Source organism: Mycobacterium sp. THU-M104 (assembly GCF_049197365.1).
GTDB lineage: Bacteria > Actinomycetota > Actinomycetes > Mycobacteriales > Mycobacteriaceae > Mycobacterium.
In genome coordinates this window covers 1-42,596 of sequence record NZ_JBMIOP010000081.1, presented here as the reverse complement: position 1 = coordinate 42,596, position 42,596 = coordinate 1, and the positions used below count along the sequence as shown (strand labels likewise).

Annotated in this window: 39 protein-coding genes; 25 read left to right on the top strand and 14 right to left on the bottom strand. The window is 65.0% G+C overall.

Annotation, left to right across the window (positions count from 1 at the left end):
• Positions 1–375: 375 nt before the first annotated feature.
• The 4 genes from istA (at position 376) to ACOJVU_RS07755 (ending at position 4,895) form a co-directional block, all read left to right on the top strand.
• Positions 376–1,905 carry an IS21 family transposase gene (istA, locus tag ACOJVU_RS07770; protein ID WP_421529237.1) on the top strand — a complete coding sequence of 510 codons (1,530 nt, stop codon included), beginning with the start codon at positions 376–378 and terminating at the stop codon, positions 1,903–1,905.
• Complete coding sequence (istB, locus tag ACOJVU_RS07765; protein ID WP_421529236.1) at positions 1,902–2,696, top strand: IS21-like element helper ATPase IstB; 795 nt, start codon at positions 1,902–1,904, stop codon at positions 2,694–2,696. The genes istA and istB overlap by 4 nt, the downstream gene beginning before the upstream one ends.
• 336 nt (positions 2,697–3,032) lie before the next feature.
• Complete coding sequence (gene bioB / locus ACOJVU_RS07760) at positions 3,033–4,112, top strand: biotin synthase BioB (RefSeq protein WP_421529235.1); 1,080 nt, start codon at positions 3,033–3,035, stop codon at positions 4,110–4,112.
• A gap of 18 nt (positions 4,113–4,130) precedes the next feature.
• Complete coding sequence (locus ACOJVU_RS07755) at positions 4,131–4,895, top strand: maleylpyruvate isomerase N-terminal domain-containing protein (protein WP_421529234.1); 765 nt, start codon at positions 4,131–4,133, stop codon at positions 4,893–4,895.
• Positions 4,896–5,007: 112 nt separating this feature from the next.
• Here ACOJVU_RS07755 and ACOJVU_RS07750 read toward each other — a convergent pair whose 3' ends face one another.
• Complete coding sequence (locus ACOJVU_RS07750) at positions 5,008–5,841, bottom strand: alpha/beta fold hydrolase (protein WP_421529233.1); 834 nt, start codon at positions 5,839–5,841, stop codon at positions 5,008–5,010.
• An 88-nt stretch (positions 5,842–5,929) separates the two neighbouring features.
• Between ACOJVU_RS07750 and ACOJVU_RS07745 the strand changes: the two genes are divergently transcribed.
• Positions 5,930–6,340 carry a helix-turn-helix domain-containing protein gene (locus ACOJVU_RS07745; protein WP_421529232.1) on the top strand — a complete coding sequence of 137 codons (411 nt, stop codon included), beginning with the start codon at positions 5,930–5,932 and terminating at the stop codon, positions 6,338–6,340.
• 3 nt (positions 6,341–6,343) lie between these two features.
• On the opposite strand, the gene ACOJVU_RS07740 is transcribed toward ACOJVU_RS07745, so the two are convergent.
• Positions 6,344–7,579 (bottom strand): IS256 family transposase, encoded by a 1,236-nt coding sequence (locus ACOJVU_RS07740; RefSeq protein WP_421529231.1) that lies wholly within the window; start codon positions 7,577–7,579, stop codon positions 6,344–6,346.
• Positions 7,580–7,637: 58 nt separating this feature from the next.
• Here ACOJVU_RS07740 and ACOJVU_RS07735 point away from each other — a divergent pair, with 58 nt between their 5' ends.
• On the top strand, positions 7,638–7,991 hold the full coding sequence (locus ACOJVU_RS07735; RefSeq protein ID WP_421529230.1) for a hypothetical protein: 354 nt from the start codon (positions 7,638–7,640) through the stop codon (positions 7,989–7,991).
• A gap of 82 nt (positions 7,992–8,073) precedes the next feature.
• On the opposite strand, the gene ACOJVU_RS07730 is transcribed toward ACOJVU_RS07735, so the two are convergent.
• The gene (locus ACOJVU_RS07730) at positions 8,074–9,084 is read right to left on the bottom strand and encodes a hypothetical protein (RefSeq protein WP_421529229.1); all 1,011 of its coding nucleotides are present in this window, start codon (positions 9,082–9,084) and stop codon (positions 8,074–8,076) included.
• A gap of 215 nt (positions 9,085–9,299) precedes the next feature.
• On the opposite strand from ACOJVU_RS07730, the gene ACOJVU_RS07725 reads away from it, so the two are divergent.
• The 4 genes from ACOJVU_RS07725 (at position 9,300) to ACOJVU_RS07710 (ending at position 11,894) form a co-directional block, all read left to right on the top strand.
• Complete coding sequence (locus ACOJVU_RS07725; RefSeq protein ID WP_421529228.1) at positions 9,300–10,274, top strand: alpha/beta fold hydrolase; 975 nt, start codon at positions 9,300–9,302, stop codon at positions 10,272–10,274.
• Between the two features lie 90 nt (positions 10,275–10,364).
• On the top strand, positions 10,365–10,739 hold the full coding sequence (locus ACOJVU_RS07720; protein WP_421529227.1) for a maleylpyruvate isomerase N-terminal domain-containing protein: 375 nt from the start codon (positions 10,365–10,367) through the stop codon (positions 10,737–10,739).
• 32 nt (positions 10,740–10,771) lie between these two features.
• The gene (locus ACOJVU_RS07715; protein ID WP_421529226.1) at positions 10,772–11,095 is read left to right on the top strand and encodes a transposase; all 324 of its coding nucleotides are present in this window, start codon (positions 10,772–10,774) and stop codon (positions 11,093–11,095) included.
• A gap of 127 nt (positions 11,096–11,222) precedes the next feature.
• Positions 11,223–11,894 (top strand): O-methyltransferase, encoded by a 672-nt coding sequence (locus ACOJVU_RS07710; protein ID WP_421529225.1) that lies wholly within the window; start codon positions 11,223–11,225, stop codon positions 11,892–11,894.
• Between the two features lie 406 nt (positions 11,895–12,300).
• On the opposite strand, the gene ACOJVU_RS07705 is transcribed toward ACOJVU_RS07710, so the two are convergent.
• Positions 12,301–13,068: a maleylpyruvate isomerase N-terminal domain-containing protein gene (locus tag ACOJVU_RS07705; protein WP_421529224.1), complete on the bottom strand. Its 768-nt coding sequence runs from the start codon at positions 13,066–13,068 to the stop codon at positions 12,301–12,303.
• A 97-nt stretch (positions 13,069–13,165) separates the two neighbouring features.
• On the opposite strand from ACOJVU_RS07705, the gene ACOJVU_RS07700 reads away from it, so the two are divergent.
• Positions 13,166–13,954, top strand: coding sequence for an ArsR/SmtB family transcription factor (locus tag ACOJVU_RS07700; protein WP_421529223.1), 789 nt, complete (start codon positions 13,166–13,168; stop codon positions 13,952–13,954).
• Positions 13,955–14,270: 316 nt separating this feature from the next.
• Here the strand turns inward: ACOJVU_RS07700 and ACOJVU_RS07695 are convergent, their stop codons facing one another.
• The 8 genes from ACOJVU_RS07695 to ACOJVU_RS07660 form a co-directional block, all read right to left on the bottom strand.
• Entirely contained in the window at positions 14,271–14,786 is a 516-nt protein-coding gene (locus tag ACOJVU_RS07695; protein ID WP_421529222.1) for a DUF6262 family protein, read from the bottom strand.
• 25 nt (positions 14,787–14,811) lie between these two features.
• Positions 14,812–17,256, bottom strand: a complete 2,445-nt coding sequence (locus ACOJVU_RS07690; RefSeq protein ID WP_421529221.1) for a tyrosine-type recombinase/integrase — start codon at positions 17,254–17,256, stop codon at positions 14,812–14,814.
• Complete coding sequence (locus tag ACOJVU_RS07685) at positions 17,253–18,341, bottom strand: tyrosine-type recombinase/integrase (RefSeq protein WP_421529220.1); 1,089 nt, start codon at positions 18,339–18,341, stop codon at positions 17,253–17,255. The genes ACOJVU_RS07690 and ACOJVU_RS07685 overlap by 4 nt, the downstream gene beginning before the upstream one ends.
• A gap of 117 nt (positions 18,342–18,458) precedes the next feature.
• Positions 18,459–22,628 carry a helicase gene (locus ACOJVU_RS07680; RefSeq protein ID WP_421529219.1) on the bottom strand — a complete coding sequence of 1,390 codons (4,170 nt, stop codon included), beginning with the start codon at positions 22,626–22,628 and terminating at the stop codon, positions 18,459–18,461.
• Positions 22,629–23,068: 440 nt separating this feature from the next.
• Positions 23,069–23,671 carry a hypothetical protein gene (locus ACOJVU_RS07675; RefSeq protein WP_421529218.1) on the bottom strand — a complete coding sequence of 201 codons (603 nt, stop codon included), beginning with the start codon at positions 23,669–23,671 and terminating at the stop codon, positions 23,069–23,071.
• A 208-nt stretch (positions 23,672–23,879) separates the two neighbouring features.
• Entirely contained in the window at positions 23,880–24,716 is an 837-nt protein-coding gene (locus ACOJVU_RS07670) for a hypothetical protein (RefSeq protein ID WP_095794432.1), read from the bottom strand.
• Positions 24,717–24,933: 217 nt separating this feature from the next.
• Positions 24,934–25,596, bottom strand: a complete 663-nt coding sequence (locus tag ACOJVU_RS07665) for a Fic/DOC family protein (protein WP_095794431.1) — start codon at positions 25,594–25,596, stop codon at positions 24,934–24,936.
• An 8-nt stretch (positions 25,597–25,604) separates the two neighbouring features.
• The gene (locus ACOJVU_RS07660) at positions 25,605–25,823 is read right to left on the bottom strand and encodes an antitoxin VbhA family protein (protein WP_095794430.1); all 219 of its coding nucleotides are present in this window, start codon (positions 25,821–25,823) and stop codon (positions 25,605–25,607) included.
• Positions 25,824–25,991: 168 nt separating this feature from the next.
• On the opposite strand from ACOJVU_RS07660, the gene ACOJVU_RS07655 reads away from it, so the two are divergent.
• From ACOJVU_RS07655 to ACOJVU_RS07640, 4 genes are all read left to right on the top strand, one after another.
• Positions 25,992–26,906, top strand: coding sequence for an MPT63 family protein (locus ACOJVU_RS07655; protein WP_255254600.1), 915 nt, complete (start codon positions 25,992–25,994; stop codon positions 26,904–26,906).
• Positions 26,907–26,942: 36 nt separating this feature from the next.
• A complete protein-coding gene (locus tag ACOJVU_RS07650; protein ID WP_368356620.1) occupies positions 26,943–27,386 on the top strand; it encodes a helix-turn-helix domain-containing protein in 444 nt (147 codons plus the stop codon).
• Positions 27,387–28,983: 1,597 nt separating this feature from the next.
• A complete protein-coding gene (locus ACOJVU_RS07645; protein WP_095794428.1) occupies positions 28,984–29,922 on the top strand; it encodes a ParA family protein in 939 nt (312 codons plus the stop codon).
• Positions 29,923–29,933: 11 nt separating this feature from the next.
• Entirely contained in the window at positions 29,934–30,596 is a 663-nt protein-coding gene (locus ACOJVU_RS07640) for a hypothetical protein (protein ID WP_141244170.1), read from the top strand.
• An 18-nt stretch (positions 30,597–30,614) separates the two neighbouring features.
• On the opposite strand, the gene ACOJVU_RS07635 is transcribed toward ACOJVU_RS07640, so the two are convergent.
• Entirely contained in the window at positions 30,615–30,908 is a 294-nt protein-coding gene (locus tag ACOJVU_RS07635) for a hypothetical protein (RefSeq protein WP_176471043.1), read from the bottom strand.
• A 357-nt stretch (positions 30,909–31,265) separates the two neighbouring features.
• On the opposite strand from ACOJVU_RS07635, the gene ACOJVU_RS07630 reads away from it, so the two are divergent.
• Entirely contained in the window at positions 31,266–31,544 is a 279-nt protein-coding gene (locus tag ACOJVU_RS07630; protein WP_095794425.1) for a hypothetical protein, read from the top strand.
• A 55-nt stretch (positions 31,545–31,599) separates the two neighbouring features.
• Here the strand turns inward: ACOJVU_RS07630 and ACOJVU_RS07625 are convergent, their stop codons facing one another.
• Positions 31,600–32,787 (bottom strand): helix-turn-helix domain-containing protein, encoded by a 1,188-nt coding sequence (locus ACOJVU_RS07625; protein WP_095794448.1) that lies wholly within the window; start codon positions 32,785–32,787, stop codon positions 31,600–31,602.
• Positions 32,788–33,748: 961 nt separating this feature from the next.
• Between ACOJVU_RS07625 and ACOJVU_RS07620 the strand changes: the two genes are divergently transcribed.
• From ACOJVU_RS07620 to ACOJVU_RS07580, 9 genes are all read left to right on the top strand, one after another.
• The gene (locus tag ACOJVU_RS07620) at positions 33,749–34,063 is read left to right on the top strand and encodes a type VII secretion target (protein WP_095794424.1); all 315 of its coding nucleotides are present in this window, start codon (positions 33,749–33,751) and stop codon (positions 34,061–34,063) included.
• Positions 34,064–34,072: 9 nt separating this feature from the next.
• Positions 34,073–35,764, top strand: coding sequence for a hypothetical protein (locus ACOJVU_RS07615; protein ID WP_176471042.1), 1,692 nt, complete (start codon positions 34,073–34,075; stop codon positions 35,762–35,764).
• 63 nt (positions 35,765–35,827) lie between these two features.
• Positions 35,828–36,193, top strand: a complete 366-nt coding sequence (locus ACOJVU_RS07610; RefSeq protein WP_141224774.1) for a hypothetical protein — start codon at positions 35,828–35,830, stop codon at positions 36,191–36,193.
• Between the two features lie 84 nt (positions 36,194–36,277).
• Positions 36,278–36,847 carry a hypothetical protein gene (locus tag ACOJVU_RS07605; RefSeq protein WP_095794423.1) on the top strand — a complete coding sequence of 190 codons (570 nt, stop codon included), beginning with the start codon at positions 36,278–36,280 and terminating at the stop codon, positions 36,845–36,847.
• Positions 36,844–37,137, top strand: coding sequence for a hypothetical protein (locus tag ACOJVU_RS07600; protein WP_289114662.1), 294 nt, complete (start codon positions 36,844–36,846; stop codon positions 37,135–37,137). Before ACOJVU_RS07605 ends, ACOJVU_RS07600 begins: the two co-directional genes overlap by 4 nt.
• Before the next feature lie 3 nt (positions 37,138–37,140).
• A complete protein-coding gene (locus ACOJVU_RS07595) occupies positions 37,141–37,728 on the top strand; it encodes a hypothetical protein (protein WP_141244167.1) in 588 nt (195 codons plus the stop codon).
• Between the two features lie 24 nt (positions 37,729–37,752).
• Complete coding sequence (locus ACOJVU_RS07590; protein WP_141244166.1) at positions 37,753–40,278, top strand: hypothetical protein; 2,526 nt, start codon at positions 37,753–37,755, stop codon at positions 40,276–40,278.
• Positions 40,279–40,643: 365 nt separating this feature from the next.
• Positions 40,644–40,934, top strand: coding sequence for a hypothetical protein (locus ACOJVU_RS07585; RefSeq protein ID WP_085165406.1), 291 nt, complete (start codon positions 40,644–40,646; stop codon positions 40,932–40,934).
• A 305-nt stretch (positions 40,935–41,239) separates the two neighbouring features.
• Positions 41,240–42,475 (top strand): DUF4226 domain-containing protein, encoded by a 1,236-nt coding sequence (locus ACOJVU_RS07580; RefSeq protein WP_176471040.1) that lies wholly within the window; start codon positions 41,240–41,242, stop codon positions 42,473–42,475.
• The last annotated feature ends 121 nt before the right edge of the window (positions 42,476–42,596 follow it).

The following is a 42,596-nucleotide window of genomic DNA, read 5'->3' as shown; positions in this document are numbered from 1 at the left end:
GTGCCTTCTATCGGGGTAGAAGCTCGCTATCTAGCATTTTCGCGGGTCAGCGGTCATTGTGTCGTGCACGACAGGTGTTGCGTAGCGCGACACGCACCTTCACCCCGAACCTCCCGCAGCTGTCCTGAATCGCAAGGTAAACGGGCTTCGTCTGGGCATTCGCTGCCACCCCGCGAACTGCGGCCAGCCTCTGAGTGTGGTCACCTGACTTGGCCCCACTTTGGTCGGTGTTCTTCACCAATTTTGGCCCCGGTGGGTTGGTGACCGTTTCCGGCCGGGTGGGGCGGTGTGTCGTCACGAATTTTGGCCCCACCCTCGTTCAGATCGTTCCTGTCGCGCCGTCGTCCCTGGCGGTCGCCAGGGAGGTCGGTCAGGATGCGGTCACGCGTGGAACTGTTCGAGAAGATCAGGAGGGACCGGCGGCTGGAGGGCTTGTCGATCCGTGAGTTGGCGGATCGCCATGGCACCCATCGCCGGACGGTGCGCCAGGCCTTGGCGGATGCGGTGCCGCCGCCGCGCAAGGTCTATCCGGCGCGGCCCCGGCCGGCGATCGATGAGTGGGCGACGGTGATCGACGCGTGGCTGATCGCCGACAAGGACGCTCCGCGCAAGCAGCGCCATACCGCCCGGCGGATCTGGCAGCGTTTGGTCGCTGAGCACGGGGCCACGTGCGCGGAGGTCACGGTGTCGCGTTACGTCGCGCGTCGCCGGGTAGAGCTGGGGCTCGACCACCAGGAGGTGTCGGTCCCGCAAACCCACGAGGCTGGTGCCGAAGCCGAGGTCGACTTCGGCGAGTTCTACGCCACGATCGCCGGGCTGGTGGTCAAGTGCTGGATGTTCGTGATGCGACTGTCGCACTCGGGCAAAGCGTTTCACGTCGCGTTCGCCACCCAGGCCCAAGAGGCGTTCTTGGAGGGCCACGTGTTGGCTTTCGAGTACTTCGGCGGGGTGCCGGCCCGGATCCGGTACGACAACCTCAAACCCGCCGTCATCCGGGTCCTCAAGGGCCGTGACCGTGCCGAATCCGAACGGTTCACCGCGCTGCGCAGCCACTACGGGTTCGACTCGTTCTTCTGCCGTCCCGGGGTGGACGGGGCCCACGAGAAGGGCGGTGTGGAGGGCGAGATCGGCCGTTTCCGGCGCCGCCACCTCGTCCCCGTCCCCGTCGCGGCGTGTCTGGCTGAGCTCAACGAGCTGATCGCGGTCGCCGATCGGCTCGACGACGACCGGGTGATCACCGGCCGCCCGATCACCGTCGGGGCGGCGTTCAGCGCCGAAGCCGGTGCGTTGATGGGATTGCCGGCCGAGGGGTTCGACTGCGCGAGGCTGCTGCATGCGCGGGTCGACAATCGGGCCAGAGTGTCTGTGCGGCAATGCTTCTACTCCGTGCCGGCCCGTTACGCCGGGCGGCGTCTGCCGGTGCGTCTGGCCGCCCGGACCGTCGAGATCTATGACGGTCCCCGGCTGGTGGCCCGCCACGAACGCGCGGCCGGACGCTACGTGGAAGTCCTGTGCCTGGATCACTATCTGGAAGTCCTGGCGACCAAACCCGGGGCGCTGCCCGGGGCGACCGCCCTGGCACAAGCCAAAGCCCGCGGGGTGTTCACCGGCAGCCATCAGTCCTACTGGGATGCCGCTCGCACCGCCCGCGGCGACGCGAAGGGAACCCGCGCCCTGATCACGGTCCTGCTGGCCCACCGCAGCCTGCCGGCCGGCGCGCTGATCACCGCGATGGACCGCGCGGTGGCGTCGGGATGCCTGGACCCCGAAGCGGTGATCATCGATGCCCGCCGCGACACCAGCCCGCTGGCCCCTGTGGCCGCGATCGGCGCCCTGGCCCGATACGACCGGCCCGCACCCTCGCTGACCGACTACGACGACCTGCTGACCGGAAGTGACTCATGACCACCACCACAACCCTGGCGACCGCTGACGCCGCCGCCCAAGCCTCCATCGGTGCCGCCGCCCGCGAACTGCACCTGCCCACGGTGCGTACCGAAGCCGCCCGGCTGGCCGAGATCGCCGACCGGGAACGCCACACCCATCTGCGCTACCTCGCCGAAGTCTTGGCCGCCGAGGTCGACGACCGCACCGAACGGCGCCGCGCACGACGCATCAACGACGCCAAGTTCCCCAGGGTGAAACGGTTGGTGGAGTTCAATATCGACGCCGTACCCTCCATCACCCCAGCCCTGCTGGGACAGCTGGCTGCCGGGCACTACATGGATGCCGGTGAGCCGGTCGTGCTGCTCGGGAACTCCGGAACCGGCAAGTCGCATCTGCTCATCGGTTTGGGGCTGGCAGCCTGCGAGCAGGGCCGCCGAGTCCGCTACGTCACCACCGCACAACTGGTCAACGAACTCGTCGAAGCCGCCGACGAACGCGTCCTGTCTCGGGTCGTGGCCCGCTACGGGCGCCTTGACCTGCTCTGCCTCGATGAACTCGGATACGTCCAAATCGACCCTCGCGGAGCCGAATTGCTCTTCCAGATCATCACCGAACGCGAAGAACGCGCCTCCGTGGCCATCGCCACCAACCTGCCCTTCAGTGAATGGGGCACCGTCTTCCCCGACCCACGCCTGGTCGCTGCCATCGTCGACCGCGTCACCTTCAACGCCCACATCCTCGAGACCGGCACCAAGTCCTACCGACTACGCACCAGCAAGACCGCCAGCCGAGCCAAACGCGCCGACTAGCCAAAACTGGGGCCAAAATTCATGACGACGGTGGGGCCAAATCACTTGACGAAACGCAAGCCTCCACCACAAGTGGCGATACCGAACCAAACCGATCCCATCTCAGCCCACCGTGTAGCGAGCCGGTCGGCCGTCTCAACAAGGGATCCCCCGCGGACACGCGAACCTCTCGCGAGGGTGCGTCCGGTTGGGATTGGACGTGTGTACGTGCGTCCTCCGATCAACACGTTTTACCGTTACTTTAGAGTACGTTTACTTTTCTTATTTTTGAATGTACGGTCGATCGCCAACGGCTGGAGACGACTCTGATTGGCAAACAAGGAAGGGCGAGCCACGTTGGCTGACACGCGATTCGACGAACACCTACCAGCGATCACGGAAAAAGCCCTGCACGGTGATCATGTTGACCGTGATGAGTTGCTGGCCGTGTTAGCCAGCAGCGACGAGGAGCTACTTGATGTAGTCGCGGCCGCCGGGCGGGTGCGGCGAAAGTTCTTCGGGCGTCGCGTCAAGCTCAACTACCTGGTGAATATGAAATCGGGCATATGTCCAGAAGATTGCAGCTACTGCTCCCAGCGGCTGGGGTCGACCGCCGACATCATGAAGTACTCCTGGATCAGCAGCGCTGAAGCCGCTGAACACGCGCAGCAAGCGATCGATGCCGGCGCCAAACGCATCTGCCTGGTTGCCTCCGGCCGCGGACCCGGCGACCGTGACATCGACCGCGTCGCCGATACGGTCGCCGCGATCAAGGACTTCGCCCCGGCGATAGAGGTCTGCGCCTGCCTGGGCATCCTGCAACAAGGCCACGCTGATCGGCTGCGCGACGCCGGCATCGACATCTACAACCACAACCTCAACACCAGCGCCGACAACTACGCGAAGATCTGCTCCACCCACACCTTCGACGACCGGGTGGCCACCATCACCGACGCCAAAACCGCTGGGCTGTCACCGTGCTCGGGCGCTATCTTCGGCATGGGCGAATCCGACGCCGACACCGTCGATGTGGCACTGGCCCTGCGTGCCGTCGACCCGGACTCGGTGCCGATCAACTTTCTGATCCCCTTCAATGGCACCCCGCTAGGCGGGCATTGGGAGCTGACCCCCCAACGCTGCCTGCGCATCCTGGCGATGTTCCGATTCGCCTTCCCCGACGTTGAAGTCCGCGTCGGTGGTGGACGCGAAATCCACCTGCGCAGCCTGCAGCCATTGGCGCTGCACCTCGCCAACTCGATATTCGTGGGTGACTATCTGACCAGCGAAGGACAGCCCGGCCGAACAGATCGAGCGATGATCGCCGACGCCGGCTTCGTGATCGAGGGTGCCGACGAAACCACCCTGCCCGCTCACCGCCACGACCTCGTCGTCACTCGCCACCGCGGCGCGGGCGGCACCGCACCCGCCAACACCTGAAGACGAGAGGTCAACCAGATGCTCAGCGAACGGCAACCACCGCGGCTTCGCGCTGGACGGAGCGCCCGAGCACCCCAACTGCTGCCGATATCCGATGCTGAGGCCGCATACCGCCTCGTCCACCGACGCGTCGATGCGCTGCTGCGTGGCCGCGCTGACGTCGCCGAACTGACCGTGCCCGCCTGCCCCGACTGGACCGTCCATCAGACCGTTGCCCACCTGACCGGCATCGCCCAGGATATCGCCACCGGCAATCTCGACGATGTAGGCAGCCAGGCGTGGACCCAGGCTCAAGTCGAGCGGCTCGATGGGCTCAGCATCGACGAGCTGCTCGACCTGTGGGCGCAGTCGATCGACCCGCTCGCCGCACAGCTCACCCTGGGCCCGAAACTCGCCGCCGGGCAGCTTGTTTTCGACGCGCTCACCCACGAACACGACATCCGCGGTTCTCTGGGCGAGGCTGGCTGCCGCGTCGGCGATCTCAGCTACCAGGTCGCGCTGGGATTCTTGGCCACGATGTTTGATCTGGCCTTCCGCCACACCGGACAGGCTGCGATGCGGCTGACCACCCCGTCGATTGGAACCGTGCAACTGGGTGATCCTGACGCCGCGGCGGATCTGCTGGCCATCGGACTCTCCGACTTCGACGCGCTGCGCGCCTTCGGCGGACGACGCAGTGTGCGGCAACTGTCAGCGCTGCCGTGGCACGGAGATCCACCGAATCCGCCGCCGGCCGCCAGAAACCACGCCATACGACCGCCAAACAACGACCTCATCGAATGATGCGGTCACACCTACGGATGTGGCTGACGGGGCGTGTAACGGTTACCGATGGTGATCCGTACACATCCGTGGCCTCGGCATTGCCGCGGGTCCGGTGTGATAGAGGAGTGGTTCAGCGGGTGAGGAATGTTTTGATCTGCGTGGCGACGTGTTCGGGTTGGTCGAGCATGACGAGGACGTAGGCGTCGTCAACGAACCGCAGTTGCGCGTTGGGTAGCAGCGCACCCAGCCGTTGGGCGTGCGTGGCGGGCATCAGCGGGTTGTGACTCCACAAAATCAGCGCCGGGCGGTCGAACTCAGCCAGCCGGTTGGTGGACCGGACGAGATTGTCACCGTCGAGCGGGGTCCGACAGTATTTCGCCAGGTCACCCCGAATCCGGTTGTCACGCAGGGCGTGAGCCAGCCAGGCATCGACAAGCTGCTGGGAGACAGGCCTTTTCGCCATCATCCCGAAGACCGGCCGTTGTCGCCGTAGCCAACCCACCTGCAGCATCCGCAACGACATCCTCAGACTGAGGTCGTTGCGGGCCGCGACCACGGCGAGCCTGCCCGGGATTCCCGGTGGAAAGTTATCGAACGCTTCACACGGGCAGATGACCAACCGGCCCACCCGCTTGTCGCGGCCGACATCGGTGAGAAACAACGGCCCGCCCCAATCGGCAACCACCAGGGTGACAGCGGACAAGTCCAATGCGTCAATGAAGTCGGCCACGATGCCGACTATCCCCGCCATGCTCAGGTCAGCGTCGGGACGCATCGGGATGCGGTGCCCGCCCAACGGCAGCACCGGTAGCAGGTAACGGAAGCCGTTTGGTAGCAGCGGCAGCGTGTCGTTCCACAGCGTGTCGTTCATCAGCAGGCCATGCAGCAACACAACCGGTGGACCATCCGATGTGCCCTCGTCGCGGTATTCGATGGTCCCGGCAGCAACGTCGATGGACTTCATCGACTCAACTTCCATTAGAGCAGGTGTTCTAGAGCGATTGGTCTAGTCTCGCAGTCGGGAGGTGGTGATGGCAAGGTCTACCCGAGAGGTGATCCTGACCGCAGCGGCCGAACTGATGCGTCGCAAAGGCTACGGGGCGGTCGCCGTGAAAGACATTGTGGCCGCATCCGGCGCTCCAATCGGGTCGTTGTACCACCATTTCCGCGGTGGTAAAGTGCAGATCGCGCGTGAGGCGTTGAGCAATGCCGGGGCCGCGTACGCGCTATTGGTCCCGTCGATCGTTGACATCTACACCGATCTGGGTGAGGCGATCGAGGCGGTGTTCACCCAAGCCGCTGAGGACATGACCGCGACTGGCTTTGCCAACATGTGCCCAGTCGCCAGCGTCGCCGCTGAAGTGGCCGACACCGTCGAAGAGTTACGCGAAGATAGCGTCCCGCGGATTGGTGGACTTCGGATCTGGCGTGGTTCACGCGTTGTGATCAGCGAGTCATGTTGAAAGCTAGGTGATTTGGTGTTGTTTCGCAAGTGCTGCCGCGGCGTGTTTCTTGTCGATGACGGCCCGTAGTTCGTCCATGGAGACATCGGAGAGGTAGCGGCGGGTGACTTGCCATTCGTCGTGGGCTTCGATGACCACCGCGGTGGCCAGGCGCAGGAACGCCGCGGGGTTGGGGAAGATCTCCACGACATCGGCGCGGCGCTTGATCTCCTTGTTGAGCCGTTCGATCGGATTGTTCGACCAGATCTTCTGCCAGTGCGCCTTCGGGAATGCGGTGAACGCCAGCACGTCGGTCTTGGCGTCGCCCATCATGGCGGCCGCCTTCGGGAAGCTGCCCGCCAGGGTGTCGGCGACGCGGTCCCATTGGGCGGCGACGTCGGCGGGGTCGGTGTGAGCGAAGATGGTCTTGACGGCCGCGGTCACCGCCGGGGCGTGTTTGGCCGATACCGCGGTGTGCAGATTGCGCATGAAGTGCACCCGGCAGCGCTGCCACGAAGAGTTGGTGAACTGTTGTGCCACAGCGGCTTTGAGTCCGGCGTGCGCATCGGAGATGACTAGGTGCACCCCCGAGAGTCCACGGGCGCGCAGGGAGGCCAGGAACTCGCGCCAGAACTCGTAGGACTCGCTGTCACCAACAGCGGTGCCCAGCACTTCGCGGGTGCCGTCGATGGATACCCCGGTGGCCACCACCAGGGCCTGGGAGACCACGTGCGCCCCGACGCGGACCTTGCAGAAGGTGGCGTCGCAGAACACGTAGGGAAACTCGGTGTGGGCCAGGCTACGGGTGCGAAACGCCTCGATCTCGTTGTCCAGGCCCGCGCAGATGCGCGAGACCTCGGATTTGGACACCCCGGCCTGCACGCCCATCGCGGCGACCAGGTCATCGACACTGCGGGTCGACACCCCGTGCACGTAGGCCTCCATGATCACCGCGTGCAACGCGCGGTCGATACGGCGGCGCCGCTCCAACAGCGACGGGAAGAACGACCCGGCCCGCAGCTTGGGGATCTGCACCTCGACGTCGCCGGCGGTCGTGGATACCGTCTTGGGCCGGTGCCCATTGCGGTGCGTGCCGCGTCCGCCGGTGCGTTCGTAGCGGCCGGCGCCGATCGCCTCGGTGGCCTCGGCCTCGATTAGCGCCTGCAGCCCGACGCGGATCAGCTCGGCGAACACCGCCCCGGCATCAGCGGACTTCAGCGCATCGAGCTGAGCGAGCAAGGCAGACTGGTCTTGGGTCATCGTGTGGTGTGTCCTTTTCGTGAGTCACTTTGGTAGGTAACTCACTGACCACTACGCGATGGCCCACCCCAACACCGTCAACGACACACCCGGCACATCAGCCCCAGGCCCGAAACCCCACCACCCCAGGGGACCTACCCTACGCGAAACCGCGGCAACGGTGTTCACCGCTTGGTTCGACGGCGGCACAGCCTACTTCGACCACCGCGGCTTGCCACACGTCACGGCCCGAGAACTGACAGTGGCTCTCGTCACCGCCCTGGAGGGGGCTTTCATCCTGGCCCGTACGTTGCGAGACAGCGAACCGCTACTTGTATCCGGACGAGCGTTGAGTAGGCAGTACCGCGGCATCAGACTGCAACCGCTCGACACTGCAAGTTCCGGTTTGCCGCAGCCCAGCCGCCACCCTTGAACAAGAAACAGGCTGTGTCCGCAGCCGATCGGCAATCGTTACAACCTTCGGGGCTGGACATGTCGTTGGCCGGTTCGGTCAGTCAAATGTTTATGTGATCTTTGTATGGGGCGTCGGGTGGGATCTGTAGGACCTCGATCAGCTCGGATGCGCAGAGTTGGTCGACGAGTTCGTGGGCGCCACCGATGAACGTGGAGTCGTCGTCGATCTCGGTTGCCACACACCAGGCGTGGTCGGCTGGCCAGAAGAAGCTCGGTGACTGGGCGATGAAAAAGTCCTCGTTGACCCAGTATCCGATCCGCGCGGCGGCACCGATGTCATCTTCGAATAGGTAGTAGTTGCGATCGGGCGGCAGTGAGAAAGTGGGACCGCTTACGTCGAGTTGCCATTCGGTCGGCGCGGGCTCGGGCCGATGAACGTCTTCTGGTATTAGCCCGTCGGGGGCGTAGTAGGAGGTCACCGAAGACGGCAATGTCATGAATCCCGTGCTGTGGGACTGTTCATGTAGCCAGCCCCAGCCCTCCCAGACCGCGAAGTAGCAGACCTGTGGGGTAGTGGTGTGGCGAGCCAGTGTTGTGCACAGTGCATCGAGTGCCCAGGAAGCCAGCTCTCCCGTGGACGGGTCTTGTGGCAGGCCGGATTGGGTTTGTTGCCAATTTTGCCGATCCTGCGCGCTGATCGGCGGCGGCGAGCCGATTATCTGCTCCCGATCAATAGGGCGACCGGCGGCAAGCGCAGTAGCTGCGTTCGTTGCCGCCCCGACCATCCAGCCGATCAGCTCTGAGATAACCGGGTCGTCGGGTGGCTGACCGCGCTTTCGTTGCCCCTGCGCGTTCGGTGAGGACGGGGAACTGATCTTTTCCCACTGCGCCGACGCGTGCAGGGTGCGATCGTTGGCCCGGGCTATCGCCGCCCAGTTCCACGAGCCGGGATGATCGTCGAGGGGATGCAACAGCCGCGCGTAGGCCTCAAAACCCCCGCCGACCCTGCCCTCCGGCCAGTGCAGATCGTCAAACAGGTCCACGCGTTCAATCAACCACTGAGCCGGCTCGGCTGAGACGGCACGTCGCGGCGGCCGGTGATCGTGATCCACCCTGTCCCCCATCCCGCGGCCAATAGCAACGCGAGCCTGTTCGACGCATCCAGCGGGTCAGCAATGGTCGTCGCTGACAACAACACCGGTGCCGAAGCGTTGGAAGTGCCAATATTTTAGAGGTGATCGGCGGGGGTGTGTCGGGCAGGGTAGCCGCGAACACGTACGCACGTCGATCGATCAACGAACACTCCCCGCTCCGCTAGCCTTTGCGGGTGATTAACGAGGATCAGCAGCGTCTGGTTGACACCAATGGTGTCCAGTTGCGGGTCATCGAAGCCGGTGATCGCGGTGCCCCGACGGTGATCCTGGCGCACGGCTTTCCTAGGCTCGGCTACTCGTGGCGCCACATCGTTCCCGCGCTGGTGGACGCCGGCTATCACGTGCTCGCCCCGGATCAGCGCGGGTACGGCGGATCGTCTCGTCCAGAAGGCATCGATGACTATGACATCACTGCACTCACTGCGGATCTGGTCGGTCTGCTCGACGACACCGGCGCAAGGCGTGCGGTCTGGGTCGGCCAAGACTTGGGTGGCATGGTGGTGTGGGCGGCAGCGCATCTGCACCCGGATCGAGTCGCCGGGATCGTCGGGCTGAATTTTCCGCCGGTTCCCCGGGGAAAGCTGCCCCCAACCCAGGCGTACCGCAAGATGGTCGGCGACAGCTTCCTGTACATGCTCTACTTCCAGCAGCCCGGGATCGCCGACGCCGAACTCGACGCAGATCCCGCCCGAACGCTGCGCCGGATGATCAGCTTCGACCTGCAATCACTCACCGACCCTGACGTTGCGATTCGGATGACCACCCCCGGGCCGATCGGCTTCATCGACCGCCTTCCCGAGCCCGGCGAGCCACCCAACTGGCTCAGTGCCAGCGAGTTCGACTACTACGTAACCGAATTCACCCGCACCGGGTTCACCGGCGGGCTCAACTGGTACCGCAACTTCGACCGCAACTGGCAGATCCTCGCCGAACCGCCGGCACCCACTGTCGTGGTGCCGGCGCTGGTCATCGTCGGAACCAACGACCCGACACAGGGCTTCACTCCCCGCCACCGGGCCACCGAGGTGGCCACCGGCCCTTACCGCGAGGTCGCCCTGGACGGCGCGGGCCACTGGCTGCAGGAGGAACGCGCCGACGAGGTCAACGCAGAACTCCTACGATTCCTAGCCGACTTAAAGTGGGGCTGATCGCTCGACGCATGCGGCTGTCCGGATAGCGATCTCGACGAAGACGGGGTCCATACGATGGGGGCGGCCGTTTGGGTGTCATACGGACGGATGTTCGCCGGCGTGAACCTCTACCACTTCACCGGCGGGCCCTGTGCCGAACTGGTCGCCCCCGGCGCGGCTCGCGCCGGGGGCGACCACGAGATCACGACGATCATCGCCGTCGGCAATCACAGCCGTGGCCCATTTCGGGCCTCTGCGGGGCCTGCCGGGGCGATCCCGCCGACCTCGGCCAGCGTTGCCATCGTGGTGGATACAGAGCTCGTGGACGCGACCGACCTCGACGCCCTGGACCGCGCAACACAGGCGTTTTCCCAGCTTCTCAGATCACTAGAGCCCGCCACCATGCAGCGGCGAACCGATTGCGGTGACTGGACGGTCAACGATGTCGCCAATCATGTCTGCGGCGGAGTGGAAATCCCCTGAAAGCGTGGAGGCATGCACTATGAGGGATAGGCATGTCAGAGAAACGCAGGAAGTTCGACCAGGAGTTCCGTGAGGGGGCGGTACGGATTGTCCGGGATACCGGTAAGCCGATCGCCCAGGTGGCCCGCGACCTCGGGGTCCACGCGGGCACCTTGGGTAATTGGGTGTCCAAAGACCGAGCGGAACGCGAAGGTACGCAAGGGCTTTCGACCGGTGATTTCGACGAGTTGAAGCGACTGCGCTCGATCTTGCAGGCAGAGCGTGAACACGGATACTTCGCCAGCAGCCCGCCAGCAGATCCACTCGCTCCCGCGCCGATACGACTCTTGGCTCTCACCGGACGGGCCACGTCCTAACCTGAACCAGGCGCACCCACCCCGCCGGCCCCACAACCCAATCCAGCTGTCACCAGGCATCCCGTTTCCGCTTACTGCAGGGTGAACACTGAATCGACTCGCTGCGACATCTGTCTATGCTCATCTGGTGCTGGGCGAGTTGAACGCAATGCTGGATCGGTTGTACGCCAGCAGTGTCGAGCAGGAAAAAGACATCGCAGATTTCTTTGCCGGGCGCGCCGGCGCGGGATCGAAAGGTTGGGGCACCCTCGACGAGGACAGCACGCAGTTCTTGGCTGACAAGCTCGTCGCGCTCGACCGGGACAAAGCGTTGTTCTGCCATCAACTCTGTGTCGCGTTGCGCGCCCGACGGGTCGTGGAAGCCGGTACCTCCCATGGCGTCTCGACGCTGCAACTTGCTCACGCAGTCCAGCTCGTCGCTGCTCGCGAGCACAATCCTGGTGTCGTGATCGCCACCGAGTACGAACCGAACAAAGCAGCTATCGCCAGACGCAACCTCGACGCCGCGAACCTGGCTGATGTCGTCGACCTCCGCGAAGGTGACTTTCGCCAAACCCTGCAAGTCATCGAGGGCCCGGTCGATTTCGCGCTCATCGACACTTGGATCGAGATGGCCAGACCAGCGCTCGAACTGATCACCCCACACCTACGACCGGGAGCAATCGTCATCGCCGACAACACGACCACCTACGCCGACGGCTACGCCGACTACTTCGCGTTCATCAACGATCCAGCCAACGGCCTCGTTACCCAGACGCTTCCGTTCGCCGGTGGCCTGGAACTAACCGTCAAGCAATAGCCCCACGCCGCAAACGGCGGATCCACAACTTTTGACAACGGCCGAGGACGGCGGTTCCGTTCTCGATGGTGGGAGAAATCCAAGTCGCGTCCCAGCGTGGTTGGGGAGCACGACGCAGAGGTACGTGTGGCGCACCCCGTCGCTTGAATAACCGCAACCAGATCATCGGCCATCGCGGCGACATCGTGATGCGCTGGGCCATCAGAGCACCCACTGCCGGCGCGGTCGTAAGTCAGCACAGTCGCAAACGAGGCAAGGCGCTTCTCCAGGACACCGTAGGCGCCCGTGCTGCCTTCACCAGCACCAACCATGCCACCGGCCTCAAGCACGATCGTTGGGCAACTGTCCCGCACGCGGACACACACCGCGCGATCACAGATCGGTGACCGGTCACCGGTCACGGAATTCAGTAGCCGGACAGGAGGGCTTGGAGGCGCGCAAGCAGCGGCTGAGCCATGTGGCTGCGAAATCGGCCCCGCTGGTCGGGTCGGCGTCCCCAGATGATCAGCGTCCGTGCCGCGGCGTCGACCTCGGCGTAGGGCTCATCGGTGTCATCATCGGCCAACTGCAGAGCGGCCTGGCCGGATTGCACCACCACCCGTACGTCGCGGGCGCCGTCGGCCCGCAGGCGAACGTGAAAGTCCTCTCCGGCTGCCGGATCTTGTTGGGAGCCTCTCAATACGAGCATCGGACCGAGGACGCTGACGGCGTGTTCGGTCAGCGCGGGCTGGGCCAGTAGGTGGCGAGTGATGTCGTCGTCGCCGGCGAAATCCCAGCGATGGACGGCGAACTCACTGCGCATGTGCGGGACGAACTTCGCCACCGGCATCTGGCGTCCGGTCCAGGGAATGACCGCGTCAGGCTCCTGGGTCAGCACCTCATCGATGACGGATCGCAGCTTGTCTTCCTCGACCTCCAGACGCTTGCGAAGGGCCGAATCGTCCATGGCCCGGAAGGGGGCCTCGCGAACCTCGAAACTCTGGGTATCCGGTATCGGCTCGCCGCGGAGATAAGCCTCGAGATGCCGGGTGATCTCGGCCGCGCCGCCGGCCAGATGAGCGACGATCTCGTGGACGGTCCAGCCATCACAGGCGGTCACCACCTCAGGTGCGGTGTTGTGGAGGGCGTCAAGGAATGCCTCAAGCTCCTGGCTCCGTTCGCTCAGCGTGCCCATGATGTTCTTCGAACCTCCTCTGGTGTCTATCGCCGCCTCCACGCTAGGACCGAGAAAGTTCGACGGTCGTCGAAGTGAGCGCCGATATGCTGACGGTGTGGCCGATGCCCTTTCCTTCAACGCGCGGGCAGGGACCGCAGACAGGCCGGCGGGGTTCGGTGGGGATGCTGACATCGCAGCGGTGGGAGCTTTGCTGGCAGACCGGAGCCGCTGCCGAGTCCTTCTGGCTCTCGACGACGGGCGGGCGCTGCCAGCCAGCCGGCTGGCGGCTGAGGCCGGCGTTACCCCTGCCACCATCAGCAGCCACCTCGGCAAGCTTGTCGCCGCTGGCCTGATGAAAGTCGAGTGTTACGGGCGCAACCGCTACTACCGCCTTGCTGGCTCCGACGTCGGCCGGCTCATCGAGAACCTCACCCGACTCGCACCGGCTCAGCCGATCCGGTCGCTTCGCCAGGGCACCCGCGCCAACGCGCTGCGCGAAGCGCGCATCTGCTACGACCATCTAGCGGGCCGCCTCGCCGTCGCACTCATGCGCGTCATGCTTGAGCGAGAACAGATTAGCGGCGGCGACGGGATCTTCGACCCAGATCGGGCCGAGCATGACAAACGCACCGGTTATGGCCACGACGTCCACTACTGGCTCACCGCTCACGGGTACAGCTTCCTCACCGACTTCGGGGTGGCACTACCGCACCGCCCAGTCATCCGCTACTGCGTCGACTGGAGTGAACAGCGCCACCATCTCGCCGGTGCCGTCGGCCGCAGCCTGCTCAATCGGCTCCTGGAGCTCAACTGGATCTCCCGGTCGGGGACCGACCGCGCAGTGCGCGTCACCGCCACCGGCCGCGCCGGCTTCGGCCACTGGTTCGACTTTGCAGACTTCTGAGCTGGGAACCCAAAGATGCGTCCGCAGCCGAACCCCAACCGGACACCGGTCGCCGGAACCACCCGAACCGGCCGCCAACCCTCTGACCGCGCACATCGCTGAGCTGCGGCTTCTCAGTTGCCCGGTACGAATTGATTCTCAATGAGCTCCTGCTATCCGTGACACGCTCAGGGCGGTAGCGATCAGGTCTGTCGCCCGAGTTCCGCCGGCCGCATGCTGACGGATAAGCGAGGAATCTGGCCGTGCTTTTACACCGACTTTCGGACGCGACCTGATCGAGTCAGTGGTCGTCCAATTTGTCCGCTCGATCTCTGTGCTATTGCCGGCGCCGGTTGATGTCAGCCATGAGCTGTCGGTGTGCTTCTCGGGCTGCGGCGAGTTCGTCGTCGCGTTCCTCGAGTAGGTGCTTCATGTCGAGAAATTGCTGTTCGAGTTGGACGATCTTGGTCTCGAGGCCCGCGTGGTCTTGCCCTGCGCCGAGACCGGTGCGGTGAAATGCTTGCTCACCTAGGTATTCGGACAGGTGGCGTTCTAGATCGGCTATTTGGTTGGCGAGCCGCCGGTTGGTTTCCCGCAGGTTGAGGTTGTCAGCCTCCAGCGATCGGCGGGAGACGACTCCGGATCGCTCGCTCGACAATGCGGGTGGTTGGTCTGCTGCTTTGAAGACCTCTGCGCGGAGGTCGGGGTGTCGGTGGATGAAGGATCTGTGCACGCGGGCGGCGCGCGCTACAGAGGAGATCGAGATTTCAGAACTGTCGTCGACCAGTGCCTCCAATGCTTGGACCACACGCTGGCGGCGTTGGTCAACGTCGCGGCGGCGCGCGTCGGCCAAGGCGGTAGATGTCATGCGTTACTCCCTATGTCGCGGGTATGGCTGGCATGCCGAGGTTGACGGTCTGTCGGGCAGCGCGGACGACGTTGACCGCATCCTGGATGGTCTTCCGATCCTCCGGTGTGAGGTCGTCGAGGTCGTGTTCGATTCGCCTTATCAGCGAACGTAGTTGGGTGATCTCCTCGTCGGCGGGTAGCGCCTTTGCCCGTGCCCAATCCTGGATATCCGTGGCGGCGAGAAGACGTTCCCGGTCGGCGAGCAATTGTTGCAGGTAAGACTTGAGGTCGGGCAGGTAGGAGGGATCGCTTCGGAAGTGTCCGCACCCGATGCAGGTGAATTTGTAGGGACATGCGTGACCACCGGCCTTCACATTGGATGGTTCGGTGCAGATGCCGAACGGCACCGCGACCTGCCCTACCCGCATTCGGGTGTGTTCGTCTGCGAGGAGCCCAGCCACCGCCGTCAGGACCGGTCGGCCTTGACCGTCGAACTGGTGCCGCGAGACGTCTTCGATGGCGCTGCGTACCCGCTTCTCGGTGACCCGGTAGTACGCCAACGTCGTTTGCATCGAGTCGTGAGCCATCAGGTCGCGAAGGACGTCGGGAGGAGTGCCGTTGTCAGCGTGACGTTGCGCAAAACAGTGCCGATAGGAGTAGGGGACGATCGATGCCGGGTCCACGAGCGTGCAATCGGTATCGGTGAGCTGATCGGCGATGCCGTTGATGAACTCGCGGTGCATGTTCGTGAATGTCTCCGCGGTGATCGGGTGAATTCCGTTGCGGTTTCGGTTTTCACGGGGAAACAACATCAGCTCGGATCCGGCTGTGCCGGGGAAGCGGGCACTCACGCCGAACCGATAGGCGCGTATCCGCTCGGCGGTGCTATCGCTGATCGGCAGTCGACATCCGACCCGATTGTTCTTGTGGTCGGTGTAGACGAGCACGTGTTTTCCGGCCGGGTCGCGATCGAGGCAGTCCCACGGCAAGCTACAGATCTCGTCAGGTCGACGCCCAGTATCGATGAGAAGCTCTGCGATTATCCGGATTCCGATGCCATGGCTCTGTTCCAGACGGTGCAGGTTCTCCGAGATGGCGCGCAGCGCGGGGATCGGAATATCGCGGCAGGGTGCGCCGCGTTTCGGCTCTCGTGGGATATCGGTCTTACGGAGGGTGAAATCGGCTGGAAGGTCAGGTAGTTGGCTGTCATTCTCGGCCAGCCGGAAGGTCCTCACGTCGTCGAGGACTCGGCGAACGTCGCGACACGTCTTGATCCGGGTGTGCGTCGAGATCTGACCGGTGGAGTGTAGGTGAGCCAAGCGGTTGAGGAAGTTGACGATGTCCTTACGGCACAGCGTGGCAGGGTCGTCCCCGTTGTCGTCTCGAGTCAGCCGCAGGCTCTCCGAAAGCCGGTTGAGGCAACCGACCACACTGCGATGCCCATGGCCGGCCTTTCGGCCACGGTGAAGTGGTAGATCTTCGGCGACCCAGTGCTTGGCGGCCCGGCGAAGCCAGGGTTGGTGCAGCGCCGTGAATGAGATCGTGCCCCGGGCGCCGAAGATAGCCAGATCCCATAGGTCGTTGGTGTACTCGGATTCAGGAGTCGCTACTGACCGGTGCACTCCCGTCCTGATCGAGGCGATCATGGCCAGCAGGACGTGGTTCTTTTGTCCCCTCGGGGCGATATCGAGTTCGAATATGCTTTGCGCCTCGGCTTGCCGGGCAGCTTCGACGACTTGACGGACAACGGTGAGGAATGTGCGCGTCCCGTTGTCGCTGCGGTATTGGATCCCGACGAGGATCTGCAGAATCATCTGTTCCGGTAGACCTTTGAAGATGACTGCATAGTCGACGGTGATCGGTGCCGCGCTTTGCGCCCATTCGAGGATAGCTGCCTTGGTGTTGGCGGCGCCGTTGCGTCGTCGATGGGCTGCCCACCGCTCTCCGTGTGGGTAACACAGCCCAGTTGAGCCGTGGGCGGCGTCGCGGATGCACGATGCGACGACGCAGGGGCCCCAGGAGCGAAAGCCCGACGGGTTCGCTTGTGTGATCCAGTCGTGCACACTCAGATCGCGAAAACGTGTGCGTCGCGCCGCGTAGTGAGATACGCAGACCCCCGAATTCACGTAAGCGGGGCGTTCACAGTCCGCGACAATGCAGAACTTCTCGCCGCGATTCGGCTTGCCTTCCAATGGTATTGACAGGAACTCGGCCAGTGAGAGTTCAGATTTCCGGTATCGGCGGTGGCACACGAGGCAGAACATTGCTTTGGCAGAGTAAACCCCGGCAGTGCACCCCACGATGGGGCATTGCGGCATTCCCAGTAGTGGGTGCGCGCGAGGCGGAGCCAGGATTTGGTGCGCCGGATTCCAGCCCGCCTCGCGGAGAAACTCGGGTCGTAGTGCGTCCCTAAGCGCGCTGATGGTGTCATTCCGAGTGCCAGGCCGCTGGGTCGGCGCGACGACGGCCGTCACCTCATCGGCCGTTCGCCTTGATGCACAATTGGGTTGGGTACCTTGTCGACGGCTTCGCGTAGTCGGTCGGCCGATACGTGCAGGTAGATTTCGGTGCTGGTGATCCACGCGTGCCCGAGCAGTTCTTTGAGGATATCGAGAGTCGCACCGGCAGCGACGGTATTCGTGGAGAAGCTGTGGCGCAGCATGTGCGGGCGGACTGCCCGCTCACAGCCACCCTTCGCCGACAGCCGAGCCAGCGTTTCGTTGATGCTGGAGGGTCGCATGGGCTGGCCGACCGGTGCCCGAAACAGATTGACCATTAGGAAATCTGACGTCTCCGCGCATACGGATTGGGTGCGCTCGGTGACATACTGGTCGTAGGCCTGAACCGAGATCCAGTCGGCGGGCACGACTCGCGGATGATGGGACTTCGCGAAGGCGCGGTTCGGGTTGTCACGTCGGACAACGTGAACATGTGGCCCTTTGAAGCCACAGCCGAGTCGTGTCGCGTCCGCTACGAAATGAACGTCCTCGCGACGCATCCCGGCGAGCTCGCCGCGGCGAAGACCCATGCGCCACATTGCGATGACAAGGAAGCGGTCACGCGCGGACCTCGCAGCGCTGAGTAACCGGATGACCTCGTCGTCAGTCGCGTTGTCGACGGCGGATTTGGGCTCCTTGAGGTGGTGGCGAGCCTTCATGTGGGCGGCACGCTCATGCTCACCCAAGTCTGGTGAGTATGCGGGCAACTCGTCGTAGAGAGCGCCCAACACCGACTTCGGCACTTCGCCGGTCGCCGCCATGTATCGGAAGAAGGAGCGAATCGCTGACATCACAGCATTCACCCGGCGTGCACCCCTGACCGGATCGCCACGGGCGTCGGAGCGCGATGTGCCGTTGTAATACCGGAGCCAGAATACGAACCTTCCGAGATGTGGAGATACTTCCCGCCAGTCTTTTCCGAGCGACGACGCCCACTCGAAAAACAGCGAGAGAGCCGTTGCGTAGGCCTGACTGGTCGATTCGGCTGCATCAGCGCCCAGACGGCTATGCAGGAGATAGTCATCCGCTTCGGTGACTGGCCGGTAGTCCGGGCCAATCACAGTCCAGTACCGCACGCCGGAAGGAAGCCTGACTGGAAACGACCGGAACCGAGCCATCAGTAGCAACTCCCAGGGTGCGATTAACTGACTCTAGGACGAATGCCCAGTGAGCAACTATTACGACACGCCGACAGAACGAGTCGCACACGAGGCACTCCCAGCGTCGATGCGACAGAGCGCTACACCTGTGCGGCGCCGATAGAAGGTGCCGGTGCCCATTTTTTCGGTTGATCCGATGAGGACGGAGATTTCGCCGGTGCGGCAGCGGCGGAACAGGTTGAGCTTGTCGGCGGGTTTGACCGCGTCGTGGATGAACGCGATCGCGTCTGCGGGCATGCCGCGCGCGACGAGTTCGTCGCGGATCGCGGCGTAGAGGGTGAACTGGCGGGGGTCTTTTGACGGGGTGCCGCGGTCGCAGAACGCGATTTGGAAGGCGCCGCGGATCGGCATTTCGCGGCCGGTTTCCGGGTCGTGGTAGACGTTGTCGGCGTTGGCGTGGTGGATGGCCATGATCTCGTCGGCGACTTTGGCTGCGCGGGAGGTTGCCGGGGCGTCCATGTGCGCGAGGCGGGGGTCCAGTGAGACGTTGCGGCCGTCGTTGGCGATCTTGAGTTGGTTGTCCTTGTCGGGGCGTCGGGGATCGAGGTGGTCCAGGCGCCACCCGAGGTCGGTGATGAAGTCTTTTACGTCCTGGCTGGGGGTGATGCTTACCACGCGGCGCCGCCCGCCGGCGAGGTGGGGAAGTTCGATGGGGACTTCGTCGCGGGTGACGACGTCGGTGAAGATCGACGAGAGTGCCAGCAGCTCAGGCAGGTTGCAGAATTTCCCGACTCGGGTGACGGTGCGCAGGCTGGTGCCGGTGGCGTTGACTTCCACGCCGCTGACGGGTGCGGTGAAGTTGGCTCCCCAGTCGTTGATGTCGGCGACGCCGGCGGCGGCCAGCAGGTCGGGCCGCAGATAGTTCTGCATGACCCACAGCTCGCCTAGGGAGTTGGCCACCGGTGTTCCGGTGGCGAAGGTGGCGACCCGCTCGACGACCTGGTCGGGTCGCAGAGCGGCGGCACGGGCTTCGTCGTGTCGGCGTGCTCGCAGGACTTCGAGTTTCATGGCGAGGTCTTCGGCGCGTTGGGCGGCGTTCGGGCAGGACAGTTCTTCGATGTTACTTAGGCGGCCTTTGTTTTTGTACATGTGGGCTTCATCGATGAAAAGGTAGTCCGCACCGGCATTTTCGAATGTGAGGCCGGTGTCTTTTCTGTCCTGCTTGGTCATGTCTTTAAGGCGGGCGTCGAGGCGTTTCTTTTGCTGTTCGACTCGCTTTTTGCTCATCGAGGTGACGGCGCGGTCCTGGTGGGTGTCGAGTTCGTCGAGTTGGCGTTGGATGTAGTCGGCCTGGGTGTCGGCGCTGACCCCGATCGCGGTGAACAGGCTTTGGGGAACAATGACCATGTCCCAGTCGGTGGCGGCGGATTGCGCGACGAATCGGCGGCGGCCTTCAGGGTCGGTTCCTGGTGTGCCGAGCAGGATTCGGGCGGCCGGATACCATTGAGCCGCTTCTCTGCCGACTTGCTCGATGATGTGGTTGGGGACCACGATCCAGGGCTGAGAGCATAACCCGAGCCGTTTGAGCTCCATCGCGCCCATCAGCATGGAACCGGTTTTGCCCGCGCCGACCACGTGGTCGAGCAGCACGGTGGGTTCGGCGACGATCCGGGCGACAGCGTCGCGCTGGTAGGGGTGGGGCTCGAACTTCTCCGATAGGCCGGGCAGGCTCAGGTTGTCGCCGCGATGTTTCGGCGCGACAAGGCTGTTGAACCGGGCGTTGAATTCGGCGACCAGCGCCTCGCGTCGGCGGTCGTCGTCGAATACCCATTCCTGGAAGGCCTCGGTGATCTTGGCGGCCTTGGCTTGGGCGGCGAAGGTCGCTTCGAAATTGATTGTTGGGCCGCCGGTTTCGGCAACGACCTCGGCCGGCCGATTGACGGTGATCGGCTTGGAGTTGCACAGCGCGTCGAGCAGCTCGATCGCGTCTTTGTACTCGGTGCCCCATGTTTCGGTCATGGCCACTGAGGCGCGTTGGTGGCGTGCGCAGTCCACTGACCAGGTGCCGCTGATGTGGTCGGCGACGACGGTGTCGGCGCCGAATGTCTCGTTGGCGAACTGGGCGACGTATTTGGCGTCGATCCATGGGGCGCCGGGGCGGACCCGGATTTGGGAGGCTTCTTTATCGGCGGGCATGACCGCCTGTAGCGCCGACATGTATTCGGCGTAGGCGGGATTGGTTTCGGCGGCGGCCCGGGCGGCGGCCAGTTTGTTGCGGACATTGCCTGACAGGGCGGTGACCGCGGGAACAAGTTCGTCGGGGTCGTCCAGGGACGGGTAGGCCAGCCCGCGTAGTTGTTCGCGGACCTCGTCAGGCTCTGCTCCCAGAAGGGTGGCGATGTAGTCGACGTCGATGCGCTGGTGCTGGTCGATACTGATGGCCAGGGCGTCGCTGATGGTGGCGGCGGTGTCGGGGACCGTGCGGGCGGTCAGGACGTCCACGGAGAAGATGGGCGCTTTGAGGGCTTCGCCGGTCTGTTCGTTGAACATCTCCAAGGCGGCGACGTTGGCCCAGCGGGGATCGTTTTTCATGCCGCCGTCCAGGTGCGGGCGGCGCTTGTAGGGGTTGCCGGCTTCCCAGGCCTTCTCCGACCATTCCTGCTGAAGGTGCTCGGGCACCGGGCCCCGGTAGGGCACGCCGTCGATGCCTTGTGCTTTGCGCCATTGTTCTTCTGCGCGAGCCACTTTGCGGTCGTGGGACTCTTGGGTTGGCGGTTGCGGGTAGATCCATTTGAAGCGGTTGATCGGCCCGTACTTGCTCACGTAGCCGTCATAGAGCGTGTTCAGCTGCGCACGGAGCTGCTCGCGCTCGGGTAGGGGTTGGCCGTCGCGCTGGGAGGCGATGACAGCGGTGGCGGCCTCGCGCAGCTCGATGAGCGAACGGGTTTCGCGCAGACGGCTTTTGGGGGTGCGCTGCTCTTGCCAGCTATGCCCCGTCCACCGTTGGATGCTGTCGGTCGGTGGGTGGTAGCGCAGCGCGTCCAGGGGTGGTTGTTCGGCGCGTTCGGCCTCGGTGAACAGGCCCGGGTCGAACACCGTGGTGTCGACGTCGATGAGCGAGTCAGCGGAAGCGGTCAGGGCGTGGCCGCGGGTCAAAGCGTTCTCGACGATGTCGCGGAGGCGGCCGCCGATGGCATCGGCGAGCGCCTCGCGGCTCTGCTGCTCCTCCCCCACGACTTTGAGGGTCGGTGAGCCGTGGATGCCTTGGCCCAGGGCCAAGGTGCCGACAACGTTGTCGGGGTGGTTGAGGAAGTATTCGTTGATGTTGAGGGCATCCCCGACGTCGTCGCGGCCGAAAACCGTCTCCTCGACGAGGTGGTCGAGGTCCTCGACGTCGAGGGTTTCGGTGTCGATCCAGGCGGTCAGGTCTGTGTCGGCGCGGTCGCTGTCTTTGCGGCGCAGGACCAGGATGTCGGTGACGACCTCGGTGCCGGCGACTCGTTTGAACGCGGTGGACGGCAGCCGCACGGCACCGATCAGGTCGGCTTTGGCGGCCATGGCGCGCCGGGCTCGCGTGTCGACGCTGTCCATGGTGTAGCGGCTGGTCAGGACGGTGATGTAGCCGCCGGGGGCGGTCAAGCTGATCGCTTTGTTGATGAAGTGGTTGTGGATGCTGAACCGGGGGGCTGGGTTGTGGGCGGGGTCGATGAGTGCGAAGTTGCCGAACGGGACATTGCCGATCGTGGCGACGAACGAGTCGGCGGGCACTCGGGTGGTTTCGAAGCCTTCGGCGCGGATTTGGGCGTGCGGGTAGAGCGCGGCGGCGATGGCGGCGGTGACAGGGTCGTTGTCGACGCCGACCATGACCGCCTCTGGGGGGGCTAGGCCGATGAAGGTGCCTGCGCCGCACCCTGGTTCGAGAACCCGGCCGTCGCGCAGCCCGGCATGTTTGACGGCGTCCCACATGGCCGCGGCGATGATCGGGTCGGTGTAGTGGGCGTTGAGGATGCTGGCTTCGGCGGCCCGGTAGGCGTCAGCGCCCAGGGCGCCGCGCAGCTGGTCGCGCTCGGTGGCGTATGTGTCGCTCCGTCGATCGAACAGCTCGGCGCAAGCTCCCCACCCTGACCAGCTGGCCAGCACGTCGCGTTCGGCGGCGGTGGCCGGCCTGCCGCCGCCGGCGCGCAGCCGCTCGAGCACGTCGATCGCTGCGAGGTTCGCCTGGATGCGGGCTTTGGTCCCTGAGGGCACCCGGATGTCGGTGCCCAGGTAAAACCGCGGTGGGGTGATCTCGACCGCCGATGGCGGGGCGATCTCGTCAACGGTCGTCGCCGGCGCGGTGCTGGGCTCCGCGGCACCAGTCTGGCCGGGCTCCCGGGCCGGACTGGTAAGGATTGCCGGCGCCGAGGTGTGCGGGCGGGGATGCTCGGGGTCGTGCAGTGCGAGCGGTATGGGGTCGCCGACGGCGGCAGGGATCGGGGCAGGTTCTGTGGCGGGCGCGGCGGCGGCGCTGTGAAGCGCGGAGCCGGTCGAGTCTCCGGTGTTAAGGTCAGCGCCGCCGGGCTGCGCGAGCTCGGCAGGCTCGTCGGCGTGTCGCGGCGGCGGTAGTGGTGTGCCGCCGGGGTCGATGCTGCGTGGGTCGGTGGGCTGGTCGAAGTCCTCGAACAGCGACAGTTGCGGCTCAGGTGCGGTTACTTCACGGGATAGCCGTCGAGGCGAAGATCCTCGTACACCAGTGGTGCCAGTTCGGCTGCCAGTGGATGCTGGGGGCCGTCCGGTAGCGGAAGCTGGTCCTCGAGGCGGGCGATCAACAGGTAGGCCGCCTTGATGCGGAACAGGACCGAGAACTGCGGGTCCGGCCACACCATCTCGGCCAGGGCCTCGATCTGCTCCCCCGGTTCGCTGCGATAGCGGGCGTCGTTCCAGCGCAGGTTCCACGGCACCTGGCTGGCTGGTACCGGCTGCGGAAGCGGCGGGTTGAACGCGACCGTCTGTTCGGGCGGTTCCTCGATCTGGTCGTAGAGCTCTTGGCGCACCACCGTTTCCCGCGCGTTCTGCAGCGCCGTCTCGCGCAGCCGCACGGTCGTCAGGTAGTCCGGGTGCGCGCCGTGGCGTTGGGTCCATTGCTGGATCGCTGAGGCTGCCAGGTCGTCGGCCATCTGGGCTGCCATCCGGTCCAATCGGGCCGTCAGGTCGTTGAGGTGCCGGCGCTTCTGTTGCGGTGTCCAGTCCGGGGGAAGATCCAGCCAGTTGCGGTACACGTCGTGTACCGCTTGCTGCATCCATTCGGTCACTGGCGTCGTCAGTCCCTTCGAAGCTGAACAGATCCGGCTGCTGGTCGTCGGTCCTGCGCGCCATAGTGTTCTCCCGATGCCGCTCGTCATGAGTGTTTCTCCTGATGTGCGGCATCGGCCTGTGCGGTCGTGCCCGTGCCCGGCAACCGTGGCGGGCGGGATCGCCCGGCCGTGGTTACCTGTGTGCCCCGTTGGGGCGTCGTCACCGTCATGGTAACGAGTTGCTGCTGCGCTGGTGGGGTGCTAAGTCCTCGACGACCAGGTATGCCTGCGAAAGCGCCTGGTCAATGTCTCGAAGCTGCTGGTCAAGGCTTTGCTGTTGGCGTTCGGCGCGGGTTCGCAGCACCTTGAGCCGGTCGATGATCGAGTGGACGGGGACCAGAGCGGGGTGCGGTTTGACGTCGATGTGCAGGTTGACGGGTTTGCCGCCTTTGAGTGCGGCAAACGCTGAGCCGGGAGCCCACATGAGGTGGGTGTCGATTCTTTCCAAGGTTTCGGCGTTGGGGCTGTAGCCGCGCTTGCCCATGGTGGCTAGCGTTGTGCGGCCGGGCCCGCCCACCGCGGCCAGGCGGCTCTTACTCATCTGCAGTTCCAGTAGCCGCTTTTCGATCCACATGCGCAGGTTGTCGTAGTCGTCCTCGGCGTCGCGATCCACGATCGGGCCGGGTGGGCGGCTAATGGTGTTCTCGCGCGGTGTGGGTTCCGACCCGTGCATGGTCGCGTGCGCTGACCCTGGCTCCCAGGACAACAGTTCATCAAGTTTGGACAAGGTGGCGCTGCCCGGGACCCTGTCGTCTTTGCCGAGCAGGTTCAATGTTGAACGCGATACCAGGCCTAATTTGCTGGCCTCGAGCTGACTCATCCCCAAATCGTTCAGGCGCGCGTTCATGTACTTGGCCAGCCGCTTCACATCGGGGGCAAGGGTGCTGCTAGCGAGCATCTCGACGTGATTTTGAGATAGCCCGGTTTGGGCCACCACCTTTTTGACGTGATAGCCCTGGCGGAGTAGCGAGCGCGCCAGCTCGACGGCGGCGTCTTCGTCCAACGGCTCAGCGCTGATGATCGCCCTCCTGCGACAAGAGCCCTCGGCGGGTGCCCTGGTGTGCAAAAAATAGTACAGGTTTCAGTATGGCACTTCTAGAACAATCGCGGCACGACCGCAACACGGAAGTGTTTACGACACATAAGCAAAATAAGCGATGGGCAGGCGTTGTGCGATACGGGGGCATCCGCCGGTGATCCAAGCCGCATGTGCTGCGCCGCTACAAACCAAGATCGTAGCCTTCTGAGCGGCGGATCGCGCGAAGCTCGGTGGTGATGCTGACATCACCTGCCGGGCGCGCGATCTGCGCGAACACCGGCACCATCCAGTGGTGCTGGGGTTCGCGTTCGTCCTGAGCGGGGCAGGAGAACGCCGCGCGCTGCACGAACACCTCCCGTGAAATAGCGCCATAGTCGAGGCCGCGGCCGGCCTTCTCAGCAAGAGCTGTCATCAATTCCCGGGTGGCCCTGCCGTTGCCGTCCCGGAACGGATGTGCGAAGTTCCAGTACGAATAGGCCTGAGCTGCCTTCTCGGCGAACTCGTCGTCATCGGTGCGTGCCCAGTCGACGCTGGCGACAAGCTCTCGCCCGCGCTGCATCCAAGCATCGATTTCATCGGGGGCGGCGAAGCGGCTCCACTTGGACATCTCGACTTCGCGGAATTGGCCGGCCCAGCTGTACATGTCTTGGAATAGCCAGTGATGCAGGCGGCGGATGTGGTCGCTATCGAACGTCGAGGGTATGTCAACGGCGCCGTTGCCCAATTCGATGGCGCGTCCTCGGGCCAGGCTGTGCTCGACGCGAGTTAATTCCGCGGCCTCGTGGATGTCTAGTTTGTTGGCGAGAACTTTGGTGCCCGGCCAGAAATAGTCCTCCCACTGCACGGGCGTGGCTAGCGGTTGGCTACCGTCGCCCGGGTATCGGCCAGGATGGCGGCGCGGTACTGCTCGCCCGTGATTTTCCCGATCGCCAGGTCGGCGAGCAAAGCAACCGACGTTGCGTCGGGGATATCCCCTTCGATCATGCTGCTGGCTACCGCGTTGCTGACTCGCCGCCGCTCCCCCGGAGGCAAAGCGGCCAAGATTTCGGTGAAACTGTCAGGCGCGGTCATATCATGAATTCTACAGCGGCGCCGCGACATATCAGCTACCAGTACGAGGCCGTCGAGCTGCGCTAACCTCGGCGACCGGCGTGGTTGTGAAGCGGCGAAACGACTGATACAACGATGTCAAACGGACCGGCTCGCATGAGCCGGCAATGGGGAAGCCGGGGTTTAGACGTGCCAATCATCCGCAGCACCATCCTTGCCGCGATCGCCGCCACCGGAGGCGCGCTGAGCGTCGGTCTGGCTCATGCCGACCCGGGCACCGCGGTCGCCGCCGCCAACACCACCAATCTGCACACCTTGGGCAGTCCAACGCAGATCGGCGAGGGCACGTGGACGGTCACCAACCTCAAACCCAGTAGCGACACCATCCCGTATCACCTCAACGGCACGCTGTGGGAAGCCACTGCCACCGACGAGGCCACCCAGGGCTCCACCACGCCCATCGTGTCGAACTTCAACGCCCGTGCCCGCAATGGCCAGACCTACCGCGAGCTGTTCCAGGTCGCGACCGCCCAGGGCGTCAGCCCCGCAGGGCTGGCCCAGGGGCAACAGGCCGGCGGCAAGCTGTACTTCGACGTCACCGGCGACACTCCCGACAGCGTGACCTACAACGCGGGCGGCTCTGACCTGGCCGTGTGGGTACAACCCCCGCCCAGCACGGGTGGAGCAGCGGCCGGCGGACCGGGCCATGGTAATGCCGGCAGCGGCGCGCCGACATCAGGCACAGGTGCTTCGCCGGCCCCGACTGCGGTGCCGGCCTCGAACCCTGGCAGCGTCGGTACCCCAGCCACCGGTCTGGCGCAGGGCACTCCCCTGCCGGGCGCCGTACCAGGCGGGCCGCAGACGCCGGCAGCGGCAACGCCCACCGCGCCGCAGCCGCCCCAGGCTCCCCTACCTGGCGCACCTCAGACGCCTGCGCCAGCCGCGCCGCTACCCCAGGCTCCGGGTGCCCCGCAGCCACCAGCCCAGGGAAGCCTCGGCACCCCGCTTGCACCAGGAGCCGACCAGACGCCGGTGTCCGCCCCCCAGACGCCGGCCCCTCAGCAGGGTGCGACAGCGCCGGCGGCGAGCACCCCGACCCCGTAGTTGACGGGATGGTCGCTTTCCTCGTAGTGGTGTGTTGTGAGGCGGGCGTACGTGTTTCGGTTGCGGCCCACCGCGCGCCAGCATGTGGCGTTGGCGGCGTGTGTGCAGTCTCACCGGGAGCTTTACAACGCCGCGTTGCAGGAACGCCGTGATGCCTGGGCGCATCCCAGCCGCACCCGGATCAGCTATGGGGATCAGTCGGCGCAGCTGACTGAGATCAGGGCCGCGTGTCCCGATCAGGCGGTGTGGTCGTTCTCGTCATCTGATGCCACCGAGCTTGGAGCTGCGCAACAGCGCCTGCGACGTGGCAGGCCGGGTGCCGCTCGGCCAGCTGCCTGGCCCTGTCACCTCGTTAAATGCGCTGACGACGTCGAGAGGGGGCGAGCGCGGCCGGGCGAAGGGTTCGAGTGCCGAAAGGGCCCTACGCGGCGCAGCGGGGAATTCAGGGGTGATTGTGGGCGTGGTGGGTTTCCGCGTTGAGTGCCCCGAGACTATTTCCGCAGGTCAGTGTTCTTTGAGTGTGGTCGACCCTCCTCTCCCCCACCGCGGTGTCTCGGCTCGCGTTTCGCGCCCACGCGGACATGGCGTCGGATACTGAGGTTGCGCGGATGGCGTCCTGCGGGTCCCTAGCACCTCAGTGGGTTGATCTGGCTCGCATGAGGTCAGTGGAGCTCGTGTCGGCCGGTACATCTTTGGCCTCGCCAGCGCGGCCTGCGACGGCGGACGGTCTCTTGAGCCGCCAGCAATATTCCGCACCTGCTGTCCAGGACCAGCTGCAGGTCGAGGTCCGCTGCAAAAGCCTCCGCGGCCCGACCTGGCTCGTCTTAGCAAGTCGAAAACATGCGGGCACCTATGCGGGTCTGCGGCTCTCCTAGTTCCAGCTCCCGTGTGGTGCGAATATCGGCTGTATTCTCTGGCATTCTGCGCGACCTTTGGGCGGCGCGGTCAGCGAGAACATAAATCCAAAGAGGTCGTTCTCGCGGTGCGCTTCAACATGTAATGGTGGTCGGCGTGGTTGATCGAATGCGCCTTCACTCCCCCACTTGGAGCCGGTCGACGTGTGCCCTGCGGCGCTGGTCGGGTTGTGCGCGAAGGGGCGATGCTGTCGCCGTCGAGCGCCTGGGGACCGCCCGAGGGCCGATCCGCGAACGGCCCCACTGTCTGCTGTGAACAGCACAAGAGAGGGCGAAGGACGAGTGATTGATGGATGGTCCCCGCCTGAGCGCGCGAGCCACGAGCGCGCGGCATACGCGCCGAATGCAAGCCGAGTGTTGCGGGCATCCGTGTCGCTACGGCATCGTAGTTCGGGTCGGCTTTATGTTCGATGAGTGCAAGGCACGGAGGAAATGGCCCTGATCTGCAGGGATAACGCTGCTGAGCCGTTTGTGCATTTCCGTCGTCACACGCAACCGGATCGGTCATGGGACACGGGGGCATCTCCCCTGCCCGATGCGTATCCGAGTATGGATGTAGAAACGGCGTTTCAGTCGGGTAAGCAGCCCCATGATGATGGGGCTAACCAGCGGTGGCCTACAACGCATCGCGTGGTGTACTACGAACTGGCTGCATTTAGGGGATGGATAAACCATGGTCAGCCGTGATGCTAAGCGTATATCTAGCCGTAGCCAGATACGGATGCGAAGCAGTGATTCTAAGCGGCGTCAGCAACGGGCCGAGATACCTAGGACAGCGCGGAGCTGGAACCGGGTGAGTAACTCGAATGAGAGTCGTATTCGGATTGCTGCCGTATCACCACAGGCCACAGGTATTGAACGCCGTACCGGTGTGGCGTGGACCATTCCGATCTGCCAACGATTCGTGATGCCCTACAAGCAGCGAGTATCAGACCGGGGTGCTATTCGACTAGGACTGCGGAGCCTCAGAGCGGTGGAGACGCGGAGACATCTGCGGGTCGGTAACGCGCTTAATAACCGGATGGGTAAGTGAGCGACGATATGATTGGTTACCTAGCTGGGTACACGGATACAGACACGGAATCCAATGGGAGGTAACAACCGGATCACCATCGGTTATGTATGGTAGACAGGCAACCGGGTGCCAAGCTACTATCGCGGGTATGACAGCGCTCGCGGAGAAAGTGGTCGTCGCCACGCAGAAGGGCGGCAGCGGTAAGTCGTCAATAGTGGCCGGCATAGGGGTGGCCATTGCCCGCAAGGGCAGAAAAGTGCTGGTCGTGGACGCTGACCAGCAGGGAAACCTGACCATCGACGACCTTGGTGTCCCCGAAGAACGGTGGGATAAAGGCAAGAACCTCGCCATCGCCCTGCAATACGGACCGGGTGGGGGAGTCGCACTTGAGCCGTACCGCAATATCCGCCCAAACCTCGACATTCTGATGGGCGGCCCCGCTATCGGCCAGGTATCCACGGCCATCGCCGCATCAACCGAACCGGTCGATCTGGCCGAGAACCTCGACGCTGCGCTCACCGAGCTGTGCGAACGCGAAGGATACGACATCATCCTGGTCGACTCCGGACACGGCGACAAAGTACTGCTCATCGCCCTTCTGCAGGCCTGCCGCTATCTGGTCGTGCCGACCAAAGAAGATGGGGCGTCCCTCAATGGGGTGCGTCAACTCGCGGCGACCTACCGCCGCGCCAAGCGGTACGGATCCCCGATCTCGCTGATCGGCGTCGTACTCTTCGACGTCAACCCCAACGCCTCGGTGCGGCTCCCGCACGTGTTCAACCAGGTCAAGGAAATGCTCGGATCTGAGGTGGAACCGTTCCAAGCCACAATCCGCAGCGCGCCGGCGTTGGCTATCGACATGCGAGAGCGGCACCTGACCGCCCAGGAGCTCGCTAACCCCAGCGAAGAGCAGAAAGCGACCCTGATGACCGCGCTGCGGAACCGGGGCAGAAGGGACGCCACCGACCGACTGTGGTCAAAAGACCCGGGGGCGGTAGCCCAGGACTACCAGGAGCTGACCCGAGAAGTCCTGATGCGCGCGTCCAAAGAGCGAGCAGCCGCAGCAGCGGCGGGAGCACAGGAGTAAGGAGCGCCCCCATGGCCAAGAAGAGTGTCTTTGACGAATCCGCCCTTGATGACGACCTGGACGAATTCCTACCAAGGGTTGGGGTCGGCAACCGGGCGGGGCAGCCTGATCCGGTCGGTACACCCGCCCCGCCTGCGGCGCCGGTCGAAACGCGAGCGAACGAAGTCCAGGCTGAGACGAGCCCGCCGGGCGGGGGAGTGGGGGCGGCAGGCAGCCGGACCGCGAAAGCTGGCGAATCCGACGGTGAAGGTAACCCGACCGCGGAGATTTCGGCAGACAATCTGGCGAAGCTGCGCAGCTTGAACCTGGCGGAAAAGAAGAAGAACCCGGCCAAGGCCCGCACTTATGGTCAGATCGTGCTCGATGCCATCGACGCCGTCCATGAAGAACTCGCCCGCCACTGGAAACCGGCAGAGAACGCCGAAAAAGCGCCGGGCAGCTTGTTCACCCGCCAACCCGTGGTGCGCAAGCGTCGCCGTCACATTGCCCCGCCGGCCAAGATCGCGCTGACCGGTCTGAACCCGGCTGATGCGAAGACTATCGATGAGCAGCTGGTTAAAGAGTGGGGAGCGCCGTCACGCAGCGCGCTTGTCGATGAGGCGCTGACCCTGTATTTCAAGCGGCGCCGTGGTCCGGCCCGGGCAGAGAAAACGGTCAACTCTGCCGCATCGTAACCTCTCGTGGCACCTCGGCTAACGTGGTGTTTTGGCGAGTTGAGCCACGATTTCGGCAAGTTGGGCGATGTTCTCATCGCGCTGGGCGAGGGCGGCCTTGAGTTGGGCATTTTCGGCTTGCAGTGTGGCGTTGGCCTGTCGCGCGGCTTCGAGGTCTGCGCCTTGAAGCTGGAGCAGATGCTCCCAGTCGGTCGCTGCCGTGGTGGGTGGCCATTTTCCGCGTGCGTGAAGGTACCGCTCGAAGCTGTCGGCGAACAGGAACCATGCTGGGCGGCCTTGGCGGCCGGTGACGTGGCCTTGCTCGGCGTCCACGGCGCCGGTACTGGCCAGCTCTGATGCCCATCGGGGGCTGCGTCCGGCTAGCGCGGCTGCGGTGGCGGCGAGATATGAGCGTTGTCCGGAGGGGCTGAGGACTTCGCCGTGCTCGCCACCTGGCCACGGGGCGCCGACCGGCGAGTGCATCGTCTAACGGTACCTGCTGATGTGCCGATTGCAGCCTTCGATTGCCGAAATCATATCGCAGAATGGGTTACTGATTTCGGAATAGTCGCCACAGACTGAGCCAGCGGGACACACGTAACCGAAATCTTCGAGAAAGGAAGTGTGCTGCGGTAGGCTCGCGATTAACAGTACGGCACGTCTGAGCTGGGATTTCAGAGAGGTTCGGAGATGGTGGGCTTTTCGGAAGATATTCGGAAACCATCGAGCGATGGTGGCGCCGGCGAGGGCTCGGCGATCGGTGCAAAGTCGGACTGGCGTCGCCGTGAGCGGCGTCAAGCACAGAAATACTTTGGTAAGCGCCTGACCGAGGCTGATCACCAGCTCATCAAGAACTATGCGCAAAGCCTCGACCTTGACATGTCGGATCTCATTGCGCCTTACGTCGACAAGATTCTCAAGCAGGCCCGCGCTCACGCTCGGCAGACAACCAGCGCTTTAGCGTCGTAGGTCTGGGCATCCGGAGTTGGGTGCCAGGCCAGGTCTCTGGGCCGACATATAGCGCTTAGCGCCACAGGTCGTCTCGAGTTGCGTCGGGGGCAGGAGAGTCCTCACGGCGGGCTCGTTCGATGAGCGCTTCGAGTCGTGTTTGTTCGGCGGCTGCTTGCTCGGTTCGGCGCTGAGCGCTGCGGCGGCGCGCGGCCGATAGGGCGGCGAATGCTTCAGCACGGCCGGGGCCCGACTGTGCGGCCTGTGCTGCGGCTCGGCCGGCTAGATGTGCGCGGTGCGATGCGGCATTCTCTGCGATGCGGATTCGGTGGGCGGCGCGGTCTTGGGCTTCGCGTGCCTCGTCGAGGGCGGCTGGCCGCTCGGTAAGGTTCTCGGGGCCGTGCCAGGTCAGGATCGCGCCGAGTAGCCCGATCGGGCGGGCGGGGGAGTCGGGGATGCGCCGGCCCACGCCGAGCCAGTCGGTGATGAGCTGATTGAGATCACGCGGGCTCCAGCCAGCGGCCGCAGGGGCGGCGAGCATGGCGGCCCAGCTGGTCGGGGTGAAGCGTCGGGCCCACGGTGGGGCGTGCGGATCGGCCCGCCAGGCCGCGGCCAGGCGCCGACCTCCTCGGTCTGGAGCTGGGCGGCGCGTAGCGACGCCGTGCCGGGCGCCCTTGTGGCGCCCGCGGGTAGTAATCAGTCCTTCTGAAGGTGAGGTGTAAGTGGTTACTGGGGACCGTTCCAGGTGGGGTGACACGCTGTGGATAACCCGGTTGACCTGGGCGTCGTCGTGCAGCGCCCACACGGAAGCCCAGCCGCGGTGGCGATCGCCCATGCGCCAGGAGGCGATGCGTTCGATGTAGGTGCGTTGGCGGCCGCGCAGCACCTCGGTGGCCACGCCGATAAGGCGTAGGCATTCACGTGCCCGCTGGACGGTGCGTTCAGTGAATCCCGTAGCGTCGGCGAGCTGCTCGTTGGTGGGGCGGGCGTTGCGGCCGGTGTCAGCGTCTGCGGTCCGGGCGAACGCGGCCGCGATGACGACCAGGGTTCGTTTGGCGATGCCGCCAGAGGTCATCTGCGGCCGGATGTCGGCGTAGCGCAGGTCGTAGGCCGCCGCGACGGTCACGTGGGCCCAGTAGGCGCCGCCGCCGGACCAGCACGGCACGCCGACGTAGGCGTCGTCGGCGAGCTCGAGGTTGACGAACAGGCTCGGCGGCGGGGGAGCAGCGCCGAGCAGGCGACGACCCCGGCGGATATCGAGCACCTCGGCTACCGGGGTGGTGCGCACGACACCGCGGCGGCGGTGAACGGCGCTACAGCCGCGATATGTTCGGGGCCGCGTAGCAAACGGCCGGTGTTCGTGCGCGGGCCCGGCCGGTCGACGGTCGGGCGATGGTTTGACACGCTGCGCCGGCTCTGGTGCTGGACGCAGGCATGCGCTACCGTAAGAACTGCCTGTCAAAGCAAGTCCCTTCGGGGATGGGCGGTCTACCGCCTGCCCAAAGCCCTCCGGTTGCCTCCGGGGGGCTTTGAACGTTCGGGGGTAGTTAGCGCCTGATGTCGGTATTCAGTTGAGCCGCTGCATGATTCGGGGCCGCGGCACTCAGATGGTCAGGCGCATCGCCTCCATTTGCGGGTGGCGCGGATCAGGGTGGGCACACCCGGTAGTTGGGTGCGCGGCGGCGTGCATGGCTGAGGGATGGGTGCTGGGGTGCGAGGAGCCTTGTGGGGCACCGGCATTGGCACGCATTTGCGCCAATGCGCCGGGCACGGGGGGAAGGGCAGTGTGGCGGCGTGATCCTTCTTGCGGCTCACGAAGGGTGTCCTCTATCCTGGAGCCAGCCCCTTGGAAGGCTTGGTTCCTGTTGTAGGGAGCCCGGATCGAAGGTGGTGCTTCGATTCGGCAGATGGGCCCCGCTTCGGCGGGGCTTTTCTGCGTTTAGCGGGCAGTCGTATTCAGTTGACTCGGGTCGGGGTTCCTCCTGGTGCCTGTGTTGTTGGTGAGTTTTACACGCGCGTCCGCGGATGAACCGCGCCGACACGCGGGAACGGTGATTTGGCTAGTGAATACAGGCGGCGAAGCCGGCCGCGGGGCTCCGGCGACGCGAAATGCGGATCGCCCGGCTCTTGCGCACATGGTAGGTGATGCTACAGACTAGGCAGTGGGTAAACGCAAGTGATGCAGGCATCGTGTCGCGGGCCTGTGACAAAGGAAGCGGTGAAACATGACGGACTCGATCTCCCTTGACACCGACGCTGCAGCGCAGTCGGTCGCGGCTTGGCGTGCCTACGGCGACCAGGTCGAGGCACACGGCCGGCATCACCACATGACGCTTGAGGAACTGCGCGCCGCGGTGGGGGATACCTACGCGCCTTACGTGCAGGCCAAGCAAGCCGAGATGGCGGCGCGCGAGGCCGCCTATCAGCGGGTGGCTGCTAACGCGCGCGGCTTGGCGGATCACCTGAGCAACACCATCACCGTCTTCGAAGCCACCGACGACGAAAACGAGACTCGTATCAACACCGTCTTAGACGCGTAGCCTCAGCCTATGGACCTGACGGTCGACCCCGACGGCCTGCGCGCCGATGCCACCGTTCTGCAGGGCTCTGCGGCCCCAGCAGGGATGGCACCGGTGGCCCAGGCTGCCGCGGCCGACACGGTGTCCACCCATCTGGCGGCCTCGTTGACCACCTGGGCGCAGTCACTGCACCTGCTCAATGACCATGCAGGACAGCTACGGGCAGCCGGCGGGCTAGCGCTTAACGGCACCGCGACGACCCTGTCGAGCACCGACACCGAGAACGCGGCGGCGATCGGCGGCATCCTCGACGGCGCGGCAACACCGGGTGCCCCAAGCCCTTCAATGCCCGGTGCACTTCCCGACGTCGCGTTGCCGACCCTTCCTGTTCCGCCGACGATGACCCCACCAGCGCCCATGCCAGCCGAGCAGATCGCGGCGCTGGTGCATTCCGGCCCCGGCCCGGGGGCTCTGCGGAACTTCGCCAACCACATTCGTGAGGCACTTGGCGCGACGGTGCTCCACACGGCCGCCAACGTTCGCAACGCCGGGACCTCGGTTGCCCAGAATTGGCGCGACGGCCACCAACAGGCGGCCAGCAATATCACCGACCACGCGGACTGGCTGGAGTCCAGTCTTCACCCACAGGTCCTTGCGCTGGCCGACGCCGCCGACGCCGCAGCCGAGCACACCGACTCGTTGATTCAGAGCACGCCGCATCCGCGGGAGTTCACCGATCTGAACCAGCGCTTGAAGGTGGCGATGACCCATTACAACGCCGGCGGGTCGAACGCTGCGCAAGTCGCCTCCCTGTGGGGCGAGCTGACCAAAAAACGAGCCACGGCGATGGCCGCGTTCCAGACCTTCGCCACGGCCGCGCCACCCACGATCGCCGGTGCGGCTCAGCCGCCTACCCCTGCGCCGCCGATCGTGCAGAATCCTGGGGCCGCAGTTGAGCAGCTTCAACCGCCCGCGCATACAGAACAGGCCAGCAAGCATGATGGTCAGGCCGTCGGGCATGACCATCACGGTCACGGCCCGGGTGATCCTGATAATCCCGATCCGGCCGACTCCGGTACTGCTGCACCGCAGCCGACACCTGGGCTGGCAACACCGCCGGCCGCCGCCGCGGCGGCCGATCCGAATACCGCGAACACGGTGGCCAACGTCGCCGGAATGATCATGGGCGCGGGAACCGGCGCCGTCGGCCAGGTCACTCACGGGCTGGGCGGCGGCTCGCCGCTATCGGCGCTATCGAGTCTGTCGTCGCTTCCCGGGATGGGCTCAATGCCCCACATGGGCTCCCCTGAGATGCCCGAAAGCGGCGGGGGACCGGACAACTCGTCGCCTGATGGCCCGGGAGCCGGGGACTTCGGTAGCGGTGGAACCAGTCCCGCGTCCGGCGTCGGGGACGGCGGGGCCGGCGGTGGTGGTGGTGGTGCGCCGATGACAAGCTCGAGCCCGGCCGTTGGCCCGCCCACGGGCTCAAGTGTGGGCGTCGGCGGGCCCGCCACTGGGTCGGCGCCGCCCACCGGGTCTGCCTCGGGCGGCGGGTTCGGCATGATGCCGCCGATGATGGGCGGGATGGGCGGCAAGAACGACGCCGAGCGTAAGTCCGAGGAACGCCGACGGGTTGTCATGCGCCCGGTGGCCAATACCGAAGCGGTGTTCGGTGAGGTTCGTCGTGAACCGCGCCGCCGCGCCGAAAAGGACAAGAAGTAGGGGCTGGTTGAGCGAAGGTCGCTGTATCGCAGCGGATTTCGGACACTTCAAGGGAGATGAGAGATGGCTACACGGGCAGAAATGTCATCGGCGATGATCGATAAACTTCTCGATGCGATCTACCGCTGGGAAGACAAGGTGAATGCGTTCACCGCGACCGGTGATCCCGACGACGACATCGTGTTGACACACGATGGGCGGGGAAGGCTGATCGGCTGCGACATTCGCCCTGGCCTCCAAGAGGAGCTGACTGTCGGTGAGCTCGAGGAGGCGATGAACGACGCGATCGCCCGCAACGCCGCGCGCACGCATGCAGGAATCCAGGCCATGGCTGCGGAGTTCCGTGAAGAGTTTGCACACATACCCGAGGAATTCGCCCAGCATCCGGTGGCCGCCGAATTCGCGGCGGCACTACGCGGTGCGGGCTAACCAGTATTTACGGCCTGGAAAATTCCCGGGCGCAGTGTCGTAGCAGACAGCTACCATTTTTACAGGAAGCAGAAAGAGGCAAGGATGGAAACCACGGATGCCGTGCATGTGAGCCTGGTTCATGCGCGTTTTGCCGCGGACCTGCTTGTCGGGGTGCAGGAGGAATTACTGCGTTTAACGACCGATCTTGACGTCTACATGGACCTGGCGCGTCGAGCCGGCGTCGGAACGAAACTCGACGCAGCGTGGATGGCGATCGCGGCGTCGGCCCCTGGCAACCGTCGAGAGCTCATTGCCGCCGCGGCTTACGCGCAATGGCTCAGCGACCACATTCGGCTGCAATCCGCCCGGTGGAAGCGCGCGGACAAGGCGTCCGCAACCGGATACATGAAGCATTCCGACGAGTCGGCGTTGTTGGAACGGCAACCGGTTCCATTCGAAATAATTGAGCCTCCAAAGGATCCGCCGCCGCACCCGGGTGCGTTGGACAGCACCATCGCAATGCTTCCGGCACCATACTTGGCGCACATTGATCGAGCGCGTGAGTGGTGCGGGCAAGCGCTGTGGGCAACGAGGATGTCGAACACGCAAGGCATGGCCGTGGTTTGTGGGTACATGGAGAGGCTTTTGGGCTGGATGGAGGAAAATCCGTGAGTGAGAGGGTAATTCGTTTAGAGGCCGAGGAGCTGGCATCGGCTACGGGCGGGTGGTTGGCCGCGGCGCCGATCCAGCCCAGCATCCACCCAATCTGCACACCGGGCACTGACCCGATGTCAATGGCTGTGAGCGCCGTTGCGGCCGACTGGCCGGCCGTTCACGAAGCATTGACCGCCAACCGCGCAACTCAGGTCGGCGAGCTGGCCGCCGCCAACGGCGGAACCGAAGCAAATCTCAGCGCAGCCGAGGCCACCAATGTTGAACAAATCACCGGGATCGAGGTCTAGACCATGACCGACCAATACACCTACCCGGCCCACGTGGCGACGCGGCCGTCCGCGCCTGGCAGCTACACGCCGCCGCTACCTCCGCTGCCGCAGGCCTACCCGCCACCCCAGCCACGCAAGGGCAAGGGTGGTCTGATCACAGCGGCGATCGTCGCCGCGGCCGCGATCGCGCTCACTGCCGGTGGTATCGGCGGCCTAATCGGCAACCACATGGCCGGCGGCTCCTCTGCACAGTCCTCGGCGCCGGCGGCAGCGCCAGCGCCGACCGCCGAACAGGTCCACGCCGCCACAGTCGACCTGTGCACACGGTTCGCCGCTGGTTATCACGCGATGCCATCAACACAGAACACTGCGGCAGATGTCATCCCAAGCCTTACTTACATCACCCAGGCATTGAACGATGATCAAGTGGCCGACGGCACAATCCGCAACGCACTGACCGAAAGCCTCAAGTTGGCCCGCGACCAGGCATCGAAACTCACGAACGAACCCGCTCGCGGTGCGATTCAGCCGTCTACTACTTGGACTTCCGCCGCGGCGAATGAGGCGGATCAGCGGGTGTGGGACCTGTGCAGGGCCTACGGGAGCTAGGCAATGGAAACTGCGGCTGACGGAGTGAGCGAGGCGGTATCCGAAGCGGCTCGGGCCGGGGGCCACATCGCCCGCCAGCTGTACACCCAAGGGGTCAGCGCGCTGACAAATGGCGCGGACACCGCCAAGGGTGCAGTCTCTGATCTTGGGGACGGCCCGTTCGGACGTGCGTTAAAGCAGGCATGGCGCCCCGCTGAGCGACTCGGTCAAAGTATGCAAGAGATAGAGGAATTCCACACCGGCCTGGCCAGTCAAATCAGTGACGCTATCGGCACGTCGATGAGCCATTATCGGCGGCGGTTTGAGGCAGCACTATCGGACCAGGGTGAGTCTGGCGATGCCCTACTGCAGGCTCACGACGCGAACATCAGGCTATGGAGCAAGCACCAGGATATGCACGAAGCAGCGTCCACGGCCGCCTCCCAAGCGTTAGTGCATATCAAGGGCTTGCAGGGCCGTATCGACAGCCTCGCCGAGGCCGGCGAGGAGGAATTCAACAAGGCTGTACGCAACCGCGATCCCATAACGGCGATGGAGGTCTGGACCCGATACAACGGGCACGCCGAGGAATCCACCACCGAATCCACCCAGAAAGCCACAAGCGCCATCCGGGCAGCCAACTTCACGATTCCCCTCGACAAACCGCCTGACGCCCCAAAAGACGGGAAACGCTCAGACGGCGATGCCGGAAAGAAACCACCCGACGCAAAACGTTCCGACCCGGAAACCACCGGTCAAACCGCTGATGGTTCTGGTGATGGTAGTGGGCAGAACGGCGACGGTACCGGCGCGCTCAACGCTGGCAGGACGGAACCAGACACATTAGCCAGCAATCAACCTTTGCTTGCCGCCAATGCGGGGCGCACGGACGGCCCGGGCACTTCAGGGACCCCGGGTACGATGCCGCCGCTAACGTCGCTTCCGCAGGCGCTCGGCGGTTCGATGGGTCGGGCCGCTTCTGGTGGTGGTGGTGCTGGTGGTGGTGGTTCGGGGCTTTCGGGTCTGGGGTCGGGATTGAATCCTGGCTCGATGGGGTCGGGTCTGGGCTCCTCGATGCCGACGTCGCCGGCTTCTTCGCTGCCGTCTGCGCCTGCTGCACAGTCCGCGGCGTCGCCGCTGGCGAATGCTGGGTCCAGTTTTCAGTCCGGTCTGGCGTCGGGGATGGGCGCGACGGCGCCTCCTCCGGTGGCGCAGCAGCCGATAGCGCAGCAGGCGATGGCTGCGCAGCAGCCGTTGATGGGTTCCACGGCCGGTAGTGGGCCGGCGGGTGTGCCGATCGCGCCGCATGCGGCGCCGGACGGCGGTGGGGGCGGACCGGTTCAGGGTGGCGGGTCTGGCGTGGGTCCGGTGGGTGGTGCGCCGATGATGCCGCCGGCGGCGATGGGTGGTGGTGGGCCGTTGGCTCCGTACAGTGCGCCGGGTGCGGGTGCGTCGCCACCTGCCGGTGGTGCGCCCACGACTGCGGCGGCTGGTGGTCAGGCTTCGTCTGGTGGCGGTGCGGCGCCTGCTGGCGGTAGTGGGTTGCCGTCTGGGCCGGTCTTAGCGGGCGGGGCCGGGTCGGGTAGCGCGATGGGCGGTATGGCTGCGTCGGCGTCTGAGGTGAGTGCGGATATGTTGTTGGCTCAGCGGGTGCTTGGCGGGTTGGTGCGCGGCTGCGAGTTCTGGCCGTCACCGATCGCGTGGGCAGTCGGGGTGGTGAAAACCCCGGTGGGCTCCCAAGTTGTGGTGGCCAACAGTGTAGGCGGCGGAAGTTACTTGCCCGCAACGGTTTTCCTTCCATCGACGGCGCGGTTGGCGGTGGTTGATCCGGCGTTGCCGTTTGGGTGGGCACAGCGGTGGATGGGGTGCCAGAAGCCGTCGAAGATTCTTGTTGATCATTTCGAGCGGTTGAGCAAACGGGTTGCGGGGGCCTCGATTTCGGCGATGGTCACCACAGAGTTATGGCCTGTGGAGCCGGCGGGTGTGGGCGAGTTCTTGGGGCTTCAGCATCGCCAGGCGTTGGCGTTGCTCAGCGTGGCGCCGGTGCTGGATGGGGCGCATCAGCATCGTTTGACAGCTCTGGATCCTGTGCTGGCGCAGCGTGTTTCGTCGATCGCGTCGAATGGGGATGTGGCGGTGCGGGCGGCTGCGCAGTTGACGGCGACGGTGATCCGGGCCGCGCAGGCGCCGGATGCAACCGGCAAGCCTTTGGCGTTTGAAGACGAGGTGAACGTCTTGCAGGCGGTGTCGGCGGGGACTGCCGACGAGGCGACCTGGTCCGCGTATAACGCGAAGGTCGCGACCCGCGATGGTGAGGCGTGGCTTTGGCCGGAGTCTCACGCGGCTCTTGATCACGACGGCTCGGAGCTGAGCGAGTCGATGAATCTGTGGTATCGGCGTTATTTCCAAGGTGGTCGGATTGTCGAGCTGGTGCAGTGGTGGAAGAACAGCGCTGCGCCGTTGGCCGAGATCGCCTATTGCGGGGTGCAGGCCGGGTTCGGGGCGGTCGTGACCGCGACGATTAGTGCTATCGAGGAGCAGCTGCGCCGCGGTGGTGGGCCGCGCTCGTGACCCCTGCTTGGCGTGCGCCTGACCCGGCCGAGCTGACCGCGCGTGATCGCCGGCGCCGGGTGCGCGATTGCCTTGCCGGCGCCGGGGGCTGGGTGGAGCGGTCGCGGCGGCGAGTTGCCTTGTGGCCGGATGTGATTGGGTTTGCGCGGCATGAGCATTGGTGGCTCCTCGATGATCCGCTGAGCAGGCAGTGGCTGCCGGCGTACTGGACGGCGCACGTCTAGAGGCGATGCCGGTGAGTGCGGGGGGACGACGACGCCTGAGGTTCCGGGTCGGATCATTGCGTTATTTCTGTTCACGATTGCTTATGTGTGTGTAGACTGCTTTGATGTAGGGGTTGGTGGTGCGTCCAGGAAGGGGTAGCGGTGGACGACCTTGCTGAGGACGAGACGGCGGTCCCTGATGTCCGCGTTGTGGCGTCGGCGGTGTCAGCTAAGAGGAGCCTGGCGGTTGAGGTGGGTGACACCGGATGCGTCGTGGGGGTTCGGCTGCTGTCTGATGCGGTGCGGCGGTGGGATTCCTACACGTTCGGGGAGCGGGTCGTTGCTGTGGCCGATGTGGCGCACGACCGGTATCTGTCCAATCAACGCAACGTCGACGGGCACTATCCAGACCCCGCAGAGGTTGCCCGCGCTGAACGCAAGCTCAATTTCTAGGAAGGGACGGCACCGCAATGTCGAATGATGGCTGGGATTCGATCGGTTCAACGATCGAGCGGGTGTTAGGGCCTGCTGTGCTGACCCCGATCTTAGGACCGTTGGCCCCGGTCGTGGGGGGACTGTTCGGCCATGGGCATGCTCCGCAGGCTCCTGCTCCTGCGCCTGGTCCGGCGCCGAGCCCGCCGCCTGACCCGCACGGTCCGCCGAGTACGCCGCCGCAGGGTCAGTTGCCGTCGCCGCCGGCGGGTCCTGTTCCTGGCTCGGGTGCGGCCACGGATCAGGCCAATGCTGACGCTGGTCGGGTGGCTGAGGTGATCGCTCAGTTGCACGAGTTGGATAAGAGTGCCGCGGCGACGATTGACGCGATTCATGCTGCGGGCGCTGCTGGGCAGAAGCAGTTGGACAATATCGGCAAGGATGTTGACGACAAGATCACCGAGTTGGGGCCTCGGTTGAACACTCCGGCCGGACAGCAGGAGTTGCGCGACTTTTTGAAGGAGAAGCTGACCGCGGCAAAGAAGGTGATTGATCAGCAGATTGCCGATGCCGAGGATAAGGCGCGTCACACCCGCGAGTTGACCGAAAAGTATGCCGGTATCGGCGGTGATGACTCCGGCAAGGCCGGCACCGAACCTGCGGCCGCGCATGGTGGCGGCGGTAGTGGTGGCGGCGGCGAGGGTAGCGGCGGTGGTGGTGCAGGGGAGCAGGGCACCACGCCGGCGGCGGCGCCGGGCGCTGCGCCGGGTACGCCCCCGCCTGGGCAGCCGATGATGCCGGGTGCGGGCATGATGCCCGCCGGGATGGGGATGCCGTCGATTCCGTCATTGGGCGGTATGCCTGGCTTGGGCGGTGGTGACCCCTTGGGCGCGTTGGGTGGTCTGGGCGGTGATCGTGGCGCTGGCTTCCACGACGACGACGGCAACCTTGGCGGGGACTCCTCGAAGCAGGGTGGGTCAGGACCGAAGTTCCACGACGACGACGGCTCGACGGGTCCGGCGTCTGGAAAAACCGACCACGACGGCACGGGGACGACCCCGGCGTCAGCGGGCGGTTCAGCGGGCGATGGCAGCGGGCCGGGCACCGAGCTGGCGGGCAATCACGCCGGTCACGCTGGCGACCCCGGTGCTGGGCAGGTTCCGGCGACGACGAGCGTGTCGCTGCCCGATGGTGAGACCAGCCAGGCGCGCACTGCGCAGGGCGCTTCGGCGGCGAAAGCGGCGCTGGGCGGCGCGACGGTGGCCGATGCGTGGCATCAGGCGGGGGTGACGGTGCCACCGCCGGGGACTCCTGTCACCGATCCGATTCCCCCGACGAAACTCAAGGCGGGCGATGTGGGTATCTGGCAGGACCATCTGGTGATGGCCTTGGGCAACGGGAAGGTGTTGGTGTCAGGGCAGCCGCAGCCGCTGTCGAGCGTGGGATCGGGCCCGGACTTCTTGGGGTGGATGGACCCTAGCGCGTTGGCTCCAAAGGGCTCTGCGCCCGCCGCGCCGCCTGCACCGGCTGCACCGCCTCCACCGCCGGCGCAGCCGTCTTAACTGATCGGCGGGCACGATGTCCACTCTTGACGGGTTTGTGCGGGCTGCGGGTGCGGCGATGGGCATGGCTCGGGAGAGTTTCGGCACGGGTGGCGGGGTCGCGTTGGCGCCGCCGCCGGGG

Bases quoted from the DNA above. Each gene is read 5' to 3' on its own strand.
- istA (WP_421529237.1), top strand. From the start codon at position 376: ATGCGGTCACGCGTGGAACTGTTCGAGAAGATCAGGAGGGACCGGCGG.
- istB (WP_421529236.1), top strand. From the start codon at position 1,902: ATGACCACCACCACAACCCTGGCGACCGCTGACGCCGCCGCCCAAGCC.
- ACOJVU_RS07755 (WP_421529234.1), top strand. From the start codon at position 4,131: ATGCTCAGCGAACGGCAACCACCGCGGCTTCGCGCTGGACGGAGCGCC.
- ACOJVU_RS07750 (WP_421529233.1), bottom strand. From the start codon at position 5,841: ATGAAGTCCATCGACGTTGCTGCCGGGACCATCGAATACCGCGACGAG.
- ACOJVU_RS07740 (WP_421529231.1), bottom strand. From the start codon at position 7,579: ATGACCCAAGACCAGTCTGCCTTGCTCGCTCAGCTCGATGCGCTGAAG.
- ACOJVU_RS07735 (WP_421529230.1), top strand. From the start codon at position 7,638: ATGGCCCACCCCAACACCGTCAACGACACACCCGGCACATCAGCCCCA.
- ACOJVU_RS07720 (WP_421529227.1), top strand. From the start codon at position 10,365: ATGTTCGCCGGCGTGAACCTCTACCACTTCACCGGCGGGCCCTGTGCC.
- ACOJVU_RS07715 (WP_421529226.1), top strand. From the start codon at position 10,772: ATGTCAGAGAAACGCAGGAAGTTCGACCAGGAGTTCCGTGAGGGGGCG.
- ACOJVU_RS07705 (WP_421529224.1), bottom strand. From the start codon at position 13,068: ATGGGCACGCTGAGCGAACGGAGCCAGGAGCTTGAGGCATTCCTTGAC.
- ACOJVU_RS07660 (WP_095794430.1), bottom strand. From the start codon at position 25,823: ATGACCGCGCCTGACAGTTTCACCGAAATCTTGGCCGCTTTGCCTCCG.
- ACOJVU_RS07645 (WP_095794428.1), top strand. From the start codon at position 28,984: ATGACAGCGCTCGCGGAGAAAGTGGTCGTCGCCACGCAGAAGGGCGGC.
- ACOJVU_RS07640 (WP_141244170.1), top strand. From the start codon at position 29,934: ATGGCCAAGAAGAGTGTCTTTGACGAATCCGCCCTTGATGACGACCTG.
- ACOJVU_RS07630 (WP_095794425.1), top strand. From the start codon at position 31,266: ATGGTGGGCTTTTCGGAAGATATTCGGAAACCATCGAGCGATGGTGGC.
- ACOJVU_RS07620 (WP_095794424.1), top strand. From the start codon at position 33,749: ATGACGGACTCGATCTCCCTTGACACCGACGCTGCAGCGCAGTCGGTC.
- ACOJVU_RS07615 (WP_176471042.1), top strand. From the start codon at position 34,073: ATGGACCTGACGGTCGACCCCGACGGCCTGCGCGCCGATGCCACCGTT.
- ACOJVU_RS07610 (WP_141224774.1), top strand. From the start codon at position 35,828: ATGGCTACACGGGCAGAAATGTCATCGGCGATGATCGATAAACTTCTC.
- ACOJVU_RS07605 (WP_095794423.1), top strand. From the start codon at position 36,278: ATGGAAACCACGGATGCCGTGCATGTGAGCCTGGTTCATGCGCGTTTT.
- ACOJVU_RS07595 (WP_141244167.1), top strand. From the start codon at position 37,141: ATGACCGACCAATACACCTACCCGGCCCACGTGGCGACGCGGCCGTCC.